General features: G+C 65.2%; 52 protein-coding genes and 3 pseudogenes (1 of these 55 cut by a window edge). 22 read left to right on the plus strand and 33 right to left on the minus strand.

Features of this window, described 5'->3' with window-relative positions; genetic code table 11:
• On the minus strand, window positions 1–399 hold the 5' portion of the coding sequence (locus tag PSEWESI4_RS02335) for an alpha/beta hydrolase (RefSeq protein WP_187669566.1). Its footprint begins 375 nt before the window's first position; the window shows 399 of its 774 coding nt (coding positions 1–399); it begins with the start codon at window positions 397–399; the stop codon falls past the left edge of the window.
• An 89-nt stretch (window positions 400–488) separates the two neighbouring features.
• Between PSEWESI4_RS02335 and PSEWESI4_RS02340 the strand changes: the two genes are divergently transcribed.
• The gene (locus PSEWESI4_RS02340; RefSeq protein WP_187669567.1) at window positions 489–1,928 is read left to right on the plus strand and encodes an HD domain-containing phosphohydrolase; all 1,440 of its coding nucleotides are present in this window, start codon (window positions 489–491) and stop codon (window positions 1,926–1,928) included.
• A 94-nt stretch (window positions 1,929–2,022) separates the two neighbouring features.
• Here PSEWESI4_RS02340 and PSEWESI4_RS02345 read toward each other — a convergent pair whose 3' ends face one another.
• Window positions 2,023–2,610 carry a glutathione S-transferase family protein gene (locus PSEWESI4_RS02345; RefSeq protein WP_187669568.1) on the minus strand — a complete coding sequence of 196 codons (588 nt, stop codon included), beginning with the start codon at window positions 2,608–2,610 and terminating at the stop codon, window positions 2,023–2,025.
• Window positions 2,607–3,035 (minus strand): VOC family protein, encoded by a 429-nt coding sequence (locus PSEWESI4_RS02350; protein ID WP_187669569.1) that lies wholly within the window; start codon window positions 3,033–3,035, stop codon window positions 2,607–2,609. The genes PSEWESI4_RS02345 and PSEWESI4_RS02350 overlap by 4 nt, the downstream gene beginning before the upstream one ends.
• A gap of 115 nt (window positions 3,036–3,150) precedes the next feature.
• Between PSEWESI4_RS02350 and PSEWESI4_RS02355 the strand changes: the two genes are divergently transcribed.
• Together PSEWESI4_RS02355 and PSEWESI4_RS02360 are read left to right on the plus strand one after the other, a co-directional pair.
• Window positions 3,151–4,053, plus strand: a complete 903-nt coding sequence (locus tag PSEWESI4_RS02355; RefSeq protein WP_187669570.1) for a LysR family transcriptional regulator — start codon at window positions 3,151–3,153, stop codon at window positions 4,051–4,053.
• A gap of 225 nt (window positions 4,054–4,278) precedes the next feature.
• A complete protein-coding gene (locus tag PSEWESI4_RS02360) occupies window positions 4,279–4,494 on the plus strand; it encodes a DUF6434 domain-containing protein (RefSeq protein ID WP_187669571.1) in 216 nt (71 codons plus the stop codon).
• Window positions 4,495–4,603: 109 nt separating this feature from the next.
• Here the strand turns inward: PSEWESI4_RS02360 and PSEWESI4_RS02365 are convergent, their stop codons facing one another.
• Window positions 4,604–5,806, minus strand: a complete 1,203-nt coding sequence (locus tag PSEWESI4_RS02365; protein ID WP_187669572.1) for an NAD(P)/FAD-dependent oxidoreductase — start codon at window positions 5,804–5,806, stop codon at window positions 4,604–4,606.
• A 67-nt stretch (window positions 5,807–5,873) separates the two neighbouring features.
• Here PSEWESI4_RS02365 and PSEWESI4_RS02370 point away from each other — a divergent pair, with 67 nt between their 5' ends.
• From PSEWESI4_RS02370 to PSEWESI4_RS02380, 3 genes are all read left to right on the plus strand, one after another.
• The gene (locus PSEWESI4_RS02370) at window positions 5,874–6,875 is read left to right on the plus strand and encodes a GlxA family transcriptional regulator (protein WP_187669573.1); all 1,002 of its coding nucleotides are present in this window, start codon (window positions 5,874–5,876) and stop codon (window positions 6,873–6,875) included.
• A 216-nt stretch (window positions 6,876–7,091) separates the two neighbouring features.
• A complete protein-coding gene (locus tag PSEWESI4_RS02375; RefSeq protein ID WP_187669574.1) occupies window positions 7,092–8,408 on the plus strand; it encodes a type II toxin-antitoxin system HipA family toxin in 1,317 nt (438 codons plus the stop codon).
• A complete protein-coding gene (locus PSEWESI4_RS02380) occupies window positions 8,405–8,839 on the plus strand; it encodes a helix-turn-helix domain-containing protein (RefSeq protein ID WP_235978865.1) in 435 nt (144 codons plus the stop codon). The genes PSEWESI4_RS02375 and PSEWESI4_RS02380 overlap by 4 nt, the downstream gene beginning before the upstream one ends.
• Before the next feature lie 112 nt (window positions 8,840–8,951).
• Here PSEWESI4_RS02380 and PSEWESI4_RS02385 read toward each other — a convergent pair.
• A pseudogene (locus PSEWESI4_RS02385) lies at window positions 8,952–9,071 on the minus strand (ubiquinol oxidase subunit II); the annotation flags it as partial.
• Window positions 9,064–10,329: pseudogene (locus PSEWESI4_RS02390) on the minus strand (molybdopterin-dependent oxidoreductase); the annotation flags it as partial. The pseudogenes PSEWESI4_RS02385 and PSEWESI4_RS02390, both read right to left, overlap by 8 nt.
• A 453-nt stretch (window positions 10,330–10,782) precedes the next feature.
• Here PSEWESI4_RS02390 and moaA point away from each other — a divergent pair.
• Both moaA and PSEWESI4_RS02400 read left to right on the plus strand, forming a co-directional pair.
• Complete coding sequence (gene moaA, locus PSEWESI4_RS02395) at window positions 10,783–11,781, plus strand: GTP 3',8-cyclase MoaA (RefSeq protein ID WP_187669576.1); 999 nt, start codon at window positions 10,783–10,785, stop codon at window positions 11,779–11,781.
• A 30-nt stretch (window positions 11,782–11,811) separates the two neighbouring features.
• On the plus strand, window positions 11,812–12,711 hold the full coding sequence (locus tag PSEWESI4_RS02400) for a bestrophin family protein (protein ID WP_187669577.1): 900 nt from the start codon (window positions 11,812–11,814) through the stop codon (window positions 12,709–12,711).
• Window positions 12,712–13,377: 666 nt separating this feature from the next.
• Here the strand turns inward: PSEWESI4_RS02400 and moaB are convergent.
• The gene (moaB, locus tag PSEWESI4_RS02405) at window positions 13,378–13,917 is read right to left on the minus strand and encodes a molybdenum cofactor biosynthesis protein B (RefSeq protein WP_187669578.1); all 540 of its coding nucleotides are present in this window, start codon (window positions 13,915–13,917) and stop codon (window positions 13,378–13,380) included.
• A gap of 298 nt (window positions 13,918–14,215) precedes the next feature.
• Here moaB and PSEWESI4_RS02410 point away from each other — a divergent pair, with 298 nt between their 5' ends.
• Window positions 14,216–15,121 (plus strand): LysR family transcriptional regulator, encoded by a 906-nt coding sequence (locus PSEWESI4_RS02410; RefSeq protein WP_187669579.1) that lies wholly within the window; start codon window positions 14,216–14,218, stop codon window positions 15,119–15,121.
• 154 nt (window positions 15,122–15,275) lie between these two features.
• Entirely contained in the window at window positions 15,276–15,866 is a 591-nt protein-coding gene (gene moaC / locus PSEWESI4_RS02415; RefSeq protein WP_187669580.1) for a cyclic pyranopterin monophosphate synthase MoaC, read from the plus strand.
• On the opposite strand, the gene PSEWESI4_RS02420 is transcribed toward moaC, so the two are convergent.
• Complete coding sequence (locus PSEWESI4_RS02420) at window positions 15,782–16,837, minus strand: AraC family transcriptional regulator (protein WP_235978867.1); 1,056 nt, start codon at window positions 16,835–16,837, stop codon at window positions 15,782–15,784. The genes moaC and PSEWESI4_RS02420 overlap by 85 nt on opposite strands.
• Window positions 16,838–16,943: 106 nt before the next feature.
• Between PSEWESI4_RS02420 and PSEWESI4_RS02425 the strand changes: the two genes are divergently transcribed.
• Window positions 16,944–17,978: a 2Fe-2S iron-sulfur cluster-binding protein gene (locus PSEWESI4_RS02425; RefSeq protein WP_187669581.1), complete on the plus strand. Its 1,035-nt coding sequence runs from the start codon at window positions 16,944–16,946 to the stop codon at window positions 17,976–17,978.
• Between the two features lie 20 nt (window positions 17,979–17,998).
• Entirely contained in the window at window positions 17,999–19,192 is a 1,194-nt protein-coding gene (locus PSEWESI4_RS02430) for an alkane 1-monooxygenase (protein ID WP_187669582.1), read from the plus strand.
• Between the two features lie 158 nt (window positions 19,193–19,350).
• Here PSEWESI4_RS02430 and PSEWESI4_RS02435 read toward each other — a convergent pair whose 3' ends face one another.
• The 14 genes from PSEWESI4_RS02435 to PSEWESI4_RS02500 all read right to left on the minus strand — a co-directional run bounded on the left by PSEWESI4_RS02435 (window position 19,351) and on the right by PSEWESI4_RS02500 (window position 31,016).
• Window positions 19,351–19,584, minus strand: a complete 234-nt coding sequence (locus tag PSEWESI4_RS02435) for a hypothetical protein (protein WP_187669583.1) — start codon at window positions 19,582–19,584, stop codon at window positions 19,351–19,353.
• Between the two features lie 124 nt (window positions 19,585–19,708).
• On the minus strand, window positions 19,709–20,389 hold the full coding sequence (gene aqpZ / locus PSEWESI4_RS02440) for an aquaporin Z (RefSeq protein WP_187669584.1): 681 nt from the start codon (window positions 20,387–20,389) through the stop codon (window positions 19,709–19,711).
• Between the two features lie 264 nt (window positions 20,390–20,653).
• Window positions 20,654–21,061 (minus strand): response regulator, encoded by a 408-nt coding sequence (locus PSEWESI4_RS02445; protein WP_187669585.1) that lies wholly within the window; start codon window positions 21,059–21,061, stop codon window positions 20,654–20,656.
• Window positions 21,062–21,107: 46 nt separating this feature from the next.
• Entirely contained in the window at window positions 21,108–21,377 is a 270-nt protein-coding gene (locus PSEWESI4_RS02450; protein ID WP_187669586.1) for a hypothetical protein, read from the minus strand.
• Between the two features lie 348 nt (window positions 21,378–21,725).
• The gene (locus tag PSEWESI4_RS02455; RefSeq protein ID WP_187669587.1) at window positions 21,726–23,006 is read right to left on the minus strand and encodes an OprD family porin; all 1,281 of its coding nucleotides are present in this window, start codon (window positions 23,004–23,006) and stop codon (window positions 21,726–21,728) included.
• Window positions 23,007–23,283: 277 nt separating this feature from the next.
• Complete coding sequence (locus tag PSEWESI4_RS02460; protein WP_187669588.1) at window positions 23,284–23,784, minus strand: flavin reductase; 501 nt, start codon at window positions 23,782–23,784, stop codon at window positions 23,284–23,286.
• An 18-nt stretch (window positions 23,785–23,802) separates the two neighbouring features.
• A complete protein-coding gene (locus PSEWESI4_RS02465) occupies window positions 23,803–24,762 on the minus strand; it encodes a PDR/VanB family oxidoreductase (protein ID WP_187669589.1) in 960 nt (319 codons plus the stop codon).
• A gap of 156 nt (window positions 24,763–24,918) precedes the next feature.
• Window positions 24,919–25,659: an SDR family NAD(P)-dependent oxidoreductase gene (locus PSEWESI4_RS02470; protein WP_187669590.1), complete on the minus strand. Its 741-nt coding sequence runs from the start codon at window positions 25,657–25,659 to the stop codon at window positions 24,919–24,921.
• A 153-nt stretch (window positions 25,660–25,812) separates the two neighbouring features.
• The gene (locus PSEWESI4_RS02475; protein WP_187669591.1) at window positions 25,813–26,289 is read right to left on the minus strand and encodes an aromatic-ring-hydroxylating dioxygenase subunit beta; all 477 of its coding nucleotides are present in this window, start codon (window positions 26,287–26,289) and stop codon (window positions 25,813–25,815) included.
• 110 nt (window positions 26,290–26,399) lie between these two features.
• Complete coding sequence (locus PSEWESI4_RS02480; protein WP_187669592.1) at window positions 26,400–27,674, minus strand: aromatic ring-hydroxylating oxygenase subunit alpha; 1,275 nt, start codon at window positions 27,672–27,674, stop codon at window positions 26,400–26,402.
• A gap of 121 nt (window positions 27,675–27,795) precedes the next feature.
• Window positions 27,796–28,311 carry a nuclear transport factor 2 family protein gene (locus PSEWESI4_RS02485; protein WP_187669593.1) on the minus strand — a complete coding sequence of 172 codons (516 nt, stop codon included), beginning with the start codon at window positions 28,309–28,311 and terminating at the stop codon, window positions 27,796–27,798.
• 5 nt (window positions 28,312–28,316) lie between these two features.
• Entirely contained in the window at window positions 28,317–28,679 is a 363-nt protein-coding gene (locus PSEWESI4_RS02490) for an IacB protein (protein WP_187669594.1), read from the minus strand.
• Between the two features lie 28 nt (window positions 28,680–28,707).
• A complete protein-coding gene (locus tag PSEWESI4_RS02495; protein WP_187669595.1) occupies window positions 28,708–29,880 on the minus strand; it encodes an acyl-CoA dehydrogenase family protein in 1,173 nt (390 codons plus the stop codon).
• A gap of 23 nt (window positions 29,881–29,903) precedes the next feature.
• On the minus strand, window positions 29,904–31,016 hold the full coding sequence (locus PSEWESI4_RS02500) for an amidase (protein WP_187669596.1): 1,113 nt from the start codon (window positions 31,014–31,016) through the stop codon (window positions 29,904–29,906).
• A 767-nt stretch (window positions 31,017–31,783) separates the two neighbouring features.
• On the opposite strand from PSEWESI4_RS02500, the gene PSEWESI4_RS02505 reads away from it, so the two are divergent.
• The 8 genes from PSEWESI4_RS02505 (at window position 31,784) to PSEWESI4_RS02540 (ending at window position 41,016) form a co-directional block, all read left to right on the plus strand.
• Entirely contained in the window at window positions 31,784–32,935 is a 1,152-nt protein-coding gene (locus PSEWESI4_RS02505) for an ABC transporter substrate-binding protein (RefSeq protein WP_187669597.1), read from the plus strand.
• Window positions 32,936–33,410: 475 nt separating this feature from the next.
• The gene (locus PSEWESI4_RS02510) at window positions 33,411–34,448 is read left to right on the plus strand and encodes a branched-chain amino acid ABC transporter permease (protein WP_187669598.1); all 1,038 of its coding nucleotides are present in this window, start codon (window positions 33,411–33,413) and stop codon (window positions 34,446–34,448) included.
• The gene (locus tag PSEWESI4_RS02515) at window positions 34,445–36,247 is read left to right on the plus strand and encodes a branched-chain amino acid ABC transporter ATP-binding protein/permease (protein ID WP_187669599.1); all 1,803 of its coding nucleotides are present in this window, start codon (window positions 34,445–34,447) and stop codon (window positions 36,245–36,247) included. Before PSEWESI4_RS02510 ends, PSEWESI4_RS02515 begins: the two co-directional genes overlap by 4 nt.
• Window positions 36,247–37,038 (plus strand): ABC transporter ATP-binding protein, encoded by a 792-nt coding sequence (locus tag PSEWESI4_RS02520; protein ID WP_187669600.1) that lies wholly within the window; start codon window positions 36,247–36,249, stop codon window positions 37,036–37,038. The genes PSEWESI4_RS02515 and PSEWESI4_RS02520 overlap by 1 nt, the downstream gene beginning before the upstream one ends.
• Window positions 37,039–37,065: 27 nt before the next feature.
• The gene (locus PSEWESI4_RS02525) at window positions 37,066–38,067 is read left to right on the plus strand and encodes a ketopantoate reductase family protein (protein ID WP_187669601.1); all 1,002 of its coding nucleotides are present in this window, start codon (window positions 37,066–37,068) and stop codon (window positions 38,065–38,067) included.
• Window positions 38,064–38,828 (plus strand): class II aldolase/adducin family protein, encoded by a 765-nt coding sequence (locus tag PSEWESI4_RS02530; RefSeq protein WP_187669602.1) that lies wholly within the window; start codon window positions 38,064–38,066, stop codon window positions 38,826–38,828. Before PSEWESI4_RS02525 ends, PSEWESI4_RS02530 begins: the two co-directional genes overlap by 4 nt.
• 12 nt (window positions 38,829–38,840) lie before the next feature.
• Window positions 38,841–40,394, plus strand: coding sequence for a methyl-accepting chemotaxis protein (locus PSEWESI4_RS02535; protein ID WP_187669603.1), 1,554 nt, complete (start codon window positions 38,841–38,843; stop codon window positions 40,392–40,394).
• Between the two features lie 145 nt (window positions 40,395–40,539).
• A complete protein-coding gene (locus tag PSEWESI4_RS02540; protein ID WP_187669604.1) occupies window positions 40,540–41,016 on the plus strand; it encodes a MarR family winged helix-turn-helix transcriptional regulator in 477 nt (158 codons plus the stop codon).
• A gap of 344 nt (window positions 41,017–41,360) precedes the next feature.
• Here the strand turns inward: PSEWESI4_RS02540 and PSEWESI4_RS02545 are convergent, their stop codons facing one another.
• The 6 genes from PSEWESI4_RS02545 to PSEWESI4_RS02570 form a co-directional block, all read right to left on the minus strand.
• Window positions 41,361–41,741, minus strand: a complete 381-nt coding sequence (locus PSEWESI4_RS02545; RefSeq protein ID WP_187669605.1) for a VOC family protein — start codon at window positions 41,739–41,741, stop codon at window positions 41,361–41,363.
• Complete coding sequence (locus PSEWESI4_RS02550) at window positions 41,738–42,190, minus strand: VOC family protein (protein WP_187669606.1); 453 nt, start codon at window positions 42,188–42,190, stop codon at window positions 41,738–41,740. Before PSEWESI4_RS02550 ends, PSEWESI4_RS02545 begins: the two co-directional genes overlap by 4 nt.
• A 112-nt stretch (window positions 42,191–42,302) precedes the next feature.
• Complete coding sequence (gene phnE / locus PSEWESI4_RS02555; RefSeq protein ID WP_187669607.1) at window positions 42,303–43,070, minus strand: phosphonate ABC transporter, permease protein PhnE; 768 nt, start codon at window positions 43,068–43,070, stop codon at window positions 42,303–42,305.
• On the minus strand, window positions 43,067–43,894 hold the full coding sequence (locus PSEWESI4_RS02560; protein ID WP_187669608.1) for a PhnE/PtxC family ABC transporter permease: 828 nt from the start codon (window positions 43,892–43,894) through the stop codon (window positions 43,067–43,069). The genes phnE and PSEWESI4_RS02560 overlap by 4 nt, the downstream gene beginning before the upstream one ends.
• Window positions 43,888–44,688, minus strand: coding sequence for a phosphonate ABC transporter ATP-binding protein (locus tag PSEWESI4_RS02565; protein WP_187669609.1), 801 nt, complete (start codon window positions 44,686–44,688; stop codon window positions 43,888–43,890). Before PSEWESI4_RS02565 ends, PSEWESI4_RS02560 begins: the two co-directional genes overlap by 7 nt.
• Window positions 44,685–45,536: a putative selenate ABC transporter substrate-binding protein gene (locus tag PSEWESI4_RS02570; protein ID WP_187669610.1), complete on the minus strand. Its 852-nt coding sequence runs from the start codon at window positions 45,534–45,536 to the stop codon at window positions 44,685–44,687. The genes PSEWESI4_RS02565 and PSEWESI4_RS02570 overlap by 4 nt, the downstream gene beginning before the upstream one ends.
• 126 nt (window positions 45,537–45,662) lie before the next feature.
• Between PSEWESI4_RS02570 and selD the strand changes: the two genes are divergently transcribed.
• The gene (selD, locus tag PSEWESI4_RS02575) at window positions 45,663–46,697 is read left to right on the plus strand and encodes a selenide, water dikinase SelD (RefSeq protein ID WP_187669611.1); all 1,035 of its coding nucleotides are present in this window, start codon (window positions 45,663–45,665) and stop codon (window positions 46,695–46,697) included.
• Window positions 46,697–47,800, plus strand: a complete 1,104-nt coding sequence (mnmH, locus tag PSEWESI4_RS02580; RefSeq protein ID WP_187669612.1) for a tRNA 2-selenouridine(34) synthase MnmH — start codon at window positions 46,697–46,699, stop codon at window positions 47,798–47,800. The genes selD and mnmH overlap by 1 nt, the downstream gene beginning before the upstream one ends.
• A gap of 37 nt (window positions 47,801–47,837) precedes the next feature.
• Here the strand turns inward: mnmH and PSEWESI4_RS02585 are convergent, their stop codons facing one another.
• From PSEWESI4_RS02585 to PSEWESI4_RS02605, 5 genes and pseudogenes are all read right to left on the minus strand, one after another.
• Complete coding sequence (locus PSEWESI4_RS02585) at window positions 47,838–48,095, minus strand: PAAR domain-containing protein (RefSeq protein ID WP_187669613.1); 258 nt, start codon at window positions 48,093–48,095, stop codon at window positions 47,838–47,840.
• A 394-nt stretch (window positions 48,096–48,489) separates the two neighbouring features.
• The gene (locus tag PSEWESI4_RS02590) at window positions 48,490–48,765 is read right to left on the minus strand and encodes a hypothetical protein (RefSeq protein ID WP_187669614.1); all 276 of its coding nucleotides are present in this window, start codon (window positions 48,763–48,765) and stop codon (window positions 48,490–48,492) included.
• A 130-nt stretch (window positions 48,766–48,895) separates the two neighbouring features.
• Window positions 48,896–49,555 (minus strand): hypothetical protein, encoded by a 660-nt coding sequence (locus PSEWESI4_RS02595; protein WP_187669615.1) that lies wholly within the window; start codon window positions 49,553–49,555, stop codon window positions 48,896–48,898.
• 98 nt (window positions 49,556–49,653) lie between these two features.
• Window positions 49,654–50,718 (minus strand): hypothetical protein, encoded by a 1,065-nt coding sequence (locus tag PSEWESI4_RS02600; protein ID WP_187669616.1) that lies wholly within the window; start codon window positions 50,716–50,718, stop codon window positions 49,654–49,656.
• A 241-nt stretch (window positions 50,719–50,959) separates the two neighbouring features.
• Window positions 50,960–52,266: pseudogene (locus PSEWESI4_RS02605) on the minus strand (type VI secretion system Vgr family protein); the annotation flags it as partial.

The raw sequence follows: 52,266 nt of genomic DNA on the forward strand, positions 1-52,266 counted from the left end.
AGCGCCCCTGCCTTGTTCGCCGCTGGTCTGCCCGGCATCGGGGGCAAAGGCTGCGACATACACCAGGGCGCTCACTTTCTCGTGGTTGCCTGCCTCGCTGATCACTGTGCCACCCCAGGAGTGACCGACCAGAACCACCTGGCCCTGCTGGTTATTCAACGCTCTTTGCGTAGCGGCGACGTCGTCGGCAAGGGAGGTGAGAGGGTTCTGCACCACCGTAACCTCAACCCCTTCGGCCTGAAGGAACGGCACTACCTTGGCCCAGTCGGAGCCGTCGGCGAATGCCCCGTGTACTATCACCACGGAAGGCACTGTATCTTCGGCCTGACTGACGCTCGCGATGAATGTGCTTGCCAGGGCGAAGGCGACGGTGACGATTTGCGATCTGAATGTTTTCATTGGATGAACTCCTATGTCGGGAGCTCAGATTTTGCTGACAGGCCTACTCAGCGGGTATCGGTCATTTATCCGACCCTGGTTCTTTTGCCATGGACAACGCGCAGCGATGCGACATCTCATTGAATGGAGCGCTCGGGGCCATCTCCCAGGTCGGTGACCTGAGCATGGGGCAACCACTCGGGCACTCCAGGCGCGTTGCCAGGTTGGCCCGGATGCTGGCGCAAGCCGGGCATGGCAAGGGCGACCACCTGGCGGTGGCGGAGCAAGTCGCCTTGCTGCGTTGGTCCGGCTGCACCGCTAACGCCGAAGGTTTCGCCCATCTGCTGGGTGACGACGTCAATGGCCGCCGCGCGATGCTCGACCAGACGCTGGGAACCGAAGATATGAAAGCGGTGCACCAGGCGACTTCGCTCGCCGTCGTGCACTGCGAGGTGTCTGGCGAAATTGCGAAAATGCTCGGGCTCGATGCGGCTGTCGAGTCAGCGCTGCGTCGGGTATTCGAAACCTATGACGGGACCGGCCGACCGTTGGGTCTGACCCATGAGCACATTCCGGAAGCGGCCTATCAGGTGGTGCTTGCCGGTGACCTGGAGATCCTCAGCCGAGCCCATGGTTTGGACGCGGCGCTGAGCTGGATCAGCGATCAGTCCGATCGACGCTATCCCGCATCCCTCGCAGCAATGCTCGTGCGCAATGCCAGGGACTGGTTGGCGGATCTGGAGGCCACTTCCGATGCGATAGCGGACTCCAGAGCCGAAAGCCCAGTGTCGCTGACACTGGTGGGGGATGTGATCGATCTGAAGTTGCCCTGGCTGGCTGGTCATTCGAGGCAGGTGGCGCATGTCGCCGTAGAGTCGGCACGCTTGTGGGGGCTGCCTGAGACAACCATGAACGAGATTGGAAAGGCCGCGCTGATTCATGGTCTCGGGCGGGCAGCAGTATCCAATAGCCTTTGGAATACCGCAGGCCCGCTGCCATACGGCGCAGCGGAGCGGATACACCTCGTACCCTACTGGACGCAGAAGGCATCAAGACAAATCAGTGAACTGGCCGCACCGGGAGAGATTGCCGCCCATGCTTACGAACGGCTCGACGGTAGTGGTTACTATCGAGGCGCGCCTGGAGGCTCCTTGTGCTCAGAGCATCGGTTGCTCGCCACCGCCGTAGCCTGGGTTGCGTTGAGAGGAGCCAGGCCCTGGCGGCCAGCCTATACCGAATCGGAGGCGGCGAGACTGCTCAAACAGGAAGCCAGCCGCGGACTATTCGACGGCGAAATCTGCGAAGCGGTGATCGCTGCCGCACGTGGCGAACGCAGGCTCCCTCAGCCGAAGAGTACTTTGCTCACCCCGCGAGAGTGTCGCATTCTCCAGGAAATCAGCCATGGCGCCAGCAACAAGCAGGTGGCGCATCGTCTGGATATCAGCCCGAGCACTGTCCGCACCCACGTGGAAAGCATTTTCCGTAAGCTAGGTTGCTCCACCCGAGCGGCTGCCACCTTGAAGGGACTGACGCTGGGTTTAATCTCCTGATACCGGGCATCTGCGGGCGACGACCCTCGGGCTGAATCAGCCATCAGAGGTATTCCCGTTGGATAGATCGCGCCCTGGCCAGCCGCGGCTCCGGTCAAGGCTTGGGCAAATAACCGGGCAGCGCCTCCAGCCGCGTCATCCAACGAGCGATGTGGCTGTACGGGCCGAGATCCACACCACCTTCCGGGGCCAGCGCAACGTAGGGGTAGACCGCGCAATCGGCGATCGAGGGCCTTCCGATCGCCAGCCAGTCATGGCGCTCCAGGTGCTTGTCGAGCAGCGCGAGAACCGCTGGCGAGCTCGCCAGTGCCACCGACTGGTCCAATGGGTACCCGAACTTCTGCACCAGCCGGGCGGCACACAGACTGTGCTGGACCTCGTTGGCGGCGAACGAGAGCCACTGGACGATCTCGGCCTGGCCCCGGGGATGAGCCGGCCACCACGCCAGGCCACCGTATACGCCGGCCAGGTAGACGAGGATGGCCTGCGAGTCCCGGACGACGTGCGATCCGTCCTCTAGAATCGGTAGCTGCCCCAGGGGATTCAGGTCTGCAAGCGGTGGCTGCTTGTGCGCCCCGCCCAGGAAATCCACCGGCTCTATGTCGAGTTCGATGTTGGCCAGGGAGGCGAAGAGCCTCACTTTGTAGCAGTTTCCGGACGCTTCCAGATCGTACAGTTTCATTGCGCATCTCCATTGATGAGCTGATTGAATTCGAGGACATTGCCATCGGGGTCGCGGATGAAAAGCGCGATTCGCCTCGGACCGATGTGGTGCGGCCCCTCCGTGACGACGATCCCCTGCTCGTCCAGCCAGGCCTCGAGCGCATGAAGATCATCGACGATGAAGGCCGGGTGCGTGACGCCGGGAAGCTTCACCGGCGCATCCAGCAGGACGTTGTGGGCGTCGGGCACCCGGGCGCCGTTGAAGATCAGGTTGATGCGCACACCGTCCGGGCTGAGCATCTCGTTGGCCTCGAACAGCGGAAAACTCGCGCTCTCCACGAAGCCGAGCGCCTGGTAAAAAGACATCGCCCGGTCTTTGTCGCTGACACGGATTCCGATGTGATCGTATGCAATGATTCGGGCAGGGCTTGGTCGTTGGTTCATGTGCTTGGAACTCCGGCTGGCATCTGTCCCTGGAGTTTCCACCGGCGCGGGCGTTGCACCTATGCCGCGAACCTGACAACACCTATGCAGCAATCGCACAGATCGAAGGATGGCAATGGACAGGCTCAAGGCGATGGCCAATTTCGTTCGGATCGTAGACTGCGGCAGCCTGAGCTCGGCGGCGGATGCGACGGGCCAGTCCGTCGCATCGCTGGTGCGCTCGCTGGCGGCCCTGGAGCGCTACCTGGGGGTTCGGCTGCTGAACCGCAGTACCCGGCGCATGGCCCTGACCGACGAGGGCGAGGAGTACCTGGCCTGGAGCCGGCGCATGCTCGCCGACTTCGATGACATGGAACGGCGCCTGGAGGGGCGCGATGGCATCGCCCGGGGCCTGCTGCGGGTGACGGCGCCCGTCGAGTTCGGGCAACGCTACGTCGCGCCGATCGTGAACGCTTTCCTCAAGGAGCATGGGGAAATGGCGGTCGAGCTGAACCTCAACGACCAGATCGTCCCCCTGCTCGATGAACGCCTCGACCTTGCACTGCGCATCGGCCATCTGCCCGACTCGGCCATGGTGGCGCGGAAGATCGGCGCGACCCGGCTGGTAACCTGCGCAAGCCCGGACTACCTGCACAGCGCCCCCGCCATCGATACGCCGGAAGCGCTGCAGGAGCACGCCTGCATCACCCAGGCCTCGCAAGGCCGGCACTGGCACTACCGGCACGCGGGAAAAGAACAGGTCGAAGCCATCGCGCCGAGGCTGGTGTGCAATCAGGTTCGCGCCGCCAGCCTGGCCTGCGTGCAGGGCTTGGGCATTACCCGCTTGATGCATTATCAGGTGGCGGATGAACTGGCCGACGGTCGCCTGGTCAGGATTCTCAGGGATTTCGAACCCATGGATCTGCCGATCCAACTGGTCTATCCGCACGCCCTGCAGCTCTCGCCGCGCGTGAGGGCGTTCGTCGAGTGGGCATGTCCACAACTGGAAAAGCTCACGCCCAATCCCGATGGCGGCTAGCTTTCGCGCGCAGCCAGAAGCGGACCTGCCGCAGCCCCGCCTCGGTTCGTGTACCGGGTCGACAGCCATCGGACGAGTCATGGGCCAGCCTCTCTATCTGGCAGACAACGCCGAGGCTCGATAGCCACGCACCTTTCGGCCAGGATCGGCACCGAAGTGGCTCCGTTCGCCCGGAAACGCGCTATAACTCAGCTCCTTCATGACCATCCCGATGAGGAAGCGCAAATGGCCTTTGACTGGCACAGCGACCCGATCACACGGAGCACCGATGTCTGCGATGGCTACAGGAATACGCAGAACGTCCGGCGGTTCCTGATCGAGCAGTGCGGAGCGGACTTCAAGTTCGACAGGGCATTCATGGCCTGGATACGCAATGGAGCCCCCAAGAACATGGGGGACGTCGCCGACGAGTGGCAACGTCGCCGTCGAGGAGTGGCTTGATCGAATCGGTTCGTCGCTCGGTGCGCGCTACTGCAACCACCGAGCGAGAGGAGAAATACGTGCCGACGGCCAGGACTACCCGGCCCGTCAGCACGTATCGGCTATCGCCTCACGCCACCGGGATCGACGGATCGGCGGCCGCCAGGGCGGCGGCGCGGTCCGCTGCCGGTGGGTAGATCCACAGGGTGTTGATCTGCGTTTTCAGCGTCTTGGCTTCGGCGCCGACCAGTTTCTGCTGGCGGTCCCAGCCTTCGGTGTACACCGCGCCCCAGGCGCCCAGGTCGAGGCAGGTCACGTACTTGGGCTGGCTGTAGACCCGTGGCGCCACGCCGATCAGGTCGGCGGCGGCGTTGTTGCCGGCGTGGCGGCCCAGCGGGATGGCGTGCTGGCAGGACATGACGCTGAAGTTGCCCAGCTCGTCGGTGGCGGCGCGGGCGGTATCGCCGGCGGCATAGACATCGGCCAGGCCCTCGACCTTCAGGTAGCTGTCCACCTGCAAGCGGCCCGAGGCGTCGCGCGGGGCAGGGATCTGCTCGGTGAGGCCGCTGGCGCGGAAGCCGACGGTCCAGATCACCGTGCCGGCATCGATGCGCTGGCCGTCGTCGAGCACCACGCCCTGGGCGTCCACCGCGGCGACCGAGCGCCCCAGCCGCCATTCGATGCCCAGTTCGCGGGAGGCTTCGAGGATCGCGGGGCGAATGCCGTCGCCCAGTGCCGCGCCGACCTGCGCCCCGCGGTCGACGACGATGACCCGGATATCGGCATCCTCACCCAGGATGGCGCGCAGGCGCGCGGGCAGCTCGGTGGCGGTCTCTATGCCGGTGAAGCCGCCGCCGGCGACCACCACGGTATTGCGGGCGGCGGATTCCGGTTGGCCGGCCAAGGCGATCAGGTGCTGTTCGAGACGCGCGGCCTGTTCGATCTGGTCGACGTCGAAGGCATGCTCGGCGAGGCCCGGCACCGGCGGGCGGGACAACTGGCTGCCCGAGGCGAGAATCAGGCGGTCGTAGTCCAGCGTGGCTTCGTCGCCCTCGGCAGTACGGTAGGTGACCTTGCGCCCCTCGGTATCGATGTTCAGCGCCAGCCCCTGGACGAAATCGACGCCGGTGGCGGCGAACAAGTCCAGCAGCGGAGCGCGCATACTGTGCACGTCGGGTTCATAGAAGCGCGGACGGATACGCAGTTCGGCCTGGGGCGCGAGCAGCGTCACGCGCACGTCGCTGCGGCCATGCTGGTCGAGCAGACGCACGGCGCTCAATGCGCTCCACAGCCCGGCGAACCCAGACCCTATGATCAATATGTTGCGTTTCATGATGGCTCCCGGCATACGCCCACTTCGCTTGACGAAACCATGCTAGGACCGGAAGAGTTTTCCACAAATGACAGATACCCCTGAATTCATGCCAGCCACGCCGCGCACCATTCTGTTCGTCGCTTACCCACAGGTGGGCCTGCTGGACCTGACCGGCGCGCAGACAGTGTTCTGGGCCGCCACCAAGGCCATGCGCGAGCGCAACCTGCCGGGCTATGAACGCTTGACGGGCAGCCTCTCGGGCGGCTCCGTACAGACGGCGGAAGGCCTGACGGTGGAGACCCAGCCACTGGTCGGCTTCGCCATGGAGACCGTCGACACGCTGATCGTGCCGGGCTCACCGGAGATCGAGCAGGTGGTGGAAGAGTCGGGCGAACTGATCCGCTGGATCGCCGACAACTCCAGGCGGGTGCGACGCACCGCGTCGGTGTGCAGCGGCACGTTCCTGCTGGCCGAGGCCGGGCTGCTGGAGGGCAAGCGCGCAGCGACCCATTGGGCCATGTGCAACCGGCTGGGTGCGCGCTTCCCCTCCATCGAAGTGGATAACGATTCGATCTTCGTCCAGCAGGACAACGTCTGGACCTCCGCCGGCGTCAGCGCGGGGATCGACCTGGCCCTTGCGCTGGTGGAAGCCGACTGCGGCCGCGAGGTGGCGATGCAGGTGGCACGGGAACTGGTGGTGTTCCTCAAGCGCTCGGGCGGACAGGCGCAGTTCAGCGAACTGTTGCAGGCCCAGAGCAGGGATGCGGCGGTCTTCGACGATCTGCACCGCTGGCTCGCCGACAACCTCGGCCGCCCGAACCTCGGGGTGGAAGCCCTGGCCGAGCAGTGCCACATGAGTCCACGGAATTTCTCCCGACTGTACAAGCAGAAGACCGGCCGCTCACCGGCCAAGGCGGTGGAGATCTTCCGCCTGGAGGCGGCGCGCCGGCTACTGGAAGACTCGGAACGCAATATCACCCAGATCGCCCAGGAGTGCGGCTTCGGCGACGAAGAGCGGATGCGCGCGACCTTCCAGCGCCATCTGGCGATCTCGCCCCGGGATTACCGCAAGCGCTTCTCGCGGTAGCGTCGGAGGAAGTGTTTCGGGGAAGAGTTCATTCTTCTCTCCGGCATCCGCCGCGGGTCGATTACGTCCTGCCCAATCACGTCCGTAGAGCAGATAAACCAGCATCATAGTACCGAAACCATGCTCTATTGCCGCAACAACCGGCATCATATTGCTGGAAACGAACAGGTAGGCCACAATATCCGGCACCATAATTCCGACTAGCTTGCGCACACCATGCCAGGACATCTCACGATCCAGACTTATGTTGAAGGCCAATGGCACGATGCAATGGTGCTTTCTGTGTCGAATCTACAGAAGGTCGAGGAGTCGCAGTGCAGCGTGTCTTACGAGCAGAAGTACCTGGTCGACTTCCTCGACAAGCTGGAGACGCTGTTCGAGCCGGCCATCAGCGTGAACCTTCCGTTGAACTGGAACCATGTCGATAGCCAAGGGTATCCCCCATTCGTCTACGACATCATTCCGGCTGGCGCCGCCCGGAAGTCGCTGCAGAACCGGTTCGGCGGCGAAAAGCCCGATGGGATGGACATGGACTTTTTCCTTCTGGGCCGCTGCACGCCCTCTCCCATCGGGCACTTACGCGTGAAGGAGTCTTTCGAGCATATCGATCAGACGCGTATGGAGGCCTTCCCTCGCCAGGAGGTTGTAGACAGAACGAACGACTTCCTCGAGTACGCTTATGAATCTGGCGCTGCGCTGGGCGGAGCGACGGGCGCTCAGGGAGAGGCTCCGAAGCTGATCATGGTCGAGGGGGAGGATGGGGCTCTTTATGCCGACGCCATGCTTCCTGACGAGCTTGCGCGCCGCCATTGGCTGGTGAAGTTCGCTCGCAACCAGGTTACCGAGCGCGACAAAAATATCCTGCGGGCCGAGTACCACTACTACAAAGCGATCTCTCAGCTCGGCTTGAACACTATATCCACGGATGGACTTGTGCTTGAAGAAGCCGATAAGCCGAGCCTGTGGATGCCACGCTTTGACCGGCGAGTCGACGACGGCGTGGTGGAAAGGATCCCGGTCGAGTCGACCTATTCGGTGTGTGGGAATACCCAACCTGGTTCGAAGATGAATCATGAGGACGTGCTCGGCCGCCTGATCTACCTGTGGCGTACGAATGGGCAGGACGGAGAGCTCGAGGAACTGGTTTTCGAGTACCTGCGGCGCGACCTGCTTAACCGTATCCTCGGGAACTCCGACAACCATGGGCGCAACATGGCCATTTTCCGGTATCGGGGCAGATTCGAGCTGGCGCCGATCTACGACCTCGCTCCGATGGTGCTCGATCCGCAAGGGGTCACTCGAGCAACCAAGTGGGCGTCCGAGCATATGGGAAGTCCGGACTGGCGAACGATCTGCGGGGCCTTCCAGGACCTGGTCAGCCCTGACGTGCTCTTCGAGCGTCTGCTCGGGGCAGCAGAGACGTTCCGGGCCTTGCCGGATCTGCTGGTCGATCTTCCAGAGGAAGTGAGGCGCGCCCAGTCCATCCCACTGAACAATCTGGACAGGCGCTTGGTTGAATGGAGGCTTCGATGAAAGCGATCACCAACGAACAGCGCAAGAAGCTCATTGACGACATCTTGATGCAGCACGAGATGGGCAACGAAACCCTGGGAACCTCTATTCGCAGGCTACGGCTCGAGGTAACCGGATTCGACCAGGACACCTTCGCCGCCATGTGCAACATGTCGACCAAGAGCCTGTACCAGATCGAGAAGGACAAGGGTAATCCGACCATCAGCACCATCGAAGCCATCCTCAGGAAATTCGGGTTGCGCCTGGGACTGACCACGGCGGCCAGAACCACTTACACGCCGCCGCTCGGGCAGCACAAACCTGTCTCCAAAACGCCTGCTCGCGGCACCAACCCTCAACGGAAGTACGCGGGACAGCTCAGCAGAACCACTAATCTGCGGGCGTCTACAAAGGCCAGGATCAAGGGTGACGACAAGGGCCCGACCGAATAAGTGATGCCCTGTCCCGGAACTGGCAGTCAAGAGCCACTGCCCCGCTAGCGCTTGCACGAACGGACATGCGGACAAAGGCTCATCCTGACGGGACGAGCCCTGAATATCGCCCTCAGTGATACCCATCCCCAACACGCACCTTGCCGCGGAACACGTAGTAGCTCCACACGGTGTAGGTCAGGATGATCGGCAGGATGAACAGCGTGCCGATCAGGGCGAACAACTGGCTGGTCGTCGATGCCCATGGTGCGGTCGCCCTGCACGTTGCTGTGACCGCGCACCGGGGACAGCCCGGCGCCCGGACGGCCGACGTTGCCGCGCAGCAGTTGCAGGTTGATGACTTCCTGGATGGTCGGCACCGAGTGACGGTGCTGGGTCAGGCCCATGGCCCAGCACATGATCACCCGTTCGGCCTTGCGGTACATGCGCGCGGCCAGCTCGATCTCCGCCCGGCTCAGCCCGGACTGCCCGACGATGTGCTCCCAGTTCGTGGCGTCCACCTCGGCGAGGTACTGGTCCAGCCCGCTGGTGTGCTCGGCGATGAAGGCATGGTCGAACACCGGCGGCTCGCCCTTGGCCTGGGCCTCCCGCTCCCACTCCAGCAGGCATTTGACCATGCCGCGGAACATCGCCATGTCGCCACCGAGGGCCGGGCGGAAGTACGCGGTGCTGGTGGACTCCGAGCCGTTGGAAAGCATCTCGATGGGATGCTGCGGATGCTGGAAGCGCTCCAGGCCGCGCTCCTTCAGCGGATTGATGCAGACCACCTGGGCGCCCCGCTCCACCGCTTCGCGCAGCGGTTCGAGCATGCGCGGGTGGTTGGTGCCGGGGTTCTGGCCGATGACGAAGATGGCGTCGGCCTCGGCGAGGTCATCGAAGACCACCGTGCCCTTGCCGACCCCGAGGGTTTCGGACATGGCGATGCCGCTGGCCTCGTGGCACATGTTCGAGCAGTCCGGGAAGTTGTTGGTGCCGAAGGCGCGCACGAACAACTGGTAGAGGTAGGCCGCCTCGTTGCTGGCCCGGCCGGAGGTGTAGAACTCCGCCTGGTCGGGGGATTCGAGGCCCTTCAGGTGCCGGGCGACCAGGGCGAACGCCTCGTCCCAGGTGGTTTCCACGTAGTGGTCGCTGGCCGCGTCATAGCGCATCGGGTGGGTCAGGCGGCCCTGGTACTCCAGCCAGTAGTCGCTCTGGTCGCACAACTGGCTGACGCTGTACTTGGCGAAGAACGCCGGATCGACGCTGCGGCCGGTAGCCTCCCAGTTCACCGCCTTGGCGCCGTTCTCGCAGAACTTCACCAAACCGCTTTCGGGCGACTCGCCCCAGGCGCAACCGGGGCAGTCGAAGCCGCTGTCCTGGTTGGTCTTGAGCATGGCGCGGATGTTCTTCACCGCGTTCTCGCTGCCCAGCCAGTTCTTGGTGACGCTCTTCAGCGCGCCCCAGCCGGCGGCGGGGCCGTTGTAGGGCTTGATGTGGTCATCGAGGCTCATGGGGGTTCTCCTTGTCGCAGCACGCAGGGGCGACCCGGTTCCAGGTCGTGCAGGTTTCCCGGCCGGCCCTCCTCCCGCGCCTTTCTCCGGGCCGAAGAAGCCCGTGGCGGCCGTTCGCGAGCGAAGTCGCGGACAACCACCTGGGTCGGCGTCGTGTGGGGGCGTATTCGGGGAGTGTCGAATCGGCCGTGGAAACCTGGGTTCGTATTCAGGCTATGGCCGTTCGCCCAGGGCGTCCAATCGCAATTAATGACGACTTGATCGAAGTCATCTATCACCCTGCGGACCAGCAACGGAAATGGCTTGGCCTGAGCCTCGATATCCGCAGGCCACGATAGATACCATCGATCACCCGGTCGCAAATAGCGATTGGACGCGCTGCCCGCCGCCGCTTAGTTTTTCTCCAGGCACGGTGCGCAAACGCACCTGCCCATCGGAAATGACGAGGCACTCATGGCGGACAAGATCCTGGTGGACGGCTTCGACCGGAAGGTCGATTACCTGCGGATGTCGGTGACCGACCGTTGCGACTTCCGCTGCGTCTACTGCATGGCCGAAACGATGCAGTTCCTGCCCCGGCAGCGCATCCTCAGCCTGGACGAGCTCTATCTGCTGGCCGAGCGTTTCGTCGCCCTGGGCACCCGCAAGATCCGCCTGACCGGTGGCGAGCCGCTGGTGCGCAGCGGCATCGTCGACCTGTGCCGGCGCATCGCCGCCCTGCCCGGCCTGCGCGAGCTGTGCATGACCAGCAATGGCTCGCAGCTCGTCCGCCTGGCCGGCCCGCTGTTCGACGCCGGGCTGTCGCGGCTCAACATCAGCCTCGACAGCCTGGACCCACAACGCTTTCGCCAACTGACCCGCACGGGCGACCTGGCCACCGTCATCGCCGGCATCGACGCGGCGCACGCCGCGGGCTTCCGCCACACCAAGCTCAACTGCGTGGTGCTCAAGGGACGCAACGATACCGAGGTCAACGACCTGGTGCGCTTCGCCATCGACCGCCAACTGGACATCTCCTTCATCGAGGAAATGCCCCTGGGCGCGATCAGCGAGCACCGCCGTGGCGAATCGTTCTGCTCCAGCGACGAGGTACGCGCACGCATCGCCGAGCGCTACACGCTGATGGAGTCGGCCGAGTCCACCCAGGGCCCCTCGCGCTACTGGCGACTGGCGGAAGCCCCGGACATCCGCCTGGGTTTCATCTCGCCCCACAGTCACAACTTCTGCGGCAGTTGCAACCGCGTGCGCCTGACCATCGAAGGACGCCTGCTGCCGTGCCTGGGCAACGAGCACTCGGCGGACCTGAAAGCCGTGCTGCGCGCCCATCCGGGCGATCCCGAGCGGCTGGAAAAGGCCATCGTCGAAGCCATCCGGATCAAGCCCTGGAGCCATCACTTCCAGGTCAACGACGAGGTCCAGGTCGTGCGTTTCATGAACATGACCGGCGGCTGAGCCCCCACCATCGACCCGACTGACACCCCCATGATCGTTCGCCCGAAACCCAACCTGCTCAACCTGCTGATCTCCCTGAAGGGCTCGATCGCCCGGCGCATTGCCGTGCGCAGCCTGATGATCACCCTGCTGGCGTCCCTCATCGTGCTGGTGGGGACCCTGCATCCCGACTGGTTCGTCCGGGTCGAGGCCACTCCCTTCACCCTGCTCGGGCTGTCGCTGTCGATTTTCATGAGCTTTCGCAACAACGCCTGCTACGACCGCTGGTGGGAAGGCCGCAAGGCCTGGGGCCGGGTGATCTTCGAGATTCGCTCCTTCACCCGCCAGTGCGTGGCGATCGGCAACGACGCGGTGCGCGAAAAGCTGCTGCACGAGATATGCGGCTTCGCCCACGCGCTCAACGCGAGGTTGCGCGACGAGGACGAATTCGCCGCCGCGAACCAGTGGGTGTCCGGCCTGCCCGGCGGCGCGGGCCACAATGCCAGCGACGCCATCCTGCAGCGGATCGGCCGGCAGTGCACGCAACTGGCCAGGCGCGGGGAAATCAGCGAATGGCGCGCCATCTCGCTGGAGGAACGCCTGAACGGCCTCGCCGAGGCACAGGCCACCTGCGAGCGGATCAAGTCAACGCCGCTGCCCTTCCCCTACACCCTGCTGCTGCACCGCACCATCTACATCTTCTGCATCCTGCTGCCGTTCGCCATGGCCGTGCCGCTCGGCTGGGTGGCACCGATCTTCACCACCGTCGTCAGCTACACCTTCTTCGGCCTGGACGCCATCGGCGACGAGCTGGAGAACCCGTTCGGACGCGACGAGAACGACCTGCCGACCGACGCCATCGTGCGCACCATCGAACGGGAAATCCTCTCCACGCTCGGCCACGAGGAACTGCCACCGGTTCTGGAACCCGTGGACTTCGTGTTGAGCTGATGGGGGCGGCACAGAACCGTCTCGTGCGCGGGGAGGAATCCGTAGGGTTGGGAGATTGGATTCCCGCGTTCGCAGGAATGACGGGGGTGGGCACTTTCCCCCGTCGTCCTCGCGAACGCGGGGACCCAATAAACAGCCTGCTGGATACACCGTTCAGTCCCCTGGTGGGCTGAAGCCCACCCTACGCACGGGAGACTGCCGGAAACTCCGCCCCTCACCCCAGCCCTCTCCCGGAGGGAGAGGGAGTTCACGAGGCATGGTTCGGGCAACGTGGCATGACGCGACTCCGCTTAGTCCCCTCTCCCTCCACCTGGTGGGCTGAAGCCCACCCTACGCTCGGGAGACTGCCGGAAACTCCGCCCCTCACCCCAGCCCTCTCCCGGAGGGAGAGGGAGTTCACGAGGCATGGTTCAGGCGACGTGGCATGACGCAACTCCGGTCAGTCCCCTCTCCCTCCGGGAGAGGGTTAGGGTGAGGGGACGAGTCATGACCCCACCTCCGTGGCCCAAGCCATTCGTTCACCAGCAAGGCAGCCAAGAACCCTACCCTGATACCAATTTCGTGCGCAGGAGATTGGATTCCCGCGTTCGCGGGAATGACGAGGCTGGGCAGTTCCTCCGGACTCTCACCCGTCGTCCACGCGAACGCGGGGAACCAATGAAACAGTCACCCACGCGACTCGCAGGCCGCCACAGGCTTGAGGTGGGCGACGAAGTTGCAAGGGCGGTGGCGGGCGTCCAGTTGTTCGACCAGGATGCCTTCCCAGGCGGTGCGGCAGGCGCCGGTGGAGCCGGGCAGGCAGCACACCAGGGTGCCGTTGGCCAGCCCCGCCAGGGCGCGGGTCTGTACGGTGGAGGTGCCGATATCGAGGATGGAGAGCGCGCGGAACAGTTCGCCGAAGCCTTCGACCTTCTTGTCCAGCAGGCAGTCCACCGCCTCGGGGGTGCTGTCGCGTCCGGTGAAGCCGGTGCCGCCGGTCACCAGCACCACCTGCACGTCGTCGTCGGCGATCCAGGCAGCCACCTGGGCGCGAATCCGGTACAGGTCGTCCTTGAGCAGCACGCGCGCCACCAGGCGGTGGCCGACATCCACCGCGCGGGTAGCGAGCAATTCGCCGGAAGTATCGGTTTCCAGGGAACGGCTATCGCTGACGGTCAATACGGCAATATTCAGCGGAACGAATTCCGCGTTCGGCTTGATGCTCATGGAAACTCCAGGCGCGGGTGGATTGAATAAACAAACACCGAGCCTAGGGCGAGCACTTTTCCCTGTCTAATAGTTACCGCCGACCAATCGATCGGCAACTTCTATCGGTAATCAGCTCCAACTCTAGTTGCGGCCCAAGTTATCAAGAAGACACGATAGAGCCCCCTTATCAGCTATTCGGAACGGGTGATTGGACGCGAACATTCCCGTGCAATAGCCTTTCCTGAACGACAACTCGTAATGGATGGACGGCCGCCACGGCCATGTCCCTCAGCCCCTCCCTCCGCAAGGTGGCGCCATGGACATCAAGCAGCTCAAGTTTCTCATCGCCCTCGACCAGACCCGCCACTTCGGCCAGGCCGCCGCGCTCTGCCACATCACCCAGCCCACGCTGTCGATGCGCCTGCGCAACCTGGAGGACGAGCTGAACCTCGTCCTGGTCAAGCGGGGCCAGCGCTTCGAAGGCTTCACCGAGGCCGGGGAGCGTATCCTCGCCTGGGCCCGCACCCTGCTGGCCGCCCACGATGGGTTGCAGGCGGAAGCCGCCAGTTGCCGGGGCCAACTGGTGGGCTGCCTGCGGCTGGGCATGGTGCCGCTGGCCAGCTTCAACCCCACGCACCTGCTCCAGCCGCTGGCCCAGCGCTATCCGGAGCTGCGCTTCCAGCTCTCGTCGCTGAGCTCGGAACAGATCATCGATCGCCTCGGGCGCAACCAACTGGACCTGGGGCTGTGCTACCTGGACCAGGTCAACAGCAGCTACTTCGAGGTGATCGAACTGGCCTCGACGCGCATGGGCCTGCTCCACGACACGCGCTTCTTCACCTTCGAGGCGGAAGAACTGAAGTGGGACGCCCTCGGCGGATTGCCGCTGGGGCTGCTGACCACCGGCATGCACTTCCGCCAGTCCATCGACCTGAGCTTCCGCAGCCGGGGCCTGGACCCGCAGCCCCTGCTGGAGAGCGATTCCACCTTCCAGCTCGTCCAGGCGGTCAGCGCCGGCATCTGCTGCGCCATCATGCCCCTGGGCAACGGCCTGGAAGGCCTCAGCGAGCACCTTCGCGTGGTGCCCATCGCCGAGTCCGTCGTCCATGCGTCCCTCGGTCTGGTCCTGCGCCGCACCGAACCGCGCTCGGCGCTGGCCGAGAAATGTTTTACCGAGGCCAGGGCAATATTCGGAGAATCCTCATCCGACGATAACGACTGAACTTCGAAGATCGCCCGCCAACTGTTCGCAAGCAACAAGTTCCGGCGCAACTCATGATAGAGAGACCCGATCGGTAAATCGGAACAAGCGATTGGACGAAAAATATACTGACCCGTAGCCTGAAGTCGTATTCGCAACTTCCTGGCAATTATCCATGACCCACTCTGTCGAACTTCCGGAAACTTCTCCGGATACAGCGAAAGAATCTCCGGCAAGACTCAGCCACCTGGACGATCGCGGCCAGGCCCGCATGGTGGACGTCACGGACAAGGCCGCCAGCCAGCGCGAAGCCGTCGCCGAAACCTGGCTGAGGATGAAACCGGACACCCTGCGCGCCATCGAATCCGGCGAGCATCCCAAGGGCGACGTGTTCGCGGTCGCGCGCATCGCCGGCATCATGGCCGCCAAGCGCAGCCACGAGCTGATCCCGCTCTGCCATCCGCTGCTGCTCACCGCCATCAGCGTCGACATCAAGGCCGTCCAGCCGGACTCGGTGCGGGTGACCGCCCGTTGCGCGCTGACGGCGGCCACCGGGGGCGAGATGGAAGCCCTGACTGCCGCGAGCATCGCCGCCCTGCCCCTGTACGACATGTGCAAGGCGATCGACCGTGGCATGCAGATCGACTGGGTCCGCTTGCTGAAGAAGACGGCCGCCGCCCGCTACTGGCGCCCAGGGCGGTATTCGGAAGGCGGCACACCCTCCCATTGCTTGAAGGCGCGCCGGAAATTGGCCACGTCGTTGTAGCCGAGGGAGCAGGCGATCTCCTGCACGGAGAGCCGTCCGGACTTGAGGTGCTCGACCGCCAGCGAGTGCCGTACCTCCTTGAGGATCTGCTTGAAGGTGGTGCCCTCGTCCAGCAGGTGGCGGTGGAGGGTTCGCGGGGTCATGTGGAACAGCCGGGCGGTGACCACCAGGCTCGGGAAGCCGTTCTGCTTTTCCAGCATCAGCCGGCGCACGCGGGCGCTGAGGGAAGTCTTCTCGCCGAGCTTCATCAGCTCGCGCTGGCAGATCGATTCCGCCTCGCGGAAGGCGGCCGGGTCGGCCATGCGCAGGGGCAGGTCCAGCAATGCGGAGTCGATGGTGAAGCCCGCCCAGGGCTGGTCGTAGGCAACCGGGCAGCCGAACATCTCGTTGGCCAGGTCCGCGTAGCAAGGCGCCGGGAATGGGAAGCCGACCTGGCTCAGGCAAACGTTGGCGGGGGTGATGGCGTCGAAGACGTTCTTGATCGCCAGCATCACGGCCTCCAGCACGGTCCGTTCGATGGAGCCGAGGGGAAAGCTGGCGACGAACTGGATGTGTTCCCGTTGCGCTGCCTCGTCATGCTCATGGCGGAGGGTCACCAGCGTGGTGCGCACAGCCAGGTAGCGCTCCACGAGCTGGATCGCCTGGCGCAGCGACTCGCTCTGCAACGCCGCGAAGCCAAGGATGCCGTGGGTGTTGATCACCAGTCGCTCGCCCACCAGCAGGCCGAGCGCCGGCTCCTCCGTCAGCGCCAGGGCGTGTTCGATGAGCTGGCTGAACAGCGCGAAGCCGGGCTGGTAGTCCGGGTCGTCCAGTTGCCGTGGTTCGACCTCGCAGCGGGCGAGCCAGGCGGCCGGGTCCGTGCCCATGGCGCGCAACTGTTCGGCGATCTGGCGCAGGTACTGCACGGGGAGCAGGAAGTCGGACATGGCGACGGGAGACTCGCGCTGGCTGGCGGAATCCCAGAATGTCAATTAATGACCCCCTGAATGTCAACCCGGGCCCTCTCCGCCCCACGCCCTTCCTCCCTACGATTCAAGCGTCCCGAACCTCTGCCCAACAACTAGAACCGGAGGACGCATGTTTTCTTTTCTTGCCAGGCGACGCCCGAGCACCGCGCTGATCAACGGCACCGGCATCGGCGTGAACCCGAAGGAAACGCTGCTGCAGGCCGCCCTGCGCCAGGGCATCGACTTCCCCCACAGTTGCCGGGTCGGCGGCTGCGCCACCTGCAAGTGCCGGCTGGTCTCTGGCCAGGTCCGGGAGTTGACCGAGACCGGCTACATCCTCTCCGACGAGGAGCTCGACCAGGGCTACATCCTCGCCTGCCAGAGCATGCCGCGCGGCGACGTGCGCATCGAGGTCGACATGACGCGCCAGCAGGCCAGGCGCCAGGTGCGCGGCAAGGTGGTCGCCCAGGACAGGCTGACCCACGACATCACCCGGCTGGTCATCCAGCTCGAGGAAAGCCTGCCGTACAAGGCCGGCCAGTACGCCGACCTGACCCTCGACAGCCTGCCACACCAGCCCCGCAGCTTCTCCTTCGCCACCCCGCCACAGCCGGACGCCAAGGTCAGCTTCTTCGTGCGCAAGGTGCCCGGCGGGCGGTTCACCGGCCTGGTTAACGACAAGGACCTGCTCGGCCAGGGCGTGACCGTCGAAGGCCCGCTGGGCGCGTTCCACCTGCGCCCGGCGCAGGCACCGCTGTTGCTGATCGCCGGCGGTAGCGGCCTGGCCCCGCTGCTGGCGATCCTGCGGGATGCCCTGGCCAACGGCGTCCAGCGCCCCGCCACGTTGCTGTTCGGCGCCCGCCAGGAGCGCGATCTCTACGCGCTGGAGGAAATCGACGCGATCGCTGCGCAGTGGCGCGCGCCCTTCCGCTTCGTCCCGGTGCTTTCCGAGGCCGCCGCCGACGCGCCCTGGCAGGGCGCGCGCGGGCTGGTCACCGCGCAGATCCCGGCGCTGCTGGAAGCCGGCGCGCACGCCTACCTGTGCGGCCCGCCGGCGATGATCGACAGCGCCGTGGCGCTGCTGCGCGAGCACGGCGTGGCGCGCGGACACATCCACGCCGACCGCTTCACCACCCAGCAGGACGGCCTGACCGCCACCGCCTGACGACAACAAGAGAGACGACCATGAACGCTCTGCACTACCTCAAGTACTTCCTCTTCCATGCCATCGGCCTGCTCGCCGCCGCGAGCATCCTCGCCGGCGGCGCCTGGATCACCTACGGCCTGTTCGCCGTGCAGGCCATCTACCTGATCGGCGACGCCCTCTGCGGCGACGACACCAGCACCCCGCGCTTCAAGCACCCCGGCATCCTCACCTTCCAGCTCTGGCTGGCTCTGCCGTTGCTCGCCTTCATCGTCTTCTCGGCGGTCTGGAGCGTCAGCGACGGTGACGTCCTCGGCTTCGGCGCCGCGCTGGGCCGGCTCACCGGCCATGACCTGATCGCCGCCCGCGACGCCACCCACCTCGGCCATCACATCTCCGCCTGGATCACCACCGGGCTGATGATCGGCATGATCGGCACCATCACCGCCCACGAACTGACCCACCGCACCTGGGACCCGGTCTCCATGCTGATCGGCCGCTGGCTGCTGGCGTTCAGCTTCGACACCATCTTCTCCATCGAGCACGTCTACGGCCACCACCGCTACGTCTCCACCACCGAGGATCCGGCCACCGCGCCGCGCGGACGCAACGTCTACTTCCACGTCCTCGCCTCGACCCTCAAGGGCAACCTCAGCGCCTGGAAGATCGAGAAGCGGCGCCTGGCGCGCAAGGGCCAGAGCCTATTCGGCTGGCACAATGCGGTGATCCGCGGCCACCTGATGAGCGTGCTGCTGGTCGCCGCCGCGTTCGCCATCGGCGGCTGGCAGGCCGCGCTGTTCTTCATCGCCTGCGCGCTGTGGGGCAAGGCCCTGCTGGAGATCGTCAACTACATGGAGCACTACGGCATGGTCCGCAACCCGGCCACCCCGGTGCAGCCGCGCCACTCGTGGAATACCAACAAGCGCATCAGTTCCTGGACCATGTTCAACCTGACCCGCCACTCGCACCACCACGCCCAGGGCGAGGTGCCCTACCAGGACCTGAAGCCCTTCCCGGACGCGCCGATGATGATCGGCGGCTACCTGACCACCATCATCGTCGCCATGATCCCGCCGCTGTGGCACAAGCTGATGACACCCAAGGTGCTCGCCTGGGACCGCGACTACGCCAGCGCCGAGGAACGCCAGTTGGCCGCCGAGGCCAATGCGCGCAGCGGGATAGGGGCGCTGATGGCGGCCTCCCGGGAGATCGGGCGGGATCGGCGGGTGGCTTGAGTGGGGAGCCCGCAACACCTCCGCGAATCGCGGGCATGGCCCGCGACGGGTTGACCGCGACTCCGACCGGTCCCCTCTCCCCCCGGGAGAGGGCTAGGGTGAGGGGCGGAGGCTAGCGATTTCGAAAAGCCACCTGCCATCAGGCTCCGGGCCGAATCCTAATCGTCCCCGTCCGCCCCGCCACTTCCGGCGCCAGTCAACGACTGCTCGTAGTGCTCCTTGAAAGCCTCCGCGGCCACGATCGCGGCGCTCTGAACTTCCCAGTAGTCGACCCTCACATCCTCGTCGCTCAGGTCTGGCCCGGAATGGAGGAAATCCCCGACTGCGTCGAACGCCTTGGCAGCCTCGCGTGCGAGCCGGTCGGCCTTCTGCCAGTAGTCTTCACCCACCATGTCCTGATCCTCCGCTGAATGGGATCAGGAGAGTTAGGCACAGGGTCATGCAGAGCGCCACTCCGCCCGGCCGACATCCTTGCGCGATGCGATGACCGGGAGGGTGGCTCGTCCTGCCGGACCGTCAGTCCTTGCTGGGAGCGATAACGCGATAGACCACCGCCCCCAGCAGCCCGCCTACCAGCGGGGCGACCCAGAACAGCCAGAGCTGGGCAATGGCCCAGTCGCCGATGTAGAGGGCGACCCCCGTGCTGCGCGCCGGGTTCACCGAGGTGTTGGTGACCGGAATGCTGATCAGGTGGATCAGGGTCAGGGCCAGGCCGATGGCGATCGGGGCGAAGCCCTGCGGCGCGCGCTCCGAGGTGGCGCCAAGGATGATCAGGATGAACATCATGGTCAGGACCACTTCGCAGATCAGCGCCCCCACCAGCGAATACTCGGTGGGGGAATGCTCGCCATAGCCGTTGGCGGCGAAACCGGAAGCCATGATGTCGAAGCCCGGCTGCGAGGTGGCGATCAGGTACAGCACGCCCCCGGCCAGGATCCCCCCGGCGACCTGCGCCACCATGTAGGGCAGCACCTGGCCCACGGGGAAGCGCCCGCCCGCCCACAGCCCCAGCGTTACCGCCGGGTTCAGGTGGCAGCCGGATATATGGCCAATGGCATAGGCCATGGTCAGCACGCTCAGACCGAACGCCAGGGCGACCCCCAGGTAACCGATCTCCGATCCCGCCAGCACGGCACTGCCGCACCCACCCAGCACCAGCCAGAACGTGCCGACCAGTTCGGCTCCATAACGCTTCATAGGAATTCTCCTGAAATTAGTTGCCCGGACTCTCTTGAAAACAGAGAAGATTCACCCGCAAAAAACGACGACATCGACACTCGAAGACTAGCCAATAAAAAGAAAACCTCCCTGTAGAGAACAAAGACGGAAACCGCGTGAAAACGCAGGGGCCCAACTCCTGCGAGTCCACCAACAGCCCTTCACTTGAAAATGATTACGGAACGGAACAGCCCAACAGTTTTCCGCCGCCCGATGAAAGTCCGGCGATCTCGATAGTTGCGCTCAGCCCCCCAGCTCTCGCCAGCAAAGCAGTTGCGGACAAGACTCCATCCGATCGATGAGCACTCGCAGCATTTCCACGCCGAATAGTGCCGGCATGCAGCCCAGGAGCCCGGGAAAGTCTTCCAGCTCGGAAGCGGCCAACGAGTTCCCGCAAAAAATCACATTGGATATTTCCCCACGACACCAGGACCGGTTGAGCAGATGCATGTCCGACGCACTGCAAACATCGACGTCGGCTATCAACAGTTCCACCCCTCCGGCCACGCAACCGGCCAGATCGACTGCTTCGCCTATGGAGGAAGACGGGGCTATACGGAAGTAGCCAAGTTTATTGAGTGAACTTTCGATGAGCCTGCTGCGCAAATGGAAACCACTCACCACCAGGACTCTCATCTCCATGTTTGCCATAGGCTCGGTATTTCCCTATCAGCGTTATGAGGCGAGCACTGGCGCCTCAGAAAACCCAACGCGGAATAGAAGGCCTCACACCGTATCCGTCGCTTACCGGCATGGATAACGGCAGATCCTGCTCGTGTTCCACCACAATGACCTGACGTGTCACGCAGACCTGCTTCGGCACTTTCTCGTCCACTCGACCAACCGGAAACATCAGCAAGGCACCGGTCAGCCCTACACCGATCACCCCCAGCAAAGCTTCGCAAGCGCCCCAACCATTCAGGCCGCGCGAGCCCCGCACAACGCCACTCTTGCCCTGCTCACTCATCGACCCGCTCCTGGACTGCGGTGCCCAGGTCCTCGCGGAATAGCGAGGCTTGTGGACGCGCCGACAAATTAACAAGCAGGGGGCACAAAATGCGAGACGTGTCACATTTGTTCAGAATTAATCAGATTCGCAGCGGCGAGAAATCGTACGCAACCAACCCGGCCTGTCGTTCCGTCATGGTTTGCGTCGCTTCCGCAGGGTGGGCTTCAGCCCACCGGGAACGGGCAAGGCGCACCATGTCGATTCCCCCACGAACGATGGGCGCGACACGCATAAAAAAGCCCGCAAGGAGTGAGCGAGCCAAGGTGGCGAAACCGTGCCCGGCCGGGGAGGCGGCCGGGCGGGAGTTCAGAACTTGAAGGTGTAGGTGGTGATCAGGCGGTTCTCGTCGTAGTCCGGCCCCGAGGCGGCGCCGTTGCCGTAGCGGGTCTTCACGTCGATGTTGCGCCATTCGAAGCCGACGCCCTTGAGCGGGCCGCTCTGCACCACGTAGCTCAGGTAGATGTTGCGCTCGCTCTCGACGTTCTTGTCCAGGGCGTTGTCGCCACGGTCGATGCCGCTGCCGCGCAGGTAGCGGGTCATCAGCTTCAGGCCGGGCACGCCGTAGGCGGCGAAGTCGAGGTCGTAGCGCAGTTGCCAGGAGCTTTCGTTGGGCTTGACGAAGGCCACGGTGGACCAGTTCACCAGGTAGGGCTGCGGCGCATAGCCGTTGAGCGTCGGGAAGGTGCTGTCGCCGAGCATGCGCTGGTAGCCGACGCCGATGGCGTGGGCTCCCTTGCGCAGGGTGGTCATGGCACCGTAGGAGCGGTTGTCGATATCGCCGTAGAGCGCGTCGCCGTCTTCGCTGTTGTCGAAGTAGCGCAGGTCGGTCTTCAAGGCGAAACCGTCGCCCAGGTCGGCGGTGTGGGCGAAGCCCAGGTAGTGCTGCTGGTAGATGTCCTCCAACTGTCCGTAGAAGTAGGTGGCGGACAGGCTCGGGGTGAAGGCGTAGCTGGCGCCGCCGAAGTTCAGTCCGTCGCTGGTGCGGCGCGGGCCGTTGGGGCCGGTGAACAGGTACATCTTCTCGCGGTTGGAGGATTCGCGGCTGCTGATCTCGTTGAAGCGCCCACCGGTGAGGGTCAGCCCGTCCACTTCGCGCGACTCCACCATGAAACCGTGGTAGGTGGTGATCAACTGCCGGGAATCGTCGATGAAGGCCACCGGCAGCATGGGCCGGTGTTCGCCGATCTTCAACTCGGTCTTCGAGTAGCGCATCTTGCCGGTCAGCGCGGCGCGGCCGTAGTCGCGCGCCTGCTCGCCCTTGCTGTCGTCGTAGGGAATGATGCTGTCCGGGCCGCGACCGCCGCCGCCATCGAGGCGCAAGGCATATTGCGCGGACAGGTCCAGGCCGAATTGCACGGGGCCTTCGGTATAACCGGAAATCGCCCGGAAATCGAAACCCTGGGTCCAGCTACCGATTCGCGACTGCGGCGCGCCGTCCTGTTTGAAGTCTCGATCGATATAGAAGTTGCGCAGCCCCAGACTCACCTGGCGATCATCCAGGAAGTCCGCCTGGGCGGCCACTGGCACCAATATCCCCATCAAACCTGCGGCAAGCGTGCCGCGTTCCAGCCAGTCTTTGCGAAACATGTGCATGTTCCTTTCTTATATGCGCAAGGCGCAATCAGTGGGAGCAGATCAATAAGCAAAAGAACAACTTAGGCAGTTAATCCGCAGTCTTGTTTTTATAACCACTTACTGCTTTCGAGCCGCGAAGCGACCCCGTTCCCATATATGTACGTGGGAAATTCTTGTTGTCTGGATACGTCCGTTTTCTGGTTCCCCGCGTTCGCGGGGATGACGGTTTTTCGCTGATCGGTATTCCGGCGGATATTCGAAAGTTCGCGTCGGGTCGAACTTTCCCCCTTCAGCCGGCCGCCCTGGAGGCATCGCCCAGGCGGTGGTAGGCGCGATTGAAATACATCAGCCCTTCCTGGCCCTCGCCGTGGCGGATGCCCAGGACTTCGCAATAGAAGATGGTGTGGGTGCCCACTTCGTGGGCCTGGGCGATGCGGCAGTCGAAGCTCACCAGTGCCTCGTCCAGCAGCGGCGCGCCGCTTTCCAGGGTGTGCCAACTGGCCTTGGCGAAACGCTGCTCGGAGTCCAGCTCGCGGTTGGCGAAAACCGCCGAGATGTCCTTGAGCTCGGCGGTCAGCACGTTCACGCCGAGTACGCCGTTGCTCTTGAAATGCCCATTGGCGAAGGACGAGCGGTTCATGCACACCAGCAGCGTCGGCGGCTGGTCGGTGACGCTGCACACCGCCGAGGCGGTGAAGCCGAAGCGCCCCGACTGGCCATCGGTGGTGATCACCGAGACCGCCCCGCCGAGGAGAGCCATTGCGTTGCGGAATCCATTGGTATCGACCATGGTCTTGCCCTCCTGCTGTCAGATGTCCAGCACCAGTTTTTTCGACTTGGCCCGCGAGCAACACACCAGGATCTGGTCGCCGGCCTCCTTCTCTTCATCGGTCAGGTAGACGTCGCGGTGGTCCGGCTCGCCTTCCAGCACGTCGCACAGGCAGGTGCCGCACACGCCCTGCTCGCAGGATTTCTCGACCTTGATGCCGACCTCGGCGAGCGCGTCGAGGATGCTTTGCCCCTCGGCGACCTGGACGGTCTTGCCGCTGCGCGAGGCGACCACTTCGAAGGCATCGCCGCTGGCGTCCACCTCGACCTGGAAGTACTCGCGGTGGATGTGCTCCTCGGCGTAGCCGGCCTTGCGCGCCCCGTCGATCACCCAGTCCATGAAGCCGGCCGGGCCGCAGACGTAGACGTGCACGCCCGCTTGCGGCGCGCCCAGCACGGCGGGCAGATCGAGCTTCTGCGCCTCCTCTTCATCATCGAAGTGGGGATGTACGCAGGCGGCGAAATCGGCCCTGTCCAGCTCGTCGAGGAAGGCCGTGCGGCTGCGCGAACGGCCGCAGTAGTGCAGCTCGAACGGGCTGTCGGCGGCGGCCAGGGCATGGGCCATGGCGATCATCGGGGTGATGCCGATGCCGCCGCCGATGAGGATCGAGCGGCTGGCGCCGATGGCCAGGGGGAAGTGGTTGCGCGGCGCGCCGATGAGCACTTCGCGACCTTCCTGCAGCAGTTCGTGGACGGCCACGGAACCGCCACGGGAGGCCGGGTCCTTGAGGACGCCGAGGCGGTAGACCGCCACGTTCGCCGGGTCGCCGCACAGCGAGTACTGGCGCACCAGGCCGGGTTTGACATGGATGTCCACATGGGCGCCGGCCTCGAACGTCGGCAGCGGCTTGCCCGTTGGGTCGGCGAGGTCGAGGATCACCACGCCCTCGCCCTGCTCTTCCCGCTTGCGCACCACCAGATTCAACAATTGCTCACTCATACCGGCCTTCCCGCACCTTCGAGGTGCTGCTTGTTCTCGTTCGTTGTTACCGGCCGCGCGGCACGCACGCACGGCATTGATTGAAACCGCCGGCCCAGGGGCTTGGCGGGTCGAAGCAAGGGCTGGTTCGACGCGCAGCGGCCCCTGGACAGGCAATCAGCGCATATACAGGCCGCCGTTCACGTCCCAGGTCGCCCCGGTGGTGAAGTAGGCTTCCGGACGCGCCAGTTGCACGACCAGATCGCCAAGGAAATCCGCATCGCCCAGGCGCCTGACCGGAATATTGGCGAGCAGCCCGTCCATGCGTTCCTTTGGTACCGCCGCACGTACCGCGGGCGACTCGATCGGCCCCGGCGCGATGGCGTTGACGGTCACGCCGCCCGCCGCCAGTTCCTTGGCGAAGACCTTGGTCAGGGTGACGATGGCGCCCTTGGACGCGGCGTAGTGCGCGCCGGTGGCGGTGCCACCGTTCTGCCCGGCCAGCGAGGCCATGTTGACGATCCGTCCGTAGCCGGCCGCCGCCATGTGCGCGCCGAACACCTGGCAGCCGACGAAGATGCTGCGTGTGTTCAGGCTCAGGACGCGGTCGAACTCCTCCGGGCTGATCTGCATGACCGGCGTGGTCAGGGTCATCGCCGCGTTGTTGACCACCACGTGCAGCGCACCGAAGCGCTCCAGCGTCGCCGCCAGCGCCGCCTCGAAGTCGGCCTTGCTGGCGACGTCGAGCTTGAGCGCCAGCACCCGCTCGCCGCTGGCATCCAGAGCTTCGGCGGCGACCTGGGCTCGCTCTAGGGAAAGGTCAGTGATGACCACCGCGTAGCCGGCGGCGAACAGCCGGCCGGCGATGGCGTAACCCAGCCCCTGGGCGGCGCCGGTGACCAGTGCGATCTGCGTCATGTCAGCCTCCCAAGGACCTGTTCATGGGCTTGCGAGCTAGAGCGAGACAAGGAAGAAACGGCTGAGAGAGCGGAATTTACGTGCTGTAAATGAGCATCTCGAAGCCGTTGATGACGCCGTATCGCCGACGCGCAGCAGCTCATGGACAGGTCCTCAGAGGATGTAGCCGATACCGGCCAGGGTATCGGTGGAGTTGATGAGTTGGATCAGCTTGCGCTGGATCCTGAAGCCTTCGCCTTCGCGCTTGAGCTCGAAGGTGATGTCGGCGGTGTAGTGCTTGAGCATGTCCTTGCGGAACTCGCGCAGGTTCTGCGCGCAGCGCACGGTGACCACGCCGTCCGCCTCGCCGAGTACGCGAAAGCGCGACAGGGCGCGCACGGTGCGGGCGCGCGGCGTGGTGGAGATGGACTCGCCGCTGGTCAGCCGCTTCACCCGCAGGGTGCGCATGTGGTGGTCGTCGTAGGCGTAGTTCAGGCTGTTCTCGAAGTCGGTCTCGTTGGGGTCGATGGGGATGATGTAGGTCCCCTTTTCGCTCCACAGGTCGAGCCAGGCGTCGAACTCGCCGTGGTCGAGCATGTCCGCTTCCTGCCAGATGAAGGCGCTGACGTGGTTGAGCAATTCAAGGTTCATGTTCGTTCTCTCAAATAGTGCGTTGCGTGGCGACGCCATCTCTCTTCTCCCACTTGCGGGAGCAGGGGCTGAGTCGACGGATGCCTCTCCTACAGGTACGTGCCTCTGGGTTAGGCCGACATCATCTTTTTCCACTGCTGGTAGGCGGCGCGCATGCCGGTCTCGGCACTCACGTCGCTGACCAGCCCGTCCTCGCTCGGCTTCTCGCCGGGCAGGCCGCGGTTGAGCATGATCCACAGGTCGCTACCGGCCTGGGCGCCCTTCTGCACGCGCTCCCAGGCCTCGGAATCGTCCGGGGTGCCGAAGCCCATCGGGCCCTGGAAGTGCTCGTGCAGGCGCAGGCGGTAGCGGTTGGCCACGGCCGGGCCGCCGTCCATGGTGATCACCGCGTGGTGGATCTCGGTCTCGTTCACCGAGATCGGTTGCAGCACGCGGAAGAACGCCATGGAGCAGGCGACGTTGGGGAACAGGTTGAGGTTGAAGCCGGAGCCGCCCACGGCGCGGACGATGCGGCGCACCTGCTGCTCTTCATGGCCCTCGGCGCGCAACTGCCCGGCCAGTTCCTCGAAGCGCTCGGGGATCGGCTTGTCCAGGTCGGCTTCCAGGTCGACCAGCTCGGGGATCATCACCATCACGCTGTGGCCGTTGCCGAGGTCCTCGACGTAGCCGGGGCCTTCGACGAAGTCGAAGAGTTCCAGGGTCTGCTCGTCCACCGAGGACAGGAACGACTTGTGCACCAGCGGGAAGTGGTAGGCGTCGGTGGTGTTCTCCAACTGGATCTTCCAGTTGCCGGGGAAGCGGAAGCGGTGCTCGCCGGAAACCTTCACGCCATAGCCGGCGCCTTGTTTCATGAACAGGTCGATCCATTTCCTGGCCGGGCCGAGGAAGTCCACCAGCGGCTCGATGTCGTCCTTGAAGGTGGCGAACAGCATGCCGTTGTATTCCTCGACGCGCAGGCTCACCAGCGGGAACTCGCCCTTGTCCAGGCACTCGCCGTAGCTCTCCGGGTGCGGCACGCCGCGCAGGCTGCCGTCGAGGGCGTAGCTCCAGCCGTGGTACGGGCAGACGAAGCTGTTGGTCTTGCCCTTCTTGTGCTCGCAGACGGTGGCGCCACGGTGGCGGCAGCGGTTGAGCAGCACGTGCACCTGCTTCTTGCGGTCACGCACCACGATCACCGGCTGCTTGCCGATGTAGGTGCTCTTGTAGCTGCCCGCCTCGGGAATCTCGCTGGCGTGGGCGACCCACACCCAGGTGCTGTAGAAGATCTTCTCCAGCTCCGCGTCGAAGATGTTCGCGTCGGTGTACAGCGAGGTGTGCACGCGGTCGTGCTGCACCAGGTCGGCAGGCGAGCTTGCCAGGGTTACGGTTTCGATCAGGTTGGTCACGGTCACTCCTCGTCGGCGTAGCGCGCCGACTCACAGAAATCTCTTTGGCGGCTTCCGTAGACGCGAGCTTGCTCGCGGACCCGGGTCGCCACCCTTTCGCGAGCGAACTCGCACCTACACGTCAGTCATCGTTGCCCGGCACCGGCAGGTGCGCGGCGCTGTTCCAGGCATCCACCGGGCGGCTGAACAGGTTCTCGGTCTGGAAATGCGCCATGCGCCAGGTGCCTTCTTCTTCGCGGAAGCGCACGCTCAGGCGCGCCGCGTTGAGGTGCGAGGCGCCGGAGGCGAAGGTCGAGGTCTGCAACATCACCCAACTGCCCTGCGCGCTGTCGCCGTCCACGCGGATCAGCTCGGAGCAGAGGAAGTGCACGTTGAGAGCGAAGTGCGCGGGCTCGGTCATGTAGCCGGCGAACATCGCCGCGATCGCCTCGCGCCCCCGGTAGCCGCCGAACGCTTCCCGGTACCTGGCGCCCTTGCCTTCCCAGACGGCATCCTCGGTGAACAGCCCGGCCAGTTCGGCCAGCGGCGTGCTCGCGTCGAGGGCGTCGCACAGCGCCATGTAGCGGTTCATGCAGGCGCGCACGGCCTGCTCGCTTTCGAGCTGGCGCAGGCGCTGTTCGAGTCGTTCGGTCGACATGGCGGTCACGCGCGCTGGATGATCAGTTCGCGGCCGGTGCGGGCCTCGACCTTGGCGTAGCGCCACAACTTGTAGGTGCCATCGCCGACCGGCGTGCTGCGGAACAGGTTGCAGGCAGCGTGGACCGTCTCGATGTCCGGCACGTCGGCCAGCAGGTAGGTGGTCCAGGGATAGCCGGTGCTTGGTCCGACCATGCTCTGGTCGTCGTCCATGTTGCCGAACACCTTGACGCCGGGCAGGTCGTGGATGCCGTTCCACATCTCGCTGAAGGCGGCCCAGACCTGCAGTTGCTCTTCGCGCGGGGCGTCGAAGAAGTTCTGGTTGATGCCCATGCAGAACAGCACGCGCAAGGCTTTTTTCTCGCTCATCACAATCACCGATCGGTTAGTGGAAAATTCACAGGTAGCCGGGCAGCGGCTTGTTGCCGAAGAAGATCGCCCCGGCGTTCTGGTAGGTCATGTCGCCCATGAAGGCGTGCTGGGTGATCACCAGGGTGTCGTTGACGAAGCGCGACAGCGGGTTGCTGCGGTACACGCCGGTCATCCCCGAGAGCATCTGCGCGCTGCGCGCCACTTCGGCGGACACACGGGTGGCGTGGGTCGAGGACAGGCGCAGCAGGTTGGTCTGCTCCATCGACACCGGGTCGCCGGCCAGCACGCTGGCCCAGGCGTTGGCCATGGATTCGTAGAACCAGGCGCGGGCGGCACGCAGCTCGGCCTCGGCCTTGGCCATCTGCATCTGCGCCAGCGGACGGTCGGCCAGGGCCGGCGCGCCGGTGACGGAGAAGCGTCCGCTGGCCATGTCGCTGAGTACGTCCAGCGCGGCGCGGGCGACGCCCAGGCCGACCACCGAGAGCACCTGGGTGGCGAAGGACAGCGACGGGTAGCGGAACATCGGCTCGTCCAGGTTGGCCGGACCGCCGCGCACGAAGGTCCACTCCTCGGGCACCACCACGCGGTCGATCACCACGTCGTGGCTGCCGGTGCCGATCAGGCCGACCACGTCCCAGGTCTCCTCGATGCTCACCTTCTCGCGCGGCATCACCGCCAGGCGCGGCAGGCCGAGGGTCTCGCCGTTCTTCGGGCTGATGCCGACGCCGATCAGGGTGGCGCCCTTGCAGCCGCTGGAGAACTTCCAGCGGCCGCTGACCTCCAGGCCGCCCTCGACGAAGGCGGCCGGCTGCGGCGGGAAGATGCCGCCGGCGAACACGGCGTCCGGCGAGTCGGCATACAGTTGCTTGAGGGTATCCAGCGGCAGCGCGGCGAGGTACACCGGGCTCATGCCGAAGCTCGCCACCCAGCCTGCGGAACCGTCGGCGGCGGAGATTTCCTCGATCATCTGGCAGAACTCGATGGGCGAGCACTGGTCGCCACCGAAGCGCGTGGGCACCAGGGCGCGATAGACGCCGAGCTGCTTGAAGCGCTCGATCACGTCCTGGGAGATGTACTTCTGCCGGTCGAATTCCTCGTTGCGGGCACGCTCGCGGATGTCGGCGAGCAACGCCTGGAATCCTTCGCGCGCGGTAATCGGGGCGGGTTGCTGGTAGTCCAGCTCGCTTAGCGCAGACATGGGGCTCTCCACTGTCGGGACTGTCAGGGTTCGAGACGCCGCACCAGCTCGCGGGCGACTGCGCAGAGCAGTTCGTCCGCGCCCTTGGCGGCGACCAGTTGCAGGCCCACCGGCAGCTTCGATGCCCCCTCGAAGGGGAGACTCAATGCCGGGTGGCCGGAAAGGTTGAAAGGCCGCACCAGGGCGGTCATGCCGATGGCCGCGCGGGTGTCGGCGGCGTCGGCGACCAGCGGCGGATAGTCCGGCATGGTCGGCAGGGCGAGGATCGGGCAGCGCGCCAGGGCCGCATCCACCTCGGCGGTGAAGGCGGCGCGGCAGGCTTCGGCAGCGGCCAGGGCGGCATCCGTGGTATCGCGGGCAGCCAGCAGGCGGGCGGCGACGTCGGCGCCCACCCGGCCGCTCTCCAGCAGGTGGCCGCAGGCGTTCCAGGTTTCCCGGTTGATCACCGCCAGGCCGGCGTCGTAGGCCGCCTGCATGCCTGGCAGCGGCAGGGTTTGCAGCGGGAAGCCGCAGGCCCGCAGCGCCGCGTCCACGGCCGCCTGGATCTCGGGATGGGCCGACACCGGCACCACGCCGATATGAATGTCCGCCACGGCGGGCAGCGCCCCGAAGGTCGGGTCGATGGCGCGCATCGCCTCGATCAGCATGTCCATGTCGGCGGCGAAGGGCCCGACGCAATCGAGCGAGCTCTGCGCCGGCATCACGCCCTGGCGGCTGACCCGGCCGAAGCTCGGCTTCAGGCCGAACACCCCGCAGCAGGCGGCGGGCACGCGCACCGAGCCGCCGGTATCGGTGCCCAGCGAGAAGTCCGCCAGCCCGGCGGCCACGGCGGCGGCCGAACCACTGGAGGAGCCGCCCGGCACGCGCCCCGGATAACGCGGATTCTCGGCGGTGCCGACCCAGGCATTGAGGCCGGTGGTGCCGAAGGCCAGTTCGTGCAGGCTGGTCTTGCCATTGATGCGGCAGCCGGCATCGAGCAGCGCCTGGACCACATCGGCATGACGCGGTGCGGGTGGCGCGTCTTCCAGCGCCCGGCTGCAAGCCCGGGTCGGGTAGCCGGCGATATCGATGGTGTCCTTCACCATCACCGACCGGCCTTCGCTTCCCAGCGCCAATGCCTCGACGACCATCGTCATGTTCATCACCTTTTCAAGGTTCTTGTTGGAGTTGCCACCAGGCCGGGCCGGGTGGCTGCACGCTTAAATCTAAAATCGGAACAATTACGTGAAATGTCAATTGATTTATCACTCAAATTTTCCGTGAGTAGATTCGGTGCATTCCGCCTCCTCGGCGCACCAATCGCGTGCAGTTTGGTAACACATAAAAAATACCAATTTCACGCACATAAAAATAAAAATTACTTTTAAAACATATAGTTAAATTTGATATGAAAATGCTTATCAGTTCAAAAACTGTTTCCAAGGCGAGCTGGACAGATTGCCGAAGAGGTCCGAAAGAATTTTTTACAGAGGCGAAAAACACCACCTGAAAAGCTAATTTTTTACCCCAAAAAAACCTGATTTTTCAGGCAGAAAAATGGCCTTTCAGGGGCCTTTGGAACGCCCCGGCAAGGCCGATTCCCAAGGGGCCGAAAGGGTATTGCGCCCTCGCTCGAAAAAGCCCTCGGAAGCGACGGGACGGCACCCGCTCCGGCGATGCCGGAACGCCTCCGGGAACCACCGCCGGGAGGCGGGTGGAAAATTTTCTGGCATGCAACCTGCTATTTCGTCCCATGCCTGCCGGACACAGCCCGGCGGTCTGTCAGCGCTGCTGAGGTCGCGTTTCGCGAACCGGACATTGCGACAAAACAACAATGAAGGCGGTAAAGCCTGACGCGTCCCCGAGGCCGGGACGCCCTGCGGATCACCTGCCTAACTCGCCTTGCAACTCCTCGGAGAAAGCCATGCTTTTCAAGAAAGCCATGTCCACCCTGCTGTTGAGCGCCGCCTGCGCATCCCTCGCGCAGGCCGATGTGAAAATCGGCGTCATCACCTCCTCCACCGGCCCGATCGCCCTGGTCGGCCTGCCCCAGAAGAACTCGGTACCCCTGCTGCCCACCCAGGCCGGCGACCAGTCGGTGAAGTACATCAACCTGGATGACGGCAGCGACCCGACCGCCACGGTCAAGGCCCTGAAGAAGCTGATCAGCGAGGAGAACGTCGACGCCATCATCGGCCCGAGCGGTTCGCCCAACGCCATGGGCGTGATCCAGTTCGTCGCCGAGGCCGGCGTGCCGCTGCTGGCGCCGGTGGGTACCGCCGCCGTGGTGCTGCCGATGACCGAAGAGAAGAAATGGGTGTTCAAGACCACCCAGAACGACGACCTGATCGCCAAGGCGCTGGTCGAGCACATGCAGGCCAGCGGCGTGAAGACCCTGGGCTTCATCGGCACCGCCGATCCCTACGGCGAGAACTGGTCCAGGGTGATCGCCGGGCTGGCCGCCGAACACGGCATCAAGCTGGTCGCCACCGAGCGCTTCCAGCGCCAGGACACCTCGGTCACCGGGCAGAGCCTGAAGGTGCTCTCCAGCCGCCCGGATGCCGTGCTGGTGGCCGCTCCCGGCAGCGCCGCGGTGCTGCCGCAGACCACCCTGTTCGACCAGGGCTATCGCGGCCAGATGTACCAGACCCACGGCGCCGCGCTGCCCGACTTCCTCAAGCTCGGCGGCAGGAAGGTGGAAGGCACCATCCTCGCCGCCAGCCTGATGCTGGTGCTGGACGAAGTGGCGGACGACCACCCGTCGAAGCGGATCGCCAGCGACTACATCGCCGCCTACGAGCAACTCAACGGCAGCAAGCCCGCCACCTTCGGCGCCAATACCTACGACGCCGGCCTGCTCCTGCAACGCGCCATCCCCATCGCCGCCCAGCGGGGCAAACCGGGCACGCCCGAGTTCCGCGCCGCCCTGCGCGACGCCCTCGAGCAGAGCAGCGAGGTGGCCGCCACCCAGGGGGTCTACAACATGACGCCCGAGGACCACAGCGGCTTCGACGAGCGCGGCCGCGAGCTGATCCAGGTCAGGAACGGCGCCTGGACCCTGCTCGGCAGCCACTGACCGCCTCGTAGGGTGAACATCGCTTTTCATGTCCACCGATCGGAGTCCGGGTCGAACGCCGAAGGTGGATGAAAAAAGCGTCATCCACCCTACGCCAGGCACGAGGCCACACCGGCTTCCGTAGGGTGGACATCGCTCTTCATGTCCACCGATCGGAGTCCGGACCAAACGCCGAAGGTGGATGAAAAAAGCGTCATCCACCCTACGCCAGGCACGAAGCCCACACCGGCTCCCGTAGGGTGGACATCGCTCTTCATGTCCACCAACCGGAGTCCGGGTCGAACGCCGAATGTGGATGAAAAAGCGTCATCCACCCTACGCCAGGGACGAAGCCCACACCGGCTCCCGTAGGGTGGACATCGCTTTTCATGTCCACCGATCGGAGTCCGGACCAAACGCCGAAGGTGGATGAAAAAAGCGTCATCCACCCTACGCCAAGAACGAAGCCCCCTTCATCGCAACAAGAGTTCCCGTCATGAATTTCCAGATCGCCATGCTGCTCGGCCAGGACGGCATCACCAACGGCGCCATCTATGCGCTGCTGGCCCTGTCCATCCTGCTGGTCTTCACCGTCACGCGCATCCTGCTGGTGCCCCAGGGCGAGTTCGTCGTCTACGGCGCGCTGACCATGGCCAGCCTGCAGGCCGGGCAGCCCACGGCCATGGTCTGGCTGCTGCTCGGCCTGACCCTCATCGACTGCGCGCTGGACCTGTTCGACGCCGCGCGCGCCAGCCACGCCTTCCGCTTCCCCAGGCGGACACCGCTGAAACTGGGCTATGCGCTCGCGATGGTCGCCCTGGTCACGCAACTGCCGCTGGCCGAGTTGCCCATGGCCGTCCAGGCCCTGCTCACCCTGGCGCTGGTGGTGCCGATGGGCCCACAGATCTACCGCCTGGTGTTCCAGCCCATCGCCTCGGCCAGCTCGCTGGTGCTGCTGATCGTCGCCATCGCCGTGCACGTGGCGATGGTCGGCATCGCCCTGCTGCTGTTCGGCCCCGAGGGCGCGCGCACCACGCCCTTCTCCGAAGCGGGCCTCGAACTGGGCCCGGTGACCTTCAACAGCCAGACCCTGTGGGTGATCGCCGTGTCCCTGGCGCTGATCGTCGGCCTGTTCCTGTTCTTCGAACGCAGCCTCTACGGCAAGGCCCTGCGCGCCACCGCGGTGAACCGCATGGGCGCCCGGCTGATGGGCATCTCGCCAAGCCTCGCCGGCAAGAGCACCTTCTTCCTGGCCAGCCTGATCGGCACCCTGTCGGGCATCCTCATCGCGCCCATCACCACGCTGTACTTCGACTCCGGCTTCGTCATCAGCCTCAAGGGCTTCGTCGGCGCCATCATCGGCGGGCTGGTCAGCTACCCGGTGGCCGCGCTGGGCGCCCTCGGCGTGGGCCTGGTGGAAGCCTTCTCGATGTTCTGGGCCAGCACCTACAAGGAGATCATCGTCTTCACCCTGATCATCCCCTTCCTGCTCTGGCGCTCGCTCACCAGCCGTCACGTGGAGGAAGAAGAATGAAACCCCGTTACCTGATCGCCGCCCTGGTCGGCGTGCTCGCCGTCGCGCCGCTGCTGCTGCCGCCGTTCCATGTCACCCTGCTCAACTACATCGGCCTCTACGCCCTGGTGGTGCTCGGCCTGGTGCTGCTCACCGGCGTCGGCGGCATGACCAGCTTCGGCCAGGCCGCGTTCGTCGGCCTCGGCGCCTACACCAGCGCCTACCTGACCACGGTGCAGGACCTGCCCGGCTGGCTGGCCTGGGCCAGCGTCTCGCCCTGGCTGACGCTGCTGGTGGGCCTGGCGCTGACCGCCGCCGTCGCGCTACTGCTCGGCGCGCTGACCCTCAAGCTGTCCGGCCACTACCTGCCGCTGGGCACCATCGCCTGGGGCCTGTCGCTCTACTACCTGTTCGGCACCCTGGACACCCTCGGCGGCCACACCGGGGTCGGCGGCCTGCCGTCGATCTCGCTGCTCGGCTGGCAACTGGATAAGGGCGAGAAGATCTACTACCTGATCTGGGCCGTGTTGCTGCTCGCCATGCTGCTCACCCAGAACCTGCTGGACTCGCGCGAAGGCCGGGCGATCCGAGCGCTCAAGGGCGGCCAGGTGATGGCCGAGTCGATGGGCGTGAACACCTTCCGTGCCAAGCTGGTGGTGTTCCTCGTCTCCGCGCTGTTCGCCGCCCTGTCCGGCTGGCTCTACGCACACACCCAGCGCTTCGTCAACCCGACGCCGTTCGGCCTGCACATGGGCATCGACTACCTGTTCATGGCGCTGATCGGCGGCGTCGCCAGCGTCTGGGGCGCGCTGCTCGGCGCCGGCATCCTGACCATGCTCAAGCAATGGTTGCAGGACCTGCTGCCGCACCTGCTGGGCAGCACCGGCAACTACGAAGTGATCGTCTTCGGCCTGATCATCATCCTGCTCATGCAGCGCAGCCCCGCCGGCCTGTGGCCGATCCTGCGGCGGCTGGCGCCGGAAAGCTGGAAGCCGCGCAAGCAACTGGCCGCCCCATCCGCCGCAACGCCCGAGCTGCCGCGCCGCGAATTGCCGGCGCATGGCGAGACCATCCTCGAAGCGCGCCACGTGACCAGGCGCTTCGGCGGCCTGGTGGCCAACGACGACATGAGCCTGGAAGTGCACGCCGGCGAAATCCTCGCCCTGATCGGCCCCAACGGCGCCGGCAAGAGCACCCTGTTCAACCAGCTCTCCGGGGTCGACACCCCGACCTCCGGCGACATCCTGTTCATGGGCCAGCGCATCAACGGCCAGAGCTCCCGCCGCATCGCCAGCCTGGGCATGAGCCGCACCTTCCAGCACGTCAAGCTGCTGCCGGAAATGACCGTGCTGGAGAACGTCGCCCTCGGCGCCCACCTGCGCGGCGGCAAGGGCGTGCTGTCCGCCGCCCTGCGCCTGGACCGCGCGGAAGAAGCCGAACTGCTGGCCGAGGCCAGGCGCCAACTGGAGCGCGTCGGCCTGGGCGACCATCTGTACGCCGAGGCCGGCAGCCTGGCGCTCGGCCAGCAGCGCATCCTGGAAATCGCCCGCGCGCTGTGCGCCGATCCCTGCCTGCTGCTGCTCGACGAACCGGCCGCCGGCCTGCGCCACAAGGAGAAGGAAGCCCTCGGCGTCCTGCTCAGCCGCCTGCGCAGCGAAGGCATGGCCATCCTGCTGGTGGAGCACGACATGGACTTCGTCATGGGCCTGGTGGATCGCGTGGTGGTGATGGAATTCGGCCAGCGCATCGCCCACGGCCTGCCGGAGCAGGTGCAGAAAGACCCGGCGGTACTCGAAGCCTATCTCGGAGGAACGGAATGATGAACATGCCGGTGGAAACCCTGCCCCAGGTGGGGAACCAGGTGGCCAACGCGGTGCTGGCGGTCGACGACCTCAGCGTCGCCTACGGCAAGGTCGAGGCCCTGTGCAACGCCAGCCTGCGGGTCGGCGAGGGGCAGATCGTCACGGTGATCGGCCCCAATGGCGCGGGCAAGACCACCCTGCTCTCGGCCATCATGGGTGTGCTCGGCTCGCGCGGCCGGGTCGATTTCGACGGCAGCGTCGAGGCCGTGCCGGAAGTGGAAACGATGGTCGCGCGCGGGCTCGGCCTGGTGCCGGAAAAGCGCGAGCTGTTCAGCAGCATGAGCGTGGCCGACAACCTGCTGCTCGGCGCCTTCCAGCGCCACCGGCGCGGCGACCGCAGCCATGGGCAAACGCTGAAGGAGGTCTACGAGCTATTCCCGCGCCTGTGGGAGCGCCGCGAGCAACTGGCCGCCACCCTCTCCGGCGGCGAGCGGCAGATGCTCGCCGTGGGCCGCGCGCTGATGGCCAAGCCCAAGCTGCTGATGCTCGACGAACCCAGCCTCGGCCTGGCACCGCTGATCACCCGCGAGATCTTCCGCATCATCACCACCCTGCGCCAGCAGGGGGTGTCGATCCTGCTGGTGGAGCAGAACGCCCGCGCCGCCCTGCGCGTCGCCGACTACGCCTACGTGCTGGAGACCGGGCAGATCGCCATGCAAGGCCCGGCCCGGCAACTGGCCGACGACCCACGGGTGATCGAGGCCTACCTGGGCCTGGCCAGCAAGCATCAGGAAATGCTCTCCAGCTAACCACTGGGCCACGTCATCGGAGGACCCATGCACACTTCCCCCGCCCGCATCTGCGTGGCCGGCGCGGGTGCCATCGGCTGCACGCTCGCCGCCCGCCTGGCCACCAGCGGACAGCAAGTCACGGTGCTCGCCAGGGGCGCGACCCTGGCGGCGATCCGCGAGAACGGCATCCACCTGAACGACCTGGACGGCGATCACCGCGTCCGGGTCGAGGCCAGCGACGACGCCGCCGAACTCGGCCGGCAGGACCTGGTGTTCCTCTGCACCAAGGCGCCCGCCCTGGCCGGCCTGCTGCCACGGATAACGCCCCTGCTGGGCCCCGAGACGATGGTGGTGCCGGTGGTCAACGGCGTGCCCTGGTGGTACTTCCACGGTGAGCCGGGCCGCTTCGCCGGCCAGCGCATCGCCGCGGTGGACCCGGACGGCGCGCTCATCCGCGCCCTGGACCTGCGCCACGTGCTCGGCTGCGTGGTGTTCATCACCGCGCATTGCCCGGCCCCCGCCGTGGCCCGCTCGCAGAACCCGCACCTGATGATCTTCGGCGAGCTGGACAACCGCATGAGCCCTCGCCTGGAACGCCTGCGCGCGCTGGTGGAAGCAGCCGGCATCGAGGCCCGCGCCAGCGAGCGCATCCGCGATCCGCTGTGGACCAAGATCATCGCCAACCTCAGCTCCAATCCCCTGTCGGTGGTCACCGGCGCCACCCTGGAACAGCTCTACGGCCAGGCGGAACTGCGCGAACTGGCCAGCGCCACCCTGCGCGAAACGCTGCTGGTGGCCGCCGCCTACGGCGCCCGGATAGGCATCGACCCGCACAGCTTCCTCGAACAGGGCGCCGGCATGGGCGCGGTGCGCACCTCGATGCTGCAGGACTACGAAAAGGGCAACCCGCTGGAACTGGCCGCCATCGGCGACGCCGTGCTGGAACTCGCCGGGCGCCTGGACCTGCCGATGCCCGTCACCCGCAACCTGATCGCCCTGGCGCGCTTTCGCGGCAGCCAGGCCCACCCCACGAGGAGCACTACATGAACGCCATCGCCATCAGCCAGCCCCGGCATTGCAGCGACGAGGAGTGGGCACTGCGCGTGCAGCTCGCCCACTGCTACCACCTGGTGGACTTCTTCGGCTGGACCGAGACCATCTTCAACCACATCTCCGCACGCCTGCCCGGCCCGGCGCACCACTACCTGGTCAACCCCTTCGGCCTCAACTACAGCGAAGTCACCCCGGCCAACCTGCTCAAGGTCGACCTGGACGGCAACAAGCTGGAAGACTCGCCCCACGACGCCAACCCGGCCGGCTTCGCCCTGCACAGCGCCGTGCACGGCGCCCGCGACGACATCCACTGCCTGATCCACACCCACACCACGCCGATCTCCGCCGTGGTGCAGAAGAAGCACGGCTTCGGCCACGACGACTTCTACGGCGCGCAACTCTACGGCCGCATCGGCTACCACGAATTCGAAGGCATCACCCTGTTCGCCGAAGAGAAGGCGCGGATGATCGCCAGCCTGGGCGACAAGCACATCCTGGTGCTGCGCAACCACGGCATCGCGGTCGGCGAGAGCAGCATCGCCAAGGCCTTCTTCCTGCTCTGGACGGTGCAGCGCGCGGCGGAGATCCAGTGCGCGGCCGGCGCCCTCGGCGGCGAGGACAACCCACTACCGGAGGAGATCAGCCAGAAGTGCGCCGACCTCACCGCCATGCTGATCCGCGAGAGCGGTTTCGCGGTGAAGTTCTTCGATGCCATGGTGCGCAAGATGCACGCCACTCGCGGCCCGAGCTGGTAAGGAAGGTCACCGATGAACGCGCCCATCGCCACGACCGCCTTCGCGGAACCGCCCATCTCGCGCCTGGACCCGCAGGGCAACCTGCTCGTCTGCAACGACGCCTATCTGGAGATGTGCGGCTACAGCCGCGAGGAACTGCAAGACCAGCCCTTCGAGCGGATCAACCATCCGGGCATGCCGCCCCGGGTGATCGAGCGCATGTGGCAGACCCTGCGCACCGGCACGCCCTGGAGCGGTCCGCTGATGGGGCGCCACAAGGAAGGCGGCACCTTCTGGTGCGACCTTTATGTGGTGCCGCTGTTCGACGACGGCCAACTGATCGCCCTGGGCACCGTCTACCACCCCATGGAGCGAACCCGCTGCCTGCGCGCCGAAGCCCTCTACGCCCGGCTGCGCAAGGGGCTGCCGGCCAGCCGTTGGGGCGCCCGGCTCTGGAATGCCTGCCGCGAACACAGCCTGGCGGTGGCTCTGGCCGCGCCGCTGGCCGGCGCCACCCTGGGCGGGCAGCTCGAAACCTGGCTGGGCCTGGGCGTGCTGGCCGGGTTGCTGGCCACCGTCCTGCAAGCCCGCCACCTGTGTCGGCGGGGCATCCAGCGCAGCCTGGCGCGGCATCCGCAGGTCTACGCCGATCCGCTGCTCGCCCCCGCCTACAGCGAACATGCCGGTGCCGACGCGCTGTTCGACATGGCCCTGGGCAACCTGCAACTGCGCCTGCGCACGGTGATGGCGCGCATCCATATCAACGGCGAAATACTGCGCAGCCGGGCCGGGGAGTCATCGGGCCTGGTGGCCAGCGAAGCGTCCCAGCTCGAACGCCAACTGGAGGAAACCGAGCAGTCGGCGGCGGCCATCCACGAGATGAGCGCCACCATCCACGAACTGTCGCGCAACCTCCAGGAAGCGGCACAGGCCACCCAGGCGGTGGACCGCCTCGCCGGGGACGGCGACCTGCTCGCCGGGCAGAGCCAGGAATCGATGCGGAGCCTGTGCGATTCGGTGGCAGACATCGGCCAGGCCGTGGGCCAGTTGGCGGAATCCATCGACGCCATCGGCAGCATCGTCCAGGTGATCCAGGGCATCGCCGAACAGACCAACCTGCTGGCCCTCAACGCGGCCATCGAGGCGGCCCGCGCCGGCGAATCCGGCCGGGGTTTCGCGGTGGTCGCCGACGAAGTCCGCGCCCTCGCCTCGCGCACCCGCGACTCCACCGGGCAGATCCAGCAATCCATCGAGCGCCTGCGCACCGGCAGCGCCCAGGCGCTTGCCACCGCTCGGCGCGGCGAACTGGCGGCCCAGCAATCCAGCGCGGATGTCGAGCAGGTACGCGAGGCGCTGCGGCGGATCAGCAGCGAGGTCAGTCACATCAGCGGCATGAGCCTGCAGATGGCCAGCGCCATCGAGCAGCAGGGCCAGGTGGCCGAGGAGATCAGCCAGCAGATCGCGCGGATCACCGGCCTCGCCGAACAGAGCGCCGGGCAGGCCCAGCGCAGCACCCAGATCGGCCAGGAACTGCACCAGCTCGCCAACTCCCAGCTCGACCTGGCGCAGCGCTTCCTGAAAGGCTGATCGGGCGGCAGCCGGGCGCGCGACCCCTCCGCGCGCCCGCTTTAACTGATCTGCGTCAAGTCCATGCGCCCCGCCTGTCGACAGCCCGCCTCCAACCCCCTATAAATCATCCCCACTCCTGCAAGCAGCCGCGCATAGCCAACGAATGAGCACCCCGAAAAAACGCCTCCGCCGTTACAGCCCCGCCAGCGACGACTTCAAGAAAGAAGAATTTCCCTTCTACTGGCTGGCCCGCGTGCATGGCCGCTACTCCATGGCCATGGAGAAAGCGCTGAAGAAGATCGACATGGACATCCCGCGCTGGCGAATCCTGTTCATTCTCAAGGAAAACGGCCAATCGAGCATTTCGGAAATCTCCGAACACGCCATCGCCAAGCTCTCCACCGTCACCAAGATCGTCTACCGCATGAAGGCCGACGGCCTGGTCGAGACCAACCCCTGCAGCAACGACGGCCGCGTCACCCAGGTCTCCATCACCGAAGCCGGCCGCCGCACCGTCGAACAGATCCAGGTCTCCACCGCGCACATCTTCGCCAACAGCTTCAAAGGGCTCACCGAAGCCCAGATCACCAAGCTCAACCAGACGCTGGAAAAGATCTTCAACAACCTACCGGCGGACTGAGGCCCCTCTCGTAGGGTTGTCTACTGGGTCCCCGCGTACGCGGGGATGACGGGGGAGAATTCGAGAGGGTTGCCCAGCCTCGTCATTCCCGCGAACGTGGGAATCCAATCGCCCCAGCGCCCCGAGCTTTCTTCGACAGACACGCAGAGACACGCCAGAAGAGGCAGCACGTCGGCAAGAGGCCAGACCGCGAAAGCTCTCGTAGGATGCGCCGCGCGCACCGGCCGGGCTCCCAAGTAGAAACCTCCGGCGGACACGCCTTGCGATCGGGCAAGGTGCCGTGCCGGCCTCTCATCGGTGCGCACAGCGCACCCTACAAAAGCAGCGAGCGCGGATGAGGCGGCCTACGGGTAGTTGGAAACCTCGATGAGATTGCCGTCCGGGTCGCGGAAGTAGACCGACGAGATATCCCCCAGCGCCCCGGTGCGCGGTACCGGGCCTTCCTCGACGGATACGCCGAGACGCGCCAGGTGGGCCAGCACGTCGTTCATGGGCATCGTCGTGATCAGGCACAGGTCGGCCGAACCCGGCGTCGGTTGGCGGGCATGCGGCGCCAGCGGCGCATCGGCCGGGTGGAGGTTGATCTTCTGTTGACCGAACGCCAGCGCCCGGCGCCCCGCCCCGAAGGTCACCGGCTGCATGCCGAGGACCGTGGAGTAGAACTCGACCGTCCTCTCGACATCCTCGACGGTCAGTACCAGATGATCGAGCCTGTCTATCTTCATTCGTCCTCCTGCAAGGCGCTGACGGGAACCGGACATTCAACGGCTCGCTCGCCGATATATTCGAAGAAACGATACAGGTAGCCGTCCGGGTCGGAGACGAAGAACTCCCTCTGTCCGTGCTCCACGTCGTTGGCGCGGTACCACTCGTCGGTCACGTCGGAGAGGATCGGAACGGCTGCCGCCTTCAACCGTTCCAGCAGCCCGGAAATCGACTCCAGCTCGACCTGGAAGTGCAGCCCCTTGCCGTTCTGGCCCGGACCATTGACCGAGTAGAAGTCGGCGCCCGGATCCTCCATGAGCATTATCTGGGCACCGTTCAGATCGAAATAGCCAAACCTGTTTTCTTCCCGCTCGAACAGCAGGTTGAAGCCGAAGTTCTCCACATAGAATCTTTTCGATGACTCGTAGTTGCTCACTACCAACTCAGGAACCAGCGGACTCCAGTCCATGGGGCGACACCTCTCATACGCTCCGGGAAAGCCTGAAAAGTAATCGTTCCAACCAAAGAAGGTGCGGTGATAGCTGGCCTTAGCGGGCCTTTCAGAGTTTTCCCATCGCGGTTCAGGCCCGAACCCAGCGCTGCCGGGCCCAGCCGCTCAGCGCGTCCACCGCGAACACCAGCACCAGCATGGCGAGGATCACCGTGCTGGCCTGGGCTTCCTGGAACAGGCTGAGGCTGACGTAGAGCATCTGGCCGAGCCCACCGGCGCCGACGAAGCCGAGCACGCTGGCCATGCGGATGTTGTTCTCCCAGCGGTACAGGGTATAAGCCAGCAATTGCGGCCAGAGATTGGGCAAGGTGCCGTAGCAGAACGCGGCGACCTGCCCGCCGCCCTGCAAGCGGATGGCTTCGGCGGGAGCCGGCGGGGTGTTTTCCAGGGCTTCGGCAAACAGCCGGCCGAGTACCCCGGCAGTGTGCAGGGCCAGGGCCAGGGTGCCGGCATTGGGCCCCAGGCCGGCGGCCAGCACCATCAGCGCCGCCCAGACCAGTTCGGGAATCGCCCGCAGGGCGTTGAGCAGCAAGCGCGTGGCGCTCTGCGCCAGGGCGCCGAAACGGCCGGCGGCGGGCAGCGCGAGGAGCAGGCCGAGCAACGCCGCCAGCAGAGTGCCGAGCGCCGACATGGCCAGGGTTTCCAGCGCGCCGTAGCCGATGGCGCGCAGGTGGCCGGCGCTGAAGTCGGGGCTGAGGAAACGCAGCGCGTAGCCGCCCATCGCGCCCAGGCTGTCCTCGCCGAACAGGGTGATCAGGTCGAGGCCGAGGTAGCGGAAGGAAACGACCACCGCCACGCCGACCGCCAGCACCAGCATCGCGTTGACCAGGCGCTTCATGTCAGCCTCGCTCGCAACAGGCGGCTGAGCTGGTCGGCGAGCAGCACCAGGAGCAGGAAGGTCAGCAGGATGCTCGCCACCTCGCCGCCGGCGAACATCCGCAGCGACAGGTCGATCTGCTGGCCGAGCCCGCCGGCGCCGACGAAGCCCATCACCACCGAGGCGCGGATCGCGCATTCCCAGCGGTAGACGGTGTAGGACAGTACCTCCGCCGCCGCGTTGGGCAGGATGCCGTAGAAGAAAGCCTCCAGGCGGCCGCCACCGGCGAGCATCAGCGCCTGCGCCGGCTTCTGGTCCACCGACTCGAAGATTTCCGCGTAGACCTTGCCGAGCATGCCGCTGTAGGTGATGGCGATGGCCAGCACCCCGGCGGTAGGGCCGAGGCCGACGCCACGCACGAACAGCAGCGCCCAGACGATCTCCGGCACGCTGCGCAGGAAGATCATCAGGCCACGCACCGGCCAGCGCAGCAGGCGCCCCCACCAGGCCGGACGACCGCCACGGGGCAGCGCGGACAGCGACAGCGCGCGGCTGGCCAGCAACCCGGCCGGCACCGCGATCAGCAGCGCCAGGAACATGCCGGCGGTGGCGATGGCCAGGGTCTGCAAGGTGGCGTCGAGCAGCAAGCGGAGGAAATCGTCATCGTGGGCGAGCGGCCAGAAGCTGGCGACGAAGCGGCCCATCTCGCTGGCGCTGTCGCCGCGCACCAGCACGCCGAGGTCCAGCTCGCTGAGGTGGATGCCCGGCCACAGCAGGGCAATGGCCAGCAGGGTGACCAGCAGGCGCGGCAGGCTGGCGGGGTCTCGGCTGTCGGTCTTCAGCATCGCGGGATCTGGACGACCAGGGGCGCCGTCGGCTCCATCGGCGGGGACACCAGTTGCTCGTTGACGTAGAGCGCGTCGAGCAGTTCCGGGCCAACCTCCTCGGCCGGTCGGTCGAAGACCACCTGCCCGTCGCGCAGGCCGATGATGCGCGGGAAGTGCGCCAGCGCCAGGTCCACCGCGTGCAGGCTGGCGACCAGGCTGATGCCGTGCTCGCCGGCGTGGCGGCACAGGATGGCCAGGGTGTGGTCGGCGAGCACCGGGTCCATCGCCGAGACCGGCTCGTCGGCCAGCAACAGCTCGGGCGCCTGGTACAGCACGCGGGCGATGCCGACGCGCTGCAACTGGCCGCCGGAAAGCTGCTGGCACTGGGCGAAGAGCTTGTCGGCCAGGTCCAGCTTGGCCAGCACCGCCCGCGCGCCGGGAATGTCCAGCGGATGCAGCAGGTTGACCAGGCTCCTCGCCAGGCCCCAGTCGCCAAGCCTCCCGGCCAGCACCGCGGTGACCACCCGCTGGCGCGGCGGCAGCGGCGGTGCCTGGTGGATCAGGCCGATGCGCGCGCGCAGGCGCTGGCGTTGCCGGGCGGAAAGCTGCCAGGGCTGACGGCCCAATACCTCCACCGCGCCGGCCGTGGGGCGCAACGCGGTGGCCAGCAGGTTGAGCAGGCTCGACTTGCCCGCGCCGGACGGGCCGATGATCGCCACCCGCTCGCCGCGCTCGACGCGCAGGTCGATATCACGCAGGGCGGTGGTGCCATTGGCGTGCCGCAGCCCTGCTCCAGTCAAACTCAGGGTCATTTCAACAGGCCGGCAGCCCGGGCAGCCTCTTCGATCCCCTGGTAGTTTTCCGGCTTGGTCTCGATGAAGCGGCTGGCCGCCTGCAGGTCGAGGATTTCCTTGTGCGCGGGGTTGGTCGGATCGAGGGCCAGGAAGGCCAGCTTGATCTTCTCCGCCAGCGCCGGGTCGAGGGTGCCGCGCACCGTCCAGTTGTAGTCGTAGTAAGGCGGCGTGGTGGCGAACACCTTGACCTTGGCGGTATCCACCTTGCCGCTGTCCACCAGCTTGTCCCACACCGAGGCGTTGAGCACGCCGCCGTCCACCTTGCCGGCCTGCACCCAGGCGGCGGTGGCGTCGTGGGCGCCGGAATAGGCCACGCGGCTGAAGAACTCTTCCGGCTTGATGCCGTCCTGCAACATGAAATAACGCGGCATCAGGCTGCCGGAGGTGGAGGAAATCGAGCCGAAGGCGAAGGTCTTGCCCTTCAGGTCCTGAAGGCTGTTCACCTCCGGGTTGGCGCTGATGAACTTGCTGGTGAACTTCTCGTCCTGTTCGCGCTGCACCAGGGGAATGGCGTTGCCGGTCTTCAGGCGCACCTGCACGAAGGTGAAGCCGCCCAGCCAGGCCAGGTCGATGCGATCGGTGGCCAGTGCCTCGACCACCGCCGGGTAGTCGGCGACAGGCGTGAACTCGACCTTCATGCCCAGTTGCTGTTCCAGGTAGGCACCAAGCGGTTTGAACTTGCGGAGCAGCTCGGTGGGCGCCTCGTCGGGAATGGCGGACACCTTCAGCACATCTGCGGCTTGAGCAAGTACGGCGGAAGCGGACAACGCGAGACCAGCGGCAAGAGCCAGGGTACGTTTGAGCATGTGGATTCTCCGGTTCAATGGCGGAAAAGGCAGGCGGAGTATAAGTGCCATCACGGGTTTTCGCGTAATCCCGTGTACCCGTGGTTTGCTAGAATCCGCCGCCATCAGCGTTACGAGGTCCCTGCCATGAGCGAACCGATCCGCCTCACCCAGTACAGCCACGGCGCCGGCTGCGGCTGCAAGATTTCCCCCAAGGTGCTGGAGGTGATCCTCGCCGGCAGCGGCGCGCAGAACCTCGACCCCCGCCTCTGGGTCGGCAACGCCTCGCGCGACGACGCGGCGGTCTACGCCCTGGACGACGAGCGCGGCGTGGTCTCCACCACCGACTTCTTCATGCCCATCGTCGACGACCCGTTCGACTTCGGCCGCATCGCCGCCACCAACGCCATCAGCGACATCTACGCCATGGGCGGCGACCCGCTGATGGCCATTGCCATCCTCGGCTGGCCGGTCAACCTGCTGTCGCCGGAAGTGGCCCGCGACGTGATCCGTGGCGGCCGCGCGGTGTGCGACGAGGCCGGCATCCCGCTGGCCGGCGGACACTCCATCGACGCCCCGGAGCCGATCTTCGGCCTGGCGGTGACCGGCGTGGTGGACAAGCGCCACCTCAAGCGCAACGACAGCGCCACGGCCGGCTGCCGGCTGTACCTGACCAAGCCGCTGGGCATCGGCATCCTCACCACGGCGGAGAAGAAATCCAAGCTGCGCGCCGAAGACATCGGCCTCGCCCGCGACTGGATGTGCACCCTGAACAAGCCCGGCAGCCGCTTCGGCAAGCTGGACGGCGTGAAGGCCATGACCGACGTGACCGGCTTCGGCCTGCTCGGCCACCTGGTGGAAATGGCCGACGGCAGCGGCGTCACCGCCCAGGTGAACTACGCCAGCGTGCCGCGCCTCGCGGGCGTCGAGCACTACCTGGCCGAAGGCTGCGTGCCCGGCGGCACCCTGCGCAACTTCGACAGCTACGGCGAGCGCATCGCGCCGCTCGACGAGCAGCGCCGCCTGCTGCTCTGCGACCCGCAGACCAGCGGCGGCCTGCTGGTCGCCGTGGCCCCGGAAGGCGAAGCGGAATTCCTCGCCGTGGCCGCCGGACTGGGCCTCGACCTCTCCCCCATCGGCCAACTGGTGGAGCGACAGAAACACGCGGTAGAGGTGCGGTGATGCGCAACGACACCGCCGACTACCGCGAACTCTTCCTCTCCGACACACCGATGGTGGACGTCCGCGCCCCGGTGGAATTCCACAAGGGCGCCTTCCCCGGCGTGCTCAACCTGCCGCTGATGAACGACCTGGAACGCCAGAAGGTCGGCACCTGCTACAAGTACCACGGCCAGCAGGCGGCCATCGAACTCGGCCACCAACTGGTCTCGGGCCGGACCAAGGCCGAACGCATCGAAGCCTGGGCCGCCTTCGCCCGCGCCAATCCCAACGGCTACCTGTACTGCTTCCGGGGCGGCCTGCGCTCGCAGATCGTCCAGCAGTGGCTGAAGAGCGAGGCCGGCATCGACTACCCACGGGTGATCGGCGGCTACAAGGCGCTGCGCAACTTCCTGCTGGAAACCACCCGCCAGGCGGTGGAGCAATGCGACTTCGTGCTGGTCGGCGGGCTGACCGGCTGCGGCAAGACCGAAGTGATCGCCGAACTGGACGCCGGCCTGGACCTGGAAGCCCACGCCAACCATCGCGGCTCCAGCTTCGGCAAGCGCGCCACCGGCCAGCCGGAGCAGATCGACTTCGAGAACCGCCTGGCCATCGACCTGCTCAAGCGCCGCGCGGCGGGCGCCGCATGCTTCGTCCTCGAAGACGAGGGCCGCACCATCGGCCGCTGCGCCGTGCCGCTGGAACTGTACCAGGGCATGCAGCGCTTCCCGCTGGTCTGGCTGGAAGACAGCTTCGAAGACCGCGTCGAACGCATCCTGCGCGACTACGTCACCGACCTGTGCGCCGAATTCGTCGCCGTCCACGGCGCGGAAGCGGGCTTCCCCCTGTTCGCCGAACGCCTGCTGCAAAGCCTGTCCAACATCCTCAAGCGCCTCGGCGGCGAACGCTACCAGCGCATGCGGACGCTGATGCAGGACGCGCTGGACGAACAGCAACGCAGCGGCACCATCGACCTGCACCGCGCCTGGATCGAAGGCCTGCTGCGCGAATACTACGACCCCATGTACGCCTACCAGCGCGAACTCAAGGCCGAACGCATCGAGTTCGCGGGCGAGCAGGAAGCCGTGTTGGCGTATCTGCGCGAGCGCGCGCCACGCCGCTGAGCCTGTCGGGTATCGAACGAGAGCGGCCGACGGCCGCTCACTCGACCAGCCAGCCCGGATCGCCTTCCAGCAGGGTTCCACCGTGGCTGGTGGCATCGCCCTGCCGGGCCACCGGCTGGCCCTCGATGATCATGCCGGGCGAACCACTGACGATCACCGCACCGCAACTGATGCTATCGCCGACACGGGCGATGGGACGACCATTGATATCGGCGCTGGCGGCGCCACTGACCACCGTGCCTTCGCCATGTATCGGGCAGGAATGGCGATGACCAACGAGAACGACGGGACGCATTGTGCAACTCTCCTTGTTTGGACTGGATTGGTGGTGGCAGGCAAACGATGGTTACTCCATGGGGTCTCAATAGTCAGAGGGCTTCCACCCCAAATTCCGAATCAATGTCCGGATTTGCTTTTGGGTGTTTTTCCAAGACTTGGAATAATGCATCGACCTCTGCCTTCGGCTTCCCCAGGACACTAGTACGACGGGCAGAAATGATCTCACCACTGACACCATCGCGCCCCAGAAGCACAAAAAAGCGCTTGCCCTCGATCAAGACATAGAAGATGTAGTTATCCCGTGGCTTGTCCGGCCCCTGAAATCCGCTAAATACATAGATAATTTGCGGACGTGGATCGAACTGCTCGTCCCGAAGTAGATCAGCAGCATCCGTAACCTTGAGAACAATTTACCCATAATCGTTCTTAACTCCAAAGGCGATCCAACTTCGCAGATCCGGCAGTTGCTCGTCAGGAAAAGGCGGAGGAGAAACTCGAGTCATCCCATAAGGTTTGTACTTCCACCCCTCGAGAGGTGATTCGTTATTTCTATACATACCACTGGCAAACCAACGTGTTGCGTCGAAAGCAGGTTGCTCTCTCGCCGGAATCATCATGATTTTTTCCCCTATCCCCTTATCGATCACCTGCCACCCGACAAGCAAACTCGCGATCAGCAGCGCCAACAAAACCACCCCATAGTGAAAGCGTCGTATCGCGCCCATCATCTTTGCCCCTGGCAGCGAGAAACCATCAGCCTGCCGAAGGCTAAACGAGTCCCTTGTATCGAGCCCTGGTGAGTCATACGAAGAAAGATCACAGCGCCTTGACCAACCGCCAGGTCACCACACGCCCTTCGACCTGGGGCAGAGTGACGCCATGGGCAAAGGTCTGCGGCGCAAGCGGGCAGTCCAAACACTCCCATACCCCCGGATAGGGGCAGGGTTGTCCCGAACTGACACGCAGGCCTGGCTTCTGGCGTTTTTCCAGGACTTGGAATAATGCGTCCATATCCTCTTTTCGCATCCCTCTCATGCGAGACTCACGGCGAGCAGAAATAATCTCACCGCTAATGCCATCGCGCTCCAAAAGTACGAAAAACCGCTTACCTTCAATCAAGGCATAAAATATGTAGTTATCCCGTGGTTTATCCGTCTCCTGAAACCCACTAAACACATAGACAATTTGCGGGCGTGGGTCGAAGCGCTCATCTCGAAGCAGATCATCAGCAACATCCGGAACCTCGAGAGTCATTTTTCCATAATCATTTTTGATGCCAAAGGCAATCCAATCTCGCAGTTCCGGTAGTTGCTCGCTAGGAAAAGCAGGAGGAGAAACCCGGGTCATACCGTAAGGGTTGTACTTCCACCCCTCAAGAGGAGACTCTTTACGTCTGTACATACCGCTAGTGAACCAACGCGTCGCATCGAAAGCGGGTTGCTCTCTCGCCGGGATCATCATGATTTTTTCGCTCATATCCCTATCCCTTACCAACCATCCAGTAAACACACCCGCTACGAGCAGCCCTAATAGAAATATCCCATAGCGAAATCGTCGACGCGTGCACATAACAGTTACCCCTGCGACCAGACTCGTGGCGTGAAACGCATTTTCCCCATCGGTAGCCCTGCGGGTGACTCTGCTGAACGCACCCCACGAACAGCCCCATAGTCGTCAAGCGGCACACCAAACTCTTCCTTATTGACGTCACGTGACCGCATATGCAGAGCTAGGCGCACCTCCTCATCGGTATATGGCCTAATCGGTGGCTGCGGCGGCGATTCACCGGGAATTTCCTTAAGCGGCCCTCGTCCTTGCGCCAGAGTACGTCGACGGTAATCGGCAATCTGGGCGTCATAACGACGTTTCTCCGCCTCATAAACCGTCATCTTCTTCAACGTCTCCTGAGCGACCCGCAGATCCTCCTTGGTTCCATAGGTCTGGTCGTACAAGGTGCGGCGAGGATAGGCCCATACCCAAGCATCGGCGCTGTCGGCCAGTATCTGCGCCAGGCTGTCGGCATAACGGGGATCCTCCCCTGGGTCCAGTTGATCGCCGATATCGTGGCCGAGGCCAGTCCGGCAGGCGTAGGAGTGGATCACCGCGTCCTCATCGAAGGCACGGGGATCGAACATCCGCGCCTGGGCGTCACGCAGCCGGTAGCTATCCGCCTTGCCGGTGCGGTAGCCGAACTCGACAGTCATCACCATGCCATGGGAAAAGAAGTCCATCTGTTTGATCATGCGTTTCCGCAGCCGACGTCGGGCGACGAAGTCGATCAGCTCGCTGATCGAGTCCAATTCGGCGTAGTTGGCGTTGTAATCGTTCTCGACGATTTCCCGAACCCGATCCAGCCACGCCCTCTCATAGAGTTCAGGAAAAATCAGGAACACCCGCCTCGATGACTCGCCATCGGCTGGCGGATAGAGACGGATCTGGCGGATGCCCTGGTTGATGAACATGGCCTTGTCGCCATCCTGGCCGTTGTAGAGGTTGCTGGCGACATCCCACAGGTTCGAGGAGTCGAAATGGGTGGGGTTGGAGCAGCCCACCACGGTGACATAGTCGAAGTCCTGGATGGCCGTGACCTCGGTCACCGTGTTGTTCTCGGTTGTCGTGCTTGTCTTGGTTTCTTCCATGGCGGCTCTACTCGTCTATGCCTTGCCGACGCAGGTAAAGGGCGGCATCCCGCCCCCAGCGCAATGTCACTTCACCCGGCTGTTCGGTATGAATACGCGCAGTCATGCCATTGGCATCCGTATGGCCGGTATAACGCCTGCCTTCCACGGTCTCCACGCAATAGAACACCCGTGAAAGCGGCTCGCCAGTGCGTTGATGGCTGATCCTGAACCGCTCGCTGAACGGAGGTGGATTCTCGACACCTTCGAAGGGATTGCCGGTTATGGACAGGGCTCGGCCACTACCACCCCCTTGCTGCACGATCGGCCCTTTGAGGTGGATCGTGATGGCATCCAGGGTCACGCCGCTGCCGTCGAGGGTGATGGTGCCGCCCGGTCCGGTGATGACGACGCGCGCGCCGGCCTGCACGTCATAACGGGACGTTCTGCGCTCGATGCTCTACCCGGCCTCGAGCTGGTGATGGCCCTGCACGCTGTGCTCGACGTGCCCGCCGGTCTCGATGAAGTGGCTGGCGGTGGTCTTGTCGTAGCGGTCGTTGCCGACTTCCTCAGTGCGGTCCTTGCCGATGCGGATCAGCCGGTTGCGCTCGACGTTCAGGCTGTCGTCCTGGCCGATGGCGTGGCGGCGGTCGCGGGCGATGGTCACTTCCTCGTCGTTGCCCACCGTTTCCCGGCGGTCGTGGCCGATGGCGATGGTCTCGTCGTTCTCCACCCGCTCGCTGCGGTCGTGGCCGACGAAGGTGCTTTCGTCGTGGTTGACCCGGATGTTCTGGTCCTTCTGGGCGTGGACGAAGATTTCTTCCTGGCCGTGCTCGTCCTCGAAGCGCAGTTCGTTGTAGCCCTCGCCCTTGTGGGTCTGGCTCTTGATGGTCATCCGCGTCTTGTGGCGCGGCAGTTCGTAGGGCGGGCGGTTGACCACGTGGTAGGTGCGCCCGGTGACGATCGGCTGGTCCGGGTCGCCGTCGAGGAAGTCGACGATCACCTCGTGGCCGATGCGCGGGATGGCCAGGTGGCCCCAGGCGCCGCCGGCCCAGTTCTGCGCCACGCGGATCCAGCAGGAGCTGTGCTCGTCGTGCTTCCCTTCGCGGTCCCAGGGGAACTGGACTTTGATGCGGCCGTGCTCGTCGCAGAAGATCTCTTCCCCGGCGGGGCCCACCACCGTGGCCATGTGCGGACCGTCGATGCGCGGCTTGGGCAGGGGCGTGGGCTTCCACTCCACCCGGTCGGGGACCAGCACGCCGCTGTAGCTGTAGTGGGTGCCCTGTTCGCCGCCGGCGGCTTCCTCTTCCTGGCTGATCGCCTGGCGGCCTTCGTGTTTCAGGGCGACGGTCCGCCAGCCGTGGTTGAGGTCCTCGCGGGGATGGCCGACGAGGTCGAAGGCCAGGCCGGGGAGCAGGCGCGGGTCGTCGCCCTCGATCTCGGCGAGGCGCGCGTCGTTGCGCAGGCCGAGCAGGCGGGCGGCGGTGAAGGGCTTGCCGGCGGCGTCCTGCTTGTAGCGGCCGGGGTAGTCGTAGCGCTCGTAGTCGGCGTGCTGGTGGTCGAGGTGGG

It is taken from the genome of Zestomonas carbonaria, assembly GCF_904061905.1.
Classification (GTDB): domain Bacteria; phylum Pseudomonadota; class Gammaproteobacteria; order Pseudomonadales; family Pseudomonadaceae; genus Aquipseudomonas; species Aquipseudomonas carbonaria.

What these genes read in the sequence shown, in the direction of transcription:
- PSEWESI4_RS02495 (WP_187669595.1), bottom strand. Translation starts at nt 29,880, where the DNA reads ATGTCTGCGCTAAGCGAGCTGGACTACCAGCAACCCGCCCCGATTACC.
- PSEWESI4_RS02565 (WP_187669609.1), bottom strand. Translation starts at nt 44,688, where the DNA reads ATGACCCTGAGTTTGACTGGAGCAGGGCTGCGGCACGCCAATGGCACC.
- PSEWESI4_RS02400 (WP_187669577.1), top strand. Translation starts at nt 11,812, where the DNA reads ATGATCGTTCGCCCGAAACCCAACCTGCTCAACCTGCTGATCTCCCTG.
- aqpZ (WP_187669584.1), bottom strand. Translation starts at nt 20,389, where the DNA reads ATGAAGCGTTATGGAGCCGAACTGGTCGGCACGTTCTGGCTGGTGCTG.
- mnmH (WP_187669612.1), top strand. Translation starts at nt 46,697, where the DNA reads ATGCGCAACGACACCGCCGACTACCGCGAACTCTTCCTCTCCGACACA.
- PSEWESI4_RS02360 (WP_187669571.1), top strand. Translation starts at nt 4,279, where the DNA reads ATGGCCTTTGACTGGCACAGCGACCCGATCACACGGAGCACCGATGTC.
- phnE (WP_187669607.1), bottom strand. Translation starts at nt 43,070, where the DNA reads ATGAAGCGCCTGGTCAACGCGATGCTGGTGCTGGCGGTCGGCGTGGCG.
- PSEWESI4_RS02475 (WP_187669591.1), bottom strand. Translation starts at nt 26,289, where the DNA reads ATGAACCTTGAATTGCTCAACCACGTCAGCGCCTTCATCTGGCAGGAA.
- PSEWESI4_RS02410 (WP_187669579.1), top strand. Translation starts at nt 14,216, where the DNA reads ATGGACATCAAGCAGCTCAAGTTTCTCATCGCCCTCGACCAGACCCGC.
- PSEWESI4_RS02540 (WP_187669604.1), top strand. Translation starts at nt 40,540, where the DNA reads ATGAGCACCCCGAAAAAACGCCTCCGCCGTTACAGCCCCGCCAGCGAC.
- PSEWESI4_RS02530 (WP_187669602.1), top strand. Translation starts at nt 38,064, where the DNA reads ATGAACGCCATCGCCATCAGCCAGCCCCGGCATTGCAGCGACGAGGAG.
- PSEWESI4_RS02425 (WP_187669581.1), top strand. Translation starts at nt 16,944, where the DNA reads ATGTTTTCTTTTCTTGCCAGGCGACGCCCGAGCACCGCGCTGATCAAC.
- PSEWESI4_RS02500 (WP_187669596.1), bottom strand. Translation starts at nt 31,016, where the DNA reads ATGACGATGGTCGTCGAGGCATTGGCGCTGGGAAGCGAAGGCCGGTCG.
- PSEWESI4_RS02520 (WP_187669600.1), top strand. Translation starts at nt 36,247, where the DNA reads ATGAACATGCCGGTGGAAACCCTGCCCCAGGTGGGGAACCAGGTGGCC.
- PSEWESI4_RS02510 (WP_187669598.1), top strand. Translation starts at nt 33,411, where the DNA reads ATGAATTTCCAGATCGCCATGCTGCTCGGCCAGGACGGCATCACCAAC.
- PSEWESI4_RS02375 (WP_187669574.1), top strand. Translation starts at nt 7,092, where the DNA reads ATGCCAGGACATCTCACGATCCAGACTTATGTTGAAGGCCAATGGCAC.
- PSEWESI4_RS02535 (WP_187669603.1), top strand. Translation starts at nt 38,841, where the DNA reads ATGAACGCGCCCATCGCCACGACCGCCTTCGCGGAACCGCCCATCTCG.
- PSEWESI4_RS02485 (WP_187669593.1), bottom strand. Translation starts at nt 28,311, where the DNA reads ATGTCGACCGAACGACTCGAACAGCGCCTGCGCCAGCTCGAAAGCGAG.
- PSEWESI4_RS02345 (WP_187669568.1), bottom strand. Translation starts at nt 2,610, where the DNA reads ATGAAACTGTACGATCTGGAAGCGTCCGGAAACTGCTACAAAGTGAGG.
- PSEWESI4_RS02600 (WP_187669616.1), bottom strand. Translation starts at nt 50,718, where the DNA reads ATGGAAGAAACCAAGACAAGCACGACAACCGAGAACAACACGGTGACC.
- PSEWESI4_RS02365 (WP_187669572.1), bottom strand. Translation starts at nt 5,806, where the DNA reads ATGAAACGCAACATATTGATCATAGGGTCTGGGTTCGCCGGGCTGTGG.
- PSEWESI4_RS02505 (WP_187669597.1), top strand. Translation starts at nt 31,784, where the DNA reads ATGCTTTTCAAGAAAGCCATGTCCACCCTGCTGTTGAGCGCCGCCTGC.
- PSEWESI4_RS02445 (WP_187669585.1), bottom strand. Translation starts at nt 21,061, where the DNA reads ATGGCAAACATGGAGATGAGAGTCCTGGTGGTGAGTGGTTTCCATTTG.
- PSEWESI4_RS02350 (WP_187669569.1), bottom strand. Translation starts at nt 3,035, where the DNA reads ATGAACCAACGACCAAGCCCTGCCCGAATCATTGCATACGATCACATC.
- PSEWESI4_RS02470 (WP_187669590.1), bottom strand. Translation starts at nt 25,659, where the DNA reads ATGACGCAGATCGCACTGGTCACCGGCGCCGCCCAGGGGCTGGGTTAC.
- PSEWESI4_RS02435 (WP_187669583.1), bottom strand. Translation starts at nt 19,584, where the DNA reads ATGGTGGGTGAAGACTACTGGCAGAAGGCCGACCGGCTCGCACGCGAG.
- PSEWESI4_RS02545 (WP_187669605.1), bottom strand. Translation starts at nt 41,741, where the DNA reads ATGAAGATAGACAGGCTCGATCATCTGGTACTGACCGTCGAGGATGTC.
- PSEWESI4_RS02340 (WP_187669567.1), top strand. Translation starts at nt 489, where the DNA reads ATGGACAACGCGCAGCGATGCGACATCTCATTGAATGGAGCGCTCGGG.
- PSEWESI4_RS02550 (WP_187669606.1), bottom strand. Translation starts at nt 42,190, where the DNA reads ATGGACTGGAGTCCGCTGGTTCCTGAGTTGGTAGTGAGCAACTACGAG.
- moaB (WP_187669578.1), bottom strand. Translation starts at nt 13,917, where the DNA reads ATGAGCATCAAGCCGAACGCGGAATTCGTTCCGCTGAATATTGCCGTA.
- PSEWESI4_RS02490 (WP_187669594.1), bottom strand. Translation starts at nt 28,679, where the DNA reads ATGAGCGAGAAAAAAGCCTTGCGCGTGCTGTTCTGCATGGGCATCAAC.
- PSEWESI4_RS02370 (WP_187669573.1), top strand. Translation starts at nt 5,874, where the DNA reads ATGACAGATACCCCTGAATTCATGCCAGCCACGCCGCGCACCATTCTG.
- PSEWESI4_RS02525 (WP_187669601.1), top strand. Translation starts at nt 37,066, where the DNA reads ATGCACACTTCCCCCGCCCGCATCTGCGTGGCCGGCGCGGGTGCCATC.
- PSEWESI4_RS02560 (WP_187669608.1), bottom strand. Translation starts at nt 43,894, where the DNA reads ATGCTGAAGACCGACAGCCGAGACCCCGCCAGCCTGCCGCGCCTGCTG.
- PSEWESI4_RS02595 (WP_187669615.1), bottom strand. Translation starts at nt 49,555, where the DNA reads ATGAGCGAAAAAATCATGATGATCCCGGCGAGAGAGCAACCCGCTTTC.
- PSEWESI4_RS02465 (WP_187669589.1), bottom strand. Translation starts at nt 24,762, where the DNA reads ATGAGTGAGCAATTGTTGAATCTGGTGGTGCGCAAGCGGGAAGAGCAG.
- PSEWESI4_RS02585 (WP_187669613.1), bottom strand. Translation starts at nt 48,095, where the DNA reads ATGCGTCCCGTCGTTCTCGTTGGTCATCGCCATTCCTGCCCGATACAT.
- moaA (WP_187669576.1), top strand. Translation starts at nt 10,783, where the DNA reads ATGGCGGACAAGATCCTGGTGGACGGCTTCGACCGGAAGGTCGATTAC.
- PSEWESI4_RS02570 (WP_187669610.1), bottom strand. Translation starts at nt 45,536, where the DNA reads ATGCTCAAACGTACCCTGGCTCTTGCCGCTGGTCTCGCGTTGTCCGCT.
- PSEWESI4_RS02430 (WP_187669582.1), top strand. Translation starts at nt 17,999, where the DNA reads ATGAACGCTCTGCACTACCTCAAGTACTTCCTCTTCCATGCCATCGGC.
- PSEWESI4_RS02460 (WP_187669588.1), bottom strand. Translation starts at nt 23,784, where the DNA reads ATGGTCGATACCAATGGATTCCGCAACGCAATGGCTCTCCTCGGCGGG.
- PSEWESI4_RS02380 (WP_235978865.1), top strand. Translation starts at nt 8,405, where the DNA reads ATGAAAGCGATCACCAACGAACAGCGCAAGAAGCTCATTGACGACATC.
- PSEWESI4_RS02455 (WP_187669587.1), bottom strand. Translation starts at nt 23,006, where the DNA reads ATGTTTCGCAAAGACTGGCTGGAACGCGGCACGCTTGCCGCAGGTTTG.
- PSEWESI4_RS02515 (WP_187669599.1), top strand. Translation starts at nt 34,445, where the DNA reads ATGAAACCCCGTTACCTGATCGCCGCCCTGGTCGGCGTGCTCGCCGTC.
- moaC (WP_187669580.1), top strand. Translation starts at nt 15,276, where the DNA reads ATGACCCACTCTGTCGAACTTCCGGAAACTTCTCCGGATACAGCGAAA.
- PSEWESI4_RS02355 (WP_187669570.1), top strand. Translation starts at nt 3,151, where the DNA reads ATGGACAGGCTCAAGGCGATGGCCAATTTCGTTCGGATCGTAGACTGC.
- selD (WP_187669611.1), top strand. Translation starts at nt 45,663, where the DNA reads ATGAGCGAACCGATCCGCCTCACCCAGTACAGCCACGGCGCCGGCTGC.
- PSEWESI4_RS02450 (WP_187669586.1), bottom strand. Translation starts at nt 21,377, where the DNA reads ATGAGTGAGCAGGGCAAGAGTGGCGTTGTGCGGGGCTCGCGCGGCCTG.